Origin of the sequence: Methylobacterium sp. HMF5984 (genome assembly GCF_045033435.1) — a bacterium.
GTDB lineage: Bacteria > Pseudomonadota > Alphaproteobacteria > Rhizobiales > Beijerinckiaceae > Methylobacterium.
Genome location: NZ_JBJFLN010000001.1, coordinates 2,365,097 through 2,421,936 on the forward strand (window position 1 = coordinate 2,365,097; position 56,840 = coordinate 2,421,936).

Genomic DNA, 56,840 nt, shown 5'->3' on the forward strand with positions numbered 1-56,840 from the left:
CCGCCATCTCGGTCGCCAGCGGCACGATCTCGTCGGCGAAGCGCCGGTTGGCCTGGGCCTCGGCGGTGCGGTGCTGCGACTGCAGCGCGTAGCGGTCCTGCGCCTCCCGATCGATGCCGTAGCGGGCGGCGACGATCTCGGCGGTCTCCAGCATCGACATGTAGACGTGCGGGGCCATCGCGGTGAGCGCCGCATCCTCGGCGCGGAAACGGTTCAGGTGCTCGTTCTGGACGAGCGAGATCGATTCGAGGCCGCCGCCGATCGCGGCCTGCATGCCGTCGACGACGATCTGCTTGGCGGCGGTGGCGATCGCCATCAGCCCCGAGGCGCATTGCCGGTCGACGCTCATCCCCGCCACCGAAGCCGGGAGCCCGGCCCGCAGGGCGGATTGCCGCGCGATGTTGGTGCCGGTGGAGCCCTGCTGCAGGGCGGCCCCGAGGATCACGTCGCCGATCAGCGTGCCGGCTTCCTCCGGCGCGATGCCGGCGCGGGAGAGCGCGTGGGCGATCGCGTGGCCGCCGAGCGCCTGCGCCTGGGTGTCGTTGAAGGCGCCGCGATAGGCCTTGCCGATCGGGGTCCGCGCAGTCGAGACGATGACGGCTTCACGCATGGTGTGCTGGTCCTTGGCGGGGCCGATCCCGCCCGTATCGGGAAGACAGGCGGTGTGCCGGATCCGGCCGGCCGGCTCAACCGCGCGCGGCGAGCCCGAAGATCGCGCGCGCCTCGGCCGGGCTCGCCGGTGCGCAGTCGATGAGCGACAGCAGCGTCACCGCCTTCTCGACGAGCGCGGCGTTGCTCGGCGCCAGGCGTCCGCGGGCGAGGTAAAGGTTGTCCTCCAGGCCGACCCGGACGTTGCCGCCCATGCTGGCGGCGAGCGCCACCATCGGGAACTCGGCCCGGCCGATGCCGAAGGCCGACCAGACCGCGTCGGCCGGCAGGCGCGCGCGCATCTGCACCAGGGTCTCGGGGTCGGCCGGCGCCCCCCACGGGATGCCCAGGCAGATCTGGAACAGCGGCGGGGCGGCGAGATGCCCCTCGGCGATGAGGTGGCGGGCGAGCGCGATGTGGCCGAGGTCGAACACCTCGATCTCCGGCCGCACGCCGGCGGCGCGGATCGCCTCGGCCATGGCGCGCAGGTGCGCCGGGGTGTTGAGGAACAGGTTCTCGCCGAAGTTCATCGTCGCGACGTCGAGGGTGCAGAGCTCCGGCCTGAGCGCGCTCACGTGGCGGGTGCGCACCGCCGGGGTCTCGAAGAGGGTGCCAAGCCCCGCCGCGGCCGGATCGGACGCGCCCGGCACGAAGCGTCCGCCGGCGCCCGTGGTCAGGTTGAGGATCACGTCGGCGTTGCGCTCGCGGATGCGCTCCACCACCTCGCGGTAATGCGCGAGCTCCATGCTCGGCGCCGCGGTCTCGGGGTGGCGGACGTGGACGTGCACCACCGCGGCGCCGGCCTCGGCCGCCTCGAGCGCCGAGCGGGCGATGGCCTCCGGGCTGACCGGCACCGCCGGGTTCTTCGACGGCGTGTCGAACGAGCCCGTCAGGGCGCAGGTGATCACGGTCTTCTGCGACATCGCCGTCTCCTCAGATCATCCCGCCGTCGACCACCAGCGTCTCGCCGGTGATGTAGGCCCCGCCGGCGGCGAGGAAGAACATCGCCTCGGCGATGTCCTCGGGCTCGGCCAGGCGCGCCATCAGGGTGTTGGCGACGGTCGCCGCCTTGCGTGCCTCGGGCCAGTTCGCAGTCCAGGGCGTGGCCACGAGGCCCGGCGCGACCGCGTTGACGCGGATCTCGGGGGCGAGCGCCCGGGCGAGCGAGCGCGTCAGGTTCACGAGCCCGGCCTTGCTCGCCGAGTAGGCGATGCTGGAGCCGCGCCGCCCGAGGCCGGCGACCGAGGCGGTGTTGACGATGGCGCCGCGGCGCGCCCGCAGGGCGGGGGCGGCGGCCCGCGCGCAGCGATAGGGGCCGACGAGGTTGGTCGACAGGATCGAATCCCAGAAATCCTCGGTCATCGCGTCGAGGTCCTCGAAGGCGATCGGCGCCTGCGTGCCCGAGGTGCCGGCATTGTTGATCAGCACGTCGAGGCCGCCGAGCGTCGCGATCGCCTCGGCCACCATCGCCTCCGCCTCGCCTGCGCGGGAGACGTCGCCGGCGACCGCCGTGACGAAGAGACCGTCCGCGCGCAGACGCCCGGCGGCCTCCGGGCCGCGTGGGTCGTCCGCGAGGTGGTTCAGGGCGACCGCGGCCCCGTTGCGCGCGAACAGCGTGGCGGCGGCCAGGCCGATGCCGGAGGACGCCCCGGTGACGAGGACGGCTTTGCCGCGAAGGTCGGCGCCGATCATGGTGTGCTCCCGTCTGCGATCGGAGGTCGGCGGCGGACGCTCACGTGCCCTCCATCCGGCCGATGCCGCGCATCGCCGCCTTGAGGGCGAGCAGCTTGCGGTCGCGCTCGCGGAACAGCTCCGCCGGGTCGCGGCCGCCCCAGTCGAAGTAGCCGCGCCCGGCCATCACCCCGGTCCGGCCCTCGGCGCAGAGGGCGTCGAGGCTGCCCGACCGGGTGCGCGGCGGGGGCGGGGCGTAGCTCGCGTTGGCGAGCGCCCGGCGCTGCAGATCGAGACCGGTGAAGTCCGCCTTGGCAAGGTGGCCGAGAATCGGGATGCGCAGCGAGAGCCCGTGCACGATGGCGTCGTCGATCTCGCGCGGGGTGGCGTAGCCTTCGTCGAGGAGGTGGTGCACCTCGGCGGTGATCGCCGACTGGATGCGGTTGGCGACGTAGCCCGGCACGAAGCGCTTGAGGTCGATCGGCACCTGGCCGAGCCCGACGACGAGGTCGCGGATCTCGGCCACCACCTCCGGCCGCGTCTCGGGACCCGGCACCACGTCGACGAGATCGATGATGTAGGGGGGCGTGTACCAGTGCGCGACGAGGGCGCGCGGCTGCCGCCCGGCCGGGATCAGCGGGAAGACGTCGAGGTAGCTCGTGTTGCTGGCGATCACCGCGTCGGCGGCGCAGAGCCCGTCGAGCTCGGAGTACAGCGTGCGCTTCGCCTCCGGGTCCTCGGTGATCGCCTCGACGACGAGGCTCGCCCCGTCGACCGTGGCCGCGAGGTCCGGCGAGAGCCGCACGGCCGCGGCGAGGCGGTCCGCGGTCCACCCGTCGGGCGCGGCGCCGGCTTCCGCCAAGGTCGCGAGCGCGGAGGCCATCAGGGCGGGCACCGCATCAAGGGTCTCGGCGCGGCTGTCCGTGAGGCGGACGGCATGGCCGCCGAGCGCCAGGACCAGGGCGATGCCGTGACCCATCAGCCCGGCCCCGACGACGGCGATCTCGGCCATGATGTCCTCCTCCGGTCAGACGGTGGCGATCGGCGTCGCCGGCGAGCCGACGGCGCCGGGAAGCCGCAGGGGCGGCGCGGTGAGCAGGAAGCGATGGCGCCCGTTCGCCCTGAGCCAGGCCGCCAGCGGGGTCAGGTGCCAGAGCTCGCCCAGCGGCAGCCCGAGCTTGAACAGGCAGTGCTCGTGCAGCGGCAGGATCGCGCAGCACGCCCCGCCCGGCCGCGCCGGATAGGCCTCGACCGCGTAGTTGTCGGCGGCGAGCGCGGAGAGCCCGCTGTCGCTGATCCAGGCGAGAAGCCGCGCGTCGCGGCCGTCCAGGACGGCGCAGATGCGGTGGACCTCCTGCGGGTCCGGATGCCCGGCCCAGGCGAGGAGCCGGTCGGCGAAGCCGGTATGCAGGCAGACCATGTCGCCGGGCTCGACCGCGACCCCGTCGGCTTCCAGGATCCGCATCAGGGCGTCGTAGCCGACGAGTGTGCGGGCGTCGCCGTGATGCGCCCGCAGGTCGACCATCACGCCACGGCCCTGCATGCCGTGCTCGGCCAAGCGCTCGATGCCGAGGCGGTGCGCGCGCGACGGGGCCTCGACCTCGGCCGCCTCGCTCGGACCCGTCACGTCGAGGCCGCCGCGGAAACCGTTGTAGTAGACGGGTTTCGGCGTTCCGTCCCCGTCGGCGTCGAACAGGCCGCCGACATGGGCGAGGCTGTCCCACTGCGTCGAGTATTGCAGATAGAGCATCACCCGGTCGTCGCAGATCACGTCGGTGGCGCCGTCGACCTCCTCGCAGACCCGGAAGTTGGTCACCGGCCGGCCGTTGGCCCGGACCGTCGGGCTGAGGCGCGGCGGGTGGCGGCGCTGGTTCAGGACGTTGCCGCCGGGCAGGTCGAGGGGCAGGCTGAGGCAGAAGGTCCGGCCCACGCGGACCTCCGCGACGCCCTGGAGCACCTTGGCCGCATCGAGCCCGTTGACGCGGCCGAGTTGGTCCTCAGGGCCGTAATCGCCCCAGGTCGAGCCCTCGGGCCGGCGGCGCCAGCGCGGCTCGGTCATCGGCGCGTCCTGCCGGTATCGGTTCTGCCCTCGCAGATCCGGGGCGCGGCGGGTGCCGGAGCCGGGCGCATGCGTCCATCCCTGAAGGCGGATCCTTGGCGGATCCCGTTGGCCGCATCGTCCGTCCGGCCATACCGGTCTGTCAACGACCGGGTCGCGGCCGGAGCGACGAAGCCGGGCGGATTTGTCAGGGCGCGCGAGCGCCCGCATACCGGACCTTCGAAACGGGCGAGGGCCGGAGCAGCCGATGCGCGAGCAGGATACGATCTTCGGGGCCGACATCCCGTTTGCGCGGCTCTGCGGCGTCGAGGCGCTCGGCTATGCCGAGGGACGCACCCGGCTGCGGCTGAGGCTGCGCGACGACCACGGCAACAACCTCGGCATCGCCCATGGCGGTGTGATCTGCACGCTCCTCGATATCGCCATGGGGACGGCGGCGCGGCTCGCCGCCGGGCGGCCGGTGCTCACCCTCGACATGCAGACCCGCTTCCTCGCCCCCGGCCGCGGCTTGCTGCTCGCCGAAGGGTTCGTCGTGCGCGGCGGGCGTTCGGTGCTGTTCTGCGAGGCGGAGATCCGCGGGGAGGGCGGCGATCTGGTCGCCACCGCGAGCGGCCTGTTCAAGCCTGCCCGCAGCGAACCGGGGCCTGCGGCGTGAGGTAGGCGACCATCGACGAAAGCGGCCGCCGCCGACACGAAAAAAGCCCCGGACGCATGCGCCCGGGGCTTCATCGCAGCATTCCAAGGGGCCGGAGGGATCACCCTCCGGCGAAGACCTTAGAGGCCGCCAAACTTGTAGTTGAAGCCAGCGCGGATGATGCTGCCCTCGGTGCGGAAGCGCGAGATGTAGCCGGCGCCCGGGCCGACACCGTTGAACGAGCCGACGATGACGTTGCGGCTGCCGAGGTCGTAGTGGAGGTATTCGGCCTTGATCGTCACGGCGTCGTACTTCAGGCCGAGATACTTCGCGAAGGCGAAGGTGTTGAGGAAGCTGTCGGTCGGGATCGCGTACTCGACGCCGCCGCCGTAGGCGTAACCGGTCTCGAGGTTGTTGGTGCGGCCGGCGAAGGCGAGGGCGCCGCCGGGGGTGTAGAAGTTGGCATCGTACTGGACCTCGCCGAAGGCGAAGCCGCCGGTCCCGTAGACCATGAACCGGTCGAAGGCGTAGCCGACGCGGCCGGTGACGGTGCCGAGATATTCCAGGCTCTGGCGGAAGTAGTTCGGGTTGGGCAGGACGCCGCCGGCGTTCGGAGCGTCGAGGCTGAAGCGGCCCTTGTGGATGTCGGTCCAGTCGACGCTGACGGCGCCGCCGAGGACGAAGCCGGAGCCCGGGGTGAATTGATAGTTGTAGCCCGCGGTGCCGCCGATCTTGCCGATGCCGTCGGTCTCGGTGGTGGCCAGCGGCGGACGACGCAGGGCCTGCACGTTGGCGACGTTCACGGGCGAGATGCCGGTGGTGGTGATCCGCTGGCGGTCGGTGAAGGTGTAGGTCGACTCGAGGCCGGCGTAGAAGCCGGTCCAGGTGAACACCGGGATCGGGGTGAAGACCGGCGGGGGCTCGCGGCGCGGCAGGTCGGCGGCGGAGGCGACGGCGGTCATGCCGGCCAGCACGGTCGAGGCGAGGAGAAGCTTCTTCGTCATGTGAGGGGTACCTGAAGACTGTCCCGAATGGCTCTGGCCCCACTTAAGCGTAAGCGTGCCCGGGCAACTATGCCCGCCGTGCCACAGTGCGGCCCAAATGCAGCGGTGGCGCCACGGACGACCTTGCCCGACCGAATCGCCGCCGGCCTGCCCCGTCGGGCCGGCGGCGGGCACGGCCGGGGCGCCGGCCCTTGATCAAAGGACGGCGAGCCTCTAATCCGACCGCGCCTTTCGCCGGGGCTCCCCCGCGAGCCGGGCGAGAGTCGAGATCGGGTGCGCCCGTGCGCGGGCCCTGCCGCAGGAACGGGAACCATGGCCAAAGAGAAGTTTGCCCGCACGAAGCCGCACTGCAACATCGGCACGATCGGTCACGTTGACCACGGCAAGACGTCGCTGACGGCGGCGATCACGAAGGTCTTGGCGGAGTCCGGCGGGGCGACGTTCACGGCCTACGACCAGATCGACAAGGCTCCGGAGGAGAAGGCGCGCGGGATCACGATCTCGACGGCGCACGTGGAGTACGAGACGACGAACCGGCACTACGCGCACGTCGACTGCCCCGGTCACGCCGACTACGTGAAGAACATGATCACGGGCGCGGCGCAGATGGACGGCGCGATCCTGGTGGTGTCGGCGGCCGACGGCCCGATGCCGCAGACCCGCGAGCACATCCTGCTGGCGCGCCAGGTCGGCGTTCCGGCGCTGGTGGTGTTCCTCAACAAGGTCGACCTCGTCGACGACGCCGAGCTGCTCGAGCTCGTCGAGATGGAAGTGCGCGAGCTTCTGTCGAAGTACGACTTCCCCGGCGACGACATCCCGATCACCAAGGGCTCGGCCAAGGTGGCGCTCGACAACGGCGACAAGGCGGTCGGGCACGACGCGGTGCTGGCGCTGATGAAGACGGTGGACGACTACATCCCGCAGCCGGAGCGCCCGATCGACATGCCGTTCCTGATGCCGATCGAGGACGTGTTCTCGATCTCGGGCCGCGGCACGGTGGTGACGGGCCGGGTCGAGCGCGGCATCGTCAAGGTCGGCGAGACGGTGGAGATCGTCGGCATCCGCGACACCCAGACCACGACGGTCACGGGCGTCGAGATGTTCCGCAAGCTGCTCGACCAGGGCCAGGCGGGCGACAACGTCGGCGTGCTGCTGCGCGGCACCAAGCGCGAGGACGTCGAGCGCGGCCAGGTCGTGTGCAAGCCGGGCTCGGTCAAGCCGCACACCAAGTTCAAGGCCGAGGCCTACATCCTGACCAAGGAGGAGGGCGGGCGCCACACGCCGTTCTTCACCAACTATCGGCCGCAGTTCTACTTCCGCACCACCGACGTGACCGGCGTGTGCGTGCTGCCCGAGGGCACCGAGATGGTGATGCCGGGCGACAACGTGACCATGGACGTCACGCTGATCGTGCCGGTGGCCATGGAGGAGAAGCTGCGCTTCGCCATCCGCGAGGGCGGCCGAACCGTCGGCGCCGGCGTCGTCGCCGCCATCAACGCGTAGTCGCTCGAGCGATTCGGCACGGCCGGCGGTCTTCGCCGGCCGTGTCTCGTCGCGGAGGCCGCGGGATCGGCTCGCGACCCCGTTGTCACCGCCTGACATCGGCATTCCATCCCTCCCTGCCGACCCCGAGCTTGACAGGGAGCCGTCGGTTTATTTTCCTGCCATCCGCGACGAGCCGCGGAGCCCCAGGAATGAACACCGCCATCGGGTTTCCGTGGCCGACGCGCCGCCTGTGGCTCGCCGCCGCCGCGAGCGCGATCCTGATTTGCCCGGCCCGTGCCGACGCCCTGAGCGACGGACGCTTCCGCGACGAGGTGGCGGCCATCCTGCGGGCGATCCGGCCGGGCGCGGAGATCCGCCCCGACCGTGATCCGGGACAGATCCTGGTCGGCCGCAGCACGATCGCCCTCACCAACCTGTATCCGCGGGTCGCCCCGCTCGCCGGCGACGCGCGCCGGCGGATGATCGAGGCGTATCTCGTCACCGCGCTGAAGGGCATGGACGCGGCGCCGTCGCCCGGCGAGCCGAGCCTCGCGGCGATCCGGGCGCAGCTGCACCCGCAGCTCCTGCCGCGCGCGATCCTCGCCCAGGTGCCGGACCTCGCCACGCGGACCTTCTCGGAGACCCTGGTCGTGGCCTACGTCATCGATGGGGCGGACCGGATGCGTTACCTGACCCGGCCGATGCTCGAAGGGTGGGGCGTCGATGCCGCGGCGATCCGAACCGCCATCGAGGTTCCGGCGCTGGCCAACCTCGCCGCGGCCTCGAAGGAGGCCGCGTTCGCCCTCGCGGTCGACGGCGGCACCCCCATCCTCGCCATGACCAATGCCGGCGATGACTACGACGCCGCACGGCTGATGTTGCCCGGCTATCTCGACGAGATCCGCACGGCGCTGAAAGCCGATGGCATCACGGTCGCGATCCCGACCCGCGACCTGCTGATGGCGTGGCCCGCCGACAGCAAGGCCCGCATCGCCCTCGCCGCGGAGGTGCGCGACCGGCTGCGGAAGGGCCCTTACGGCCGCAGCGACGAGCTCTTCCGCTTCGACCGAACGGGACTGCGCCTGCTGACGGCGGCGGAGCGGGCCGATCACAGTCGGTGACGCATTTCCGGCGTTCCCGGCTCTTGCATCCCGGCGCCCGATCGGGCATTGGGCGTCGCGATAGGAGTGTAGCTCAACTGGTCAGAGCGCCGGTCTCCAAAACCGGAGGTTGCGGGTTCGAGTCCCTCCACTCCTGCCAGTCTGCATTTCCTGCCGTTCCAAGCCACGCTCCTGACGCTCGCGACGCGCCGCGGCTGTCGACAACCCCGACGACTTGCGCTAGAGCGGGCGCACTCCGAGATCGATGTCGGCTGTCGGTTCGGGCTCGTTCGGGCGAGCTTCCGAACCCGTCGTCATTCTCGAAACCCGGTTCCTGACGCCATGGCATCGAACGAAGCGACCAAGAAGGCCGATCCGGCGCGCAGCCCGGTCCGCGGCGCGGCTTCCCAGCCGCCGCAGCGCAACGCTCCGCCGGCCCGGCCCGCGCCGAAGCGCGTCGGCCCGCTGGAGTTCCTCGGGCAGGTGCGCGACGAGGGCCGCAAGGTCACGTGGCCGACCCGCAAGGAGACTACGGTCACCACGATCATGGTCTTCGTGATGGTGGTGGTCGCGAGCCTGTTCTTCACGGTGGTCGACCAGGGCCTTCGCTACCTCGTCGGCCTGATCCTAGGCCTGTAGGCAACACACACCGTCCGCGGGCCCCGGCCCGACGCGAACATGCAGGAGTCGATCAGAACCGTGTCGAAGCGCTGGTACATCGTCCACGCCTACTCGAACTTCGAGAACAAGGTCGCCCAGTCCATCAAGGATCAGGCGGCCCAGCGTGGGCTCATGGACCTCTTCGAGGAGGTGATGGTCCCGACCGAGAAGGTCGTCGAGGTCCGTCGCGGCCGCAAGGTCGACGCGGAGCGGAAGTTCTTCCCCGGCTACGTGCTGGTGAAGTGCGACCTCACCGACGAGGTCTACCACCTGATCAAGAACACCCCGAAGGTCACGGGCTTCCTCGGCGCCGACAAGTCGAAGCCGGTGCCGATCCCGGACGCCGAGGCCGAGCGGATCAAGGGCCAGGTCGCCGAGGGCGTCGACCGTCCGAAGCCGTCGATCTCCTTCGAGATCGGCGAGACCGTCCGCGTCGCCGACGGCCCCTTCGCCTCGTTCAACGGCACCGTCGAGGAAGTCGACGAGAGCCGCTCGCGCCTGAAGGTCGCCGTGTCGATCTTCGGCCGCGCCACCCCGGTGGAACTCGAATACGCCCAGGTCGAGAAGGCCTGACGTAGAGCGGATCGGGAGGAGCGAATAGCAGATCGAGGGCACCACGCCCTTTCGGATCGGCCGATGCGATGCACCGGCCCACCCATTCCGTCTTCGCTGCTTCCTGTTCGCGAAAGCCCGCGGAAGGCCCGCCCGGTTCGCCGCCGGGGCCAACGGTCCGCACCGCGACCTGCAACCGCCCGTCCGACCGAGCCTCAGGCAGCCCGGCGGCGCGCAATCATTTGGGAGCAGTCCCATGGCGAAGAAGATCACGGGCTACGTGAAGCTTCAAGTCCCGGCCGGCGCCGCCAACCCGTCGCCGCCGATCGGTCCCGCGCTCGGTCAGCGCGGCCTCAACATCATGGAATTCTGCAAGGCCTTCAACGCGAAGACCGCGCAGATCGAGAAGGGAACCCCGATCCCGGTCGTGATCACGGCCTACCAGGATCGCAGCTTCACCTTCGAGATGAAGCAGCCGCCGGTCACCTTCTTCCTGAAGAAGGCCGCGGGCCTGAAGATCGGCAAGAAGCCGGCCTCCGGCTCCAAGACCCCCGGCAAGGGCCCGACCGTCGGCAAGGTCTCCGAGGCGCAGCTTCGCGAGATCGCCGAGAAGAAGATGCCCGACCTGAACTGCGATTCGGTGGATGCCGCCGTCGCGATGATCCGTGGCTCCGCGCGGGCCATGGGCCTCGAAGTCACCGCGTAAGGGGAGGGCACCATGGCACACGAAGGCAAGCGCATCCGCGCCGCCCGCGAGGGCATCGACCCGACCAAGCTCTACGGGATCGCCGAGGCGATCGCGATGGTGAAGGCCAAGGCCAACGCCAAGTTCGACGAGACCGTCGAGGTCTCGATGAACCTCGGCGTCGACCCGCGCCACGCCGACCAGATGGTCCGCGGCGTCTGCAACCTGCCCAACGGCTCCGGCCGGACGGTGCGGGTGGCGGTGTTCGCCCGCGGCGCCAAGGCGGACGACGCCCGGGCGGCCGGTGCCGACATCGTCGGCGCCGAGGACCTGCTCGAGATCGTCCAGGGCGGCAAGATCGAGTTCGATCGCTGCATCGCCACCCCGGACATGATGCCGCTCGTCGGCCGGCTCGGTAAGGTGCTCGGCCCCCGCGGCCTGATGCCGAACCCGAAGGTCGGCACCGTCACCATGGACGTGAAGTCCGCGGTCGCCGGCGCCAAGGGCGGCTCGGTCGAGTTCCGCGTCGAGAAGGCGGGCATCGTCCACGCCGGCATCGGCAAGGTCTCGTTCGACGAGGCCAAGCTCGTCGAGAACATCAAGGCGTTCGCCGACGCGGTGGCCAAGGCCAAGCCCGCCGGCTCCAAGGGCACCTACATCCAGCGCATCGCCGTCACCTCGACGATGGGCCCGGGCGTGAAGGTCGAGCCGGGCTCCGTCCTCGGCGCCTGACCGTCCCGCTACGACGACACGATCGAAGCGCCCGGCTCCTGCGGCCGGGCGTTTTTCGTTGCGCGTCGTGCCGGGTCCCGGACAGCCGAAGCGCCGGCCGAGGGTGATCCGGGACCCTGCGCAGACAGCCCCGCGGAGCGGCCCCCGCACCCGGCGATTACGATGCAGATTGCCGCGGCGAAGGGGGGCGCCAACGGTCGCAGCTGTGCTAAATAGGGCGCCATGCGATGCAACCTCTCCGTTCAGACCCAGCGACGCATCCTGTGCGTCTTCCCCGCCTACACGCCGTCCTTCGGGACCTTCTCCCACGCCTACCCGCTGATGGGCGGCGTGAAGGCCTTCATGCCGCCCCAGGGCCTGCTGCTGATCTCGGCCTACATGCCCGAGACCTGGGAGTGCCGGTTCGTCGACGAGAACATCAAGCGCGCCACCCCTGAGGAGTTCGCCTGGGCCGACGCGGTGTTCGTGTCGGGCATGCACATCCAGGAGCCGCAGATCCACGAGATCGCCAAGCGCGCGCACGCCGCGGGCAAGGTGACGGTGCTCGGCGGCCCCTCGGTCTCCGGCGCCCCCGAGAAGTATCCCGACTTCGACTACCTCCACATGGGCGAGATCGGCGACGCTACGGACGCGCTCGTCGCGATCCTCGACCGCGACCTGGCGCGGCCCCCGTCCCAGGTCCGGCTCGAGACCAAGGAGCGGCTGCCGCTCTCGGACTTCCCGGCGCCGGCCTACGAGGCGGCCCCGCTGAAGCGCTACCTGATCGGCTCGCTGCAATTCTCCTCGGGCTGCCCCTACCGCTGCGAGTTCTGCGACATCCCGCAGCTCTACGGGCGCCAGCCGCGGCTGAAGAGCCCCGAGCAGATGTGCGCCGAGCTCGACGCGATCATCAGCCAGCCCGGCCACCCGGCGGTGGTCTACTTCGTCGACGACAACTTCATCGCCAACCGCAAGGCGACACGGGACATGCTCCCGCACCTCGTCGCGTGGCAGAAGAAGAACGACTACCCGCTCCAGTTCGCCTGCGAGGCGACCCTCAACATGGCCAAGCAGCCCGAGATCCTCGAGCTGATGCGGCAGGCGAACTTCATGACCGTGTTCGTCGGCATCGAGACGCCGGAGGAGGACGCGCTCAAGGGCATCGACAAGACCCACAACGCCGCCGTGCCGATGTACGGCGCGATCGAGACGCTGAACTCCTACGGCCTCGAGGTGACGTCGGGCATCATCCTCGGCCTCGACTCCGACTCGGACGCCTCCGAGCAGTACCTGATCGACTTCATCGACAAGTCGGGCATCCCCGTCCTGACGATCAACATCCTCCAGGCCCTGCCGAAGACGCCGCTCTGGGACCGGCTGCAGCGGGAGGGGCGCCTCGTCCACGACGCGGCGCTCGAGTCGAACGTCCTGTTCAAGCGCCCGCACGACACCGTGGTGTCGAGCTGGCGCCGGGCGATCGCGCACGCCTACGCGCCGGAGAAGATCTTTGAGCGCTTCAAGCACCAGTGCGCGACGACCTACCCGAATCGCATCGTCACCCCGACAAAGGGCAAGCTGACCTTCACCAACCTGCGCCGCGGGCTGATCCTCGGGTTCAACATCATCACCCGGGTGGGCATCTTCTCGGATTACCGCAAGCCGTTCTGGTCGGCGGCCGTCTACGCCCTGAGGCGTGGGCAGATCGAGGCGGTGTTCAACATGGGCTTCGTCGCCCACCACCTGATCCGCTTCACCCGCGAGGCCCTGCGCGGCGAGCACAACGCCTCGTTCTACGCGGCCAAGGCCGCCGAGACCGAGGCGGCGCGGCAGCGCTCGTGGTGGGAGAACGCGCGCAAGCGCTTCGTGCCGGAGCGCGAGGCAGCCTAACCGAGCGGGCCGACCGTCGAGACGTTACCGGGCTGTGTCCGAGACGGCGACGCGGTCGCGCCATGCCGGCGCTCCGAGCCCCAACACCGACAGCGTGTTCCATCGGGCGAGGAGCCGATGTGCGAGCATCGGGCCCAGGATGCCGAAGGCCGTCCCCGAGATCAGGTAGACCATGGGGTCGGGCGGAACGTGAAGGCGCGTCATGGCCACGCGCAGGCCGGCCGCGGCCAGCGAGTGCATGACGAAGATCGAGAGCGAGAGCAGGCCGACCGTGGCGAGCGCGCCGCCACCGATACGCTTACTCACCCACACGACGCCGAGAATGCCGAGACAACAGGCAGGTAGCGCCGCTAGCGCCATCGGGCTGAAGCCGGAGACCGTCCAGGCACCCACGACCGCCAGGGCGAAGCCCGTCCAGATGAGTGCGATCCCCGACAGGCTCACCGGCGTCCGCCAAGCCGCCAGGGCGTGCCCGGCATAGGCACCTGCGAGATAGAACGGAAGGTTGTGCAGGGTCAGCGCGAGGCTTGGAACCTCCGGGAGCCGAAAGAAGATCACGAATCCCGCCGCCGCGATGGCGGCGAACAGTCTGCGATCGGGAATCATGGCGGCCAGCACGTGGCAGATCAGAAGGGCGTAGAGAAACCAAAGCGGTCCGAGGGGACGGTACGGGAAGGCGAGAAGGTCGGCGGGAGCGACCTGCGTGTTGATGTCCTGCGCCAGCAGGATCATCACGCTGCCCTGGATGAACGTCCAGATCACGTAGGGAAGGCCGATCGTCCAGAGCTTGGCTTGGAGAAACGGCACCCGTCCGCGTCGCAGGCTGCCGGGCAGGTTCAGTCCGGCCAGGAAGAAGAACAGCGGCATGTGGAAGGTGTACAGACCGAAATCCACCCACTGGGTCGCGGATGTGTCTGGCACGATCCCCGCCTTGACGGTTCCCCGGAGGACGTGGCCGAACACGACCAGAATGATCCCGATGCCGCGCGCGACGTCGATCCAGTCCTGCCGTTGTACGCGCTGCATGGGACTCGCCTCGAGGTAGGGCTGCGCGGCACACGGCCATGACGACGCCCGAACCTTCAGCGCAATCGGTCGAAATCCGGCAGCCCGGTGGAGAGCTTATCAAGCGTCGGCGAAGGCCAACCATCCGCACCGAATCGCAAATCCAACGCAGAGTCCGTCCGAGAAGCCGCTCGGAGCCATCGACCGGCTCGGATAGGATCGGTCACCCGAGGACACCGCGCGTTTGCCTAAGTCGGAAAAGTCGCGTCTCGGCCCTTGGCAGGCGGCTTGCTTGGCTCTATACACCGCGCTCCACGCAATTTTCATGTTTGTTCAGGGAGCCCGTCCGCCCGGTCGGGTTCCGTATCGAGACGCCGCCTGGGTGACCGGGCGTCGATGGCCGGCAGGACCTGAGGGGTGAAAACCTCTGAGGGCCGCGTCCGGCCATGTCCTGTCCGAGACTGCAGGTGCCGGTTCGCCGGCTTAATCCACCAGCCTGCACAGACGGGGAAGACCGCATTTTCGAAGCGCCCGACCGATGAGGGACGGCGTGAAGGCATCGGTTTGAACCATCTCAGCCCTTAGGCATCGCACCCCTCGCGGGGGCGGCACCGGGGGACAGGGCCGTGAAGCGTCGTCCAGGACGTTTTCGGCTTCCATGAGGCCGAAGATCCGTCCCGGGCGGCACGTGCAACCGGCGGACCCATTCTCGGGTTCCGCCCAACCGGAGAGAGCCCCAGTGGACAGGACAGCAAAAGCTGATCTCGTCTCGACGCTCAACGGCGTGTTCGCAAAGAGCGCCGTCGTCGTCGTGGCCCACTACAAAGGCCTCACGGTCGCCGAGATGCAGAAGCTGCGTTCGCAGATGAAGCTCGCCGGCGCCACCGTGCAGGTCGCAAAGAACAGCCTCGCCAGCATCGCTCTCGATGGCACGGACGTCGCCTCCATCAAGCCCCTCCTGAAGGGCCCGACCCTGCTCGCCTATTCGAGCGATCCGGTCGCGGCCGCCAAGGTGGCGGTGGATTTCGCCAAGGCCAACGACAAGCTCGTGATCCTCGGCGGCGCCATGGGCGCGACCGCTCTGAACCCGGACGGCGTGAAGGCCCTCGCCTCGCTCCCGTCCCTCGACGAACTGCGCGCCAAGATCGTGGGCCTCGTCCAGGCTCCCGCGACCAAGATCGCACAGGTCGTCAATGCGCCGGCGGCCAAGCTCGCCCGCGTGTTCGGAGCCTATGCCACCAAGGACGAAGCGGCCTGACGGTCGTTTCCCCTTTCAAACCCATCCCTTCACACCGATATCGTTAGAGGATCATCACCATGGCTGATCTTGCCAAGCTCGTCGACGACCTGTCGTCGCTGACCGTTCTCGAGGCCGCCGACCTCGCCAAGATGCTCGAGGAGAAGTGGGGCGTCTCGGCCGCCGCCGCCGTCGCCGTGGCTGCCGGCCCGGCCGCCGGCCCGGCTGCCGCCGCCGAGGAGCAGACCGAGTTCACGGTTATGCTCACCGCCGCCGGCGACAAGAAGATCGAGGTCATCAAGGAGGTCCGCGCGATCACCGGCCTCGGCCTCAAGGAAGCCAAGGACCTCGTCGAGGGCGCCCCGAAGGCCGTCAAGGAGTCGGTCGCCAAGGACGAGGCCGAGAAGCTCAAGGCGCAGCTCGAGAAGGCCGGCGCCAAGGTCGAGCTCAAGTAAGCCGACGATGGGCCGATCTCCGGCCCGTCACCGCGCGGCCGGTTCCCTCGGGAGCCGGGCGTGACCGCAGCCCGCGGGTGTTCGCACCCGCGGGCTGAGGCCGCTTCGGCGGCCGGCGGACCCTGAGACGGGTCCCGGCTCGGAACGAGCCGATTGAGATCATGAATTCGGGTGGCGCGGTCCGGCGGGACGCGAGCCATGGCCCGGCGCGGGAGTCGGCGAGACTTCCCCGGGCGACCAGGACGCGAAGATGGTGGAGCGAGGTCACATGGCCAATACGCTGGTCGGTCGCAAGCGCATTCGGAAGTTCTTCGGTAAGATCAAGGAAGTCGCCGAGATGCCGAACCTCATCGAGGTTCAGAAGGCGTCCTACGACCAGTTCCTGATGATGGACGAGCCCGAGGGCGGCCGCGGCGACGAGGGCCTGCAGAGCGTGTTCCGGGGCGTGTTCCCGATCTCGGACTTCTCCTCGACGGCGCTCCTCGAATTCGTCCGCTACACGTTCGAGCAGCCGAAATACGACGTCGACGAGTGCCGCCAGCGCGGCATCACCTTCGCGGCCCCGCTGAAGGTGACCCTGCGGCTGATCGTGTTCGACGTCGATCCCGACACGGCGGCCAAGTCGGTCAAGGACATTAAGGAGCAGGACGTCTACATGGGTGACATGCCCCTGATGACGGAGAACGGCACCTTCATCGTCAACGGCACCGAGCGCGTTATCGTCTCGCAGATGCACCGCTCCCCGGGCGTGTTCTTCGACCACGACAAGGGCAAGACCCACTCCTCGGGCAAGCTGCTGTTCGCCGCCCGGATCATCCCGTATCGCGGCTCCTGGCTCGACGTCGAGTTCGACGCCAAGGACATCGTGCACGTCCGCATCGATCGGAAGCGCAAGTTGCCGGTGACGTCGCTGCTCTACGCGCTCGGGCTGTCCGGCGAGGAGATCCTGTCGACCTTCTACAACAAGGTCGTCTACGACCGGGACGGCGCCGACTGGCGCGTGCCGTTCGACGCCGAGCGGCTGAAGGGCTTCAAGGCCTCGGTCGACCTGATCGACGCCGATTCCGGCGAGGTCGTGCTCGAGACCGGCAAGAAGCTCAACGCCCGCAACGCCCGCCAGATCGCCGAGAAAGGGACCAAGTTCCTCAAGGCGACCGACGAGGACCTGGTCGGCCAGTACGTCGCCGAGGACCTCGTCGATGTGAACACCGGCGAGATCTGGGCCGAGGCCGGCGAGGAGATCTCCGAGAAGCTGCTCAAGAGCCTCGAAGAGGTCGGCGTCGCCGAGATCCCGGTGCTCGACATCGACCACGTCAACATCGGCCCCTACATCCGCAACACGCTCGCCGTGGACAAGAACTCCGCCCGCGAAGGCGCGCTGTTCGACATCTACCGCGTCATGCGCCCGGGCGAGCCGCCGACCCTGGAGACGGCCGAGGCCATGTTCCACTCGCTGTTCTTCGACAGCGAGCGCTACGACCTGTCCGCCGTCGGCCGCGTGAAGATGAACATGCGCCTCGACCTCGACGCCGAGGACACCGTCCGCACGCTCCGCAAGGAGGACATGCTGGCGGTCGTCATGGCGCTCGTCGAGCTGCGCGACGGCAAGGGCGAGATCGACGACATCGACCACCTCGGCAACCGCCGGGTGCGCTCGGTCGGCGAGCTGATGGAGAACCAGTACCGCCTCGGCCTGCTCCGCATGGAGCGCGCCATCCGCGAGCGCATGTCCCAGGTCGACATCGACACGGTGATGCCGCAGGACCTGATCAACGCCAAGCCCGCGGCGGCCGCGGTGCGCGAGTTCTTCGGCTCGTCGCAGCTGTCGCAGTTCATGGACCAGACCAACCCGCTCTCCGAGGTGACGCACAAGCGCCGCCTCTCGGCGCTCGGCCCGGGCGGCCTGACCCGCGAGCGCGCCGGCTTCGAGGTGCGCGACGTGCACCCGACCCATTACGGCCGCATCTGCCCCATCGAGACGCCGGAAGGCCCGAACATCGGCCTGATCAACTCGCTCGCGACCTTCGCGCGGGTGAACAAGTACGGCTTCATCGAGACCCCGTTCCGCCGGGTCAAGGACGGCGTCGTCACCAACGAGGTCTCGTACCTCTCCGCGATGGAGGAGGCGAAGTACTACGTCGCCCAGGCCAACGCGCAGATGGACGAGAACAAGAAGCTCACCGAGGAGCTGGTGGTCTGCCGCCGCGCCGGCGACGTGATCGTCGTCGGGCCGGAGCGCGTCGACCTGATGGACGTGTCGCCGAAGCAGCTCGTGTCGGTCGCCGCGGCGCTGATCCCGTTCCTCGAGAACGACGACGCCAACCGCGCGCTGATGGGCTCGAACATGCAGCGGCAGGCGGTGCCGCTGGTGCGCGCCGACGCGCCGTTCGTCGGCACCGGCATGGAGGCCGTGGTCGCCCGCGACTCCGGCGCCGCCATCGCCGCCCGCCGCTCCGGCATCGTCGACCAGGTGGACGCCACCCGCATCGTCATCCGCGCGACGGAGGAGGCCGACGCCACCAAGCCCGGCGTCGACATCTACCGCCTGCAGAAGTTCCAGCGCTCCAACCAGTCGACCTGCATCACGCAGAAGCCGCTGGTTCGCGTCGGAGAGCCGGTGAAGAAGGGCGAGATCATCGCCGACGGCCCGTCCACCGAGTTCGGCGAGCTCGCGCTCGGCCGCAACGTCCTCGTCGCGTTCATGCCGTGGAACGGCTACAACTTCGAGGACTCGATCCTGCTCTCCGAGCGGATCGTGAAGGATGACGTGTTCACCTCGATCCACATCGAGGAGTTCGAGGTGATGGCCCGCGACACCAAGCTGGGCCCGGAGGAGATCACCCGCGACATCCCGAACGTCTCGGAGGAGGCTCTGAAGAACCTCGACGAGGCCGGCATCGTCTACATCGGCGCCGAGGTCCATGCCGGCGACATCCTCGTCGGCAAGATCACGCCGAAGGGCGAGAGCCCGATGACGCCGGAGGAGAAGCTCCTCCGCGCGATCTTCGGCGAGAAGGCGTCCGACGTGCGCGACACCTCGCTCCGGGTCCCCCCGGGCGTGACCGGCACGATCGTCGAGGTCCGGGTGTTCAACCGCCACGGCGTCGACAAGGACGAGCGCGCCCAGGCGATCGAGCGCGAGGAGATCGAGCGCCTCGCCAAGGACCGGGACGACGAGCAGGCGATCCTGGACCGCAACACCTACGCCCGCCTCTCGGGCGTGCTGATCGGCCAGGCGCCGATCGCCGGGCCGAAGGGCTTCAGGAAGGAGACCACGCTGACGCGTGAGCTCATCAACGAGTACCCGCGCTCGCAATGGTGGCAGTTCGCCGTCGTCGAGGACCGTCTCATGACCGAGATGGAGGCGATGCAGAAGCAGTACGACGAGTCGAAGAAGCGCCTCGAGCAGCGCTTCCTCGACAAGGTCGAGAAGCTGCAGCGTGGCGACGAGCTGCCCCCCGGCGTGATGAAGATGGTCAAGGTCTTCGTCGCGGTGAAGCGCAAGATCCAGCCGGGCGACAAGATGGCCGGCCGCCACGGCAACAAGGGCGTGGTCTCGCGGATCGTGCCGATCGAGGACATGCCGTTCCTGGAGGACGGGACGCATGCCGACATCGTGCTCAACCCGCTCGGCGTGCCGTCGCGCATGAACGTCGGCCAGATCCTCGAGACGCACCTCGGCTGGGCCGCGGCCGGCCTCGGCCGCAAGGTCGGCAAGGCGGTCGACGCCTACCTGAAGAGCCAGGACATCGGCCCGCTGAAGGAGGAGATGCAGGCGATCTACTCCCCGTCGGAGCTGGAAGGCCTGTCGGACGAGGACATGGCCGAGGCCGCCAACAACGTGCGCCGCGGCGTGCCGATGGCGACCCCGGTGTTCAACGGCGCCAAGGAAGCCGACATCGAGACCATGCTGGAGATGGCCGGGCTCGACCGGTCGGCCCAGTCGACGCTCTACGACGGGCGCACCGGCGAGGCCTTCGACCGCAAGGTGACGATGGGCTACATCTACATGCTGAAGCTCCACCACCTCGTGGACGACAAGATCCACGCCCGCTCGATCGGCCCGTACTCGCTGGTCACCCAGCAGCCGCTCGGCGGAAAGGCGCAGTTCGGCGGGCAGCGCTTCGGCGAGATGGAGGTCTGGGCGCTGGAGGCCTACGGTGCGGCCTACACGCTGCAGGAGATGCTCACGGTGAAGTCGGACGACGTGGCCGGCCGCACCAAGGTCTACGAGGCGATCGTCCGCGGCGACGACACCTTCGAGGCCGGCATCCCGGAGAGCTTCAACGTGCTGGTGAAGGAGATGCGGTCGCTCGGCCTCAACGTCGAGCTGACCTCGTCCAAGAAGGCCGCCAACGACGCCCTGGAGCCGCCGGCCGACGCGGCCGAGTAGCCGAAACAAGACACCTCCCGTGCCGGCGCCAACGCCGGCACGGTTCGAGCGGGGAGGGGCGGAGCCTCCGGACGGGCCGACGGCCAGCGGCGCCTTTGAAGGGCGCGGCGCCGAGTTGATTTCAGGACGTGGACGGCGCCGGCGCAGGGCGCGCGTTCCCGTCAAGCAAGGAGCGGATCATGAACCAAGAGGTCATGAACCTTTTCAACCAGCAGGCTCAGCCCCAGAGCTTCGACCAGATCAAGATCTCGATCTCCAGCCCCGAAAAGATCCTCTCGTGGTCCTACGGCGAGATCAAGAAGCCCGAGACGATCAACTACCGGACCTTCAAGCCGGAGCGTGACGGCCTGTTCTGCGCCCGCATCTTCGGGCCGATCAAGGACTACGAGTGCTTGTGCGGCAAGTACAAGCGCATGAAGTACAAGGGCGTCATCTGCGAGAAGTGCGGCGTCGAGGTCACCCTCGCGCGCGTGCGGCGCGACCGCATGGGCCACATCGAGCTCGCCGCCCCGGTCGCCCACATCTGGTTCCTGAAGTCGCTGCCGAGCCGCATCGGCCTGCTGCTCGACATGCCGCTCAAGGATCTCGAGCGGATCCTCTACTTCGAGTCCTACTGCGTCATCGAGCCGGGCCTCACCCCCCTCAAGGAGCGCCAGCTCCTGTCGGAGGAGGAGTACCTGCGCGCCCAGGAGGAGTACGGCGAGGATTCGTTCACGGCGATGATCGGCGCCGAGGCGATCCGGCGCATCCTGCAGGAGCTCGACCTCGACGGCATCGCCGACTCGCTGCGCGAGGAGATCGCCACCACGACCTCCGAGCTGAAGCCGAAGAAGCTCCTGAAGCGCCTCAAGATCATCGAGGCGTTTCAGATGTCGGGCAACAAGCCCGAGTGGATGATCCTGACCGTCGTCCCCGTGATCCCGCCGGACCTGCGCCCGCTGGTTCCGCTCGACGGCGGCCGCTTCGCCACGTCGGACCTGAACGACCTCTACCGTCGCGTGATCAACCGCAACAACCGCCTCAAGCGTCTGATCGAGCTGCGCGCGCCCGACATCATCATCCGCAACGAGAAGCGGATGCTGCAGGAGGCGGTCGACGCGCTGTTCGACAACGGCCGCCGCGGCCGCGTCATCACCGGCGCCAACAAGCGCCCGCTGAAGTCGCTCGCCGACATGCTCAAGGGCAAGCAGGGCCGCTTCCGCCAGAACCTGCTCGGCAAGCGCGTCGACTATTCGGGCCGCTCGGTCATCGTGGTCGGCCCGGAGCTGAAGCTGCACCAGTGCGGCCTGCCGAAGAAGATGGCGCTCGAGCTGTTCAAGCCGTTCATCTACGCGCGCCTCGACGCCAAGGGCTTCTCGGCCACCGTCAAGCAGGCCAAGAAGCTCGTCGAGAAGGAGAAGCCCGAGGTCTGGGACATCCTCGACGAGGTGATCCGCGAGCACCCGGTGATGCTCAACCGCGCGCCGACGCTCCACCGCCTCGGCATCCAGGCGTTCGAGCCGAAGCTGATCGAGGGCAAGGCGATCCAGCTGCACCCGCTGGTCTGCGCCGCGTTCAACGCCGACTTCGACGGCGACCAGATGGCCGTGCACGTCCCCCTGAGCCTCGAGGCTCAGCTGGAGGCGCGCGTCCTGATGATGTCGACCAACAACATCCTGCACCCGGCCAACGGCCAGCCGATCATCGTGCCCTCGCAGGACATCGTGCTCGGCCTGTACTACCTCTCCATCGTCGGCGAGGGCCTGGTCGGCGCGTTCCAGCCCGACCACAAGACCAACCCGATGCAGGGCGTCTACGGCGACATGGGCGAGCTCGAGCACGCCCTGGCCGCCAAGTCGGTGAAGCTGCACTCGAAGATCAAGTGGCGCTGGAAGGGCATCGGCCCCGACGGCGAGCCGCTGACCAAGACCTACGACACCACGCCCGGCCGGGTGATCCTGTCCGGCGCGCTGCCGCTGCACGCCAAGGTGCCCTTCGACGTCGTCAACAAGCTGATGACCAAGAAGGAGATCTCGTCGATGATCGATACCGTCTACCGCCACTGCGGTCAGAAGGAGTCGGTGATCTTCTGCGACCGCATCATGGCGCTCGGCTTCAACCACGCGTTCAAGGCCGGCATCTCGTTCGGCAAGGACGACATGGTCGTGCCGGAGAACAAGTGGACCATCGTCGACACCACGCGCACGCTGGTGAAGGACTACGAGCAGCAGTACAACGACGGCCTGATCACCCAGGGCGAGAAGTACAACAAGGTCGTCGACGCCTGGGCCAAGTGCTCGGACAAGCTCGCCGCCGAGATGATGCTCCGGATCTCGACCGTCCAGAAGGACGACCAGGGCGCCGACAAGCAGATCAACTCGATCTACATGATGAGCCATTCCGGTGCGCGCGGCTCGCCGGCGCAGATGAAGCAGCTCGCGGCGATGCGCGGCCTGATGGCCAAGCCCTCGGGCGAGATCATCGAGACGCCGATCATCTCGAACTTCAAGGAAGGCCTCGACGTGCTCGAGTACTTCAACTCCACCCACGGCGCCCGCAAGGGCCTCGCGGACACGGCGTTGAAGACCGCCAACTCCGGCTACCTGACCCGCCGCCTCGTTGACGTGGCGCAGGATGCGGTCATCCGCGAGGTCGATTGCGGCACCACCAACGGCATCAAGATGCGCGCCATCATCGATGCCGGCCAGGTCGTCGCGACGCTGGCGATCCGCATCCTCGGCCGCGCCACGGCGGAGGATCTCGTCGCCCAGGACGGCACGGTCATCGTCAAGACCGGCGAGACCATCGAGGAGCGCCACCTGCCGGCCATCCAGGCGGCCGGGATCCAGGAGGTGAAGATCCGCTCGGTGCTGGTGTGCCAGACCCGTCAGGGCGTCTGCGCCACCTGCTACGGGCGCGACCTCGCCCGCGGCACGCCCGTCAACATGGGCGAGGCCGTCGGCGTCATCGCGGCGCAGTCGATCGGCGAGCCGGGCACCCAGCTCACCATGCGCACCTTCCACATCGGTGGCGCGGCGCAGATCGCGGATTCGTCCTTCATCGAGTCGAGCTTCGAGGGCACGATCAAGATCCGCAACCGCGCGATCGCCAAGAACTCGGACGGCGACCTGATCGCCACCGGCCGCAACGTGGCGGTGGTGATCGTCGGCGCCGACGGCACGGAGCGGGCGGTGCACCGCCTCCAGTACGGCGCGCGCCTGCGGGTCGACGACGGCGACAAGGTCAAGCGCGGCCAGCGCATCGCCGAGTGGGACCCCTACACCCGCCCGATCATTACCGAGACGGACGGCGTGGTGATGTACGAGGACATGGTCGACGGCCAGTCGATCACCGAGACCACCGACGAGTCGACCGGCATCGCCAAGCGCGTCGTCATCGACTGGCGCGGCTCGGCGCGCACCTCGGACCTCAAGCCGGCGATGGTGGTCGTCGATGCCGAGGGCAAGCCGGTCAAGCTGCCGCGCGGCTCGGACGCCCGCTACTTCCTGCCGGTCGACGCCATCATCGGCTACGACCCGGGCGGCTCGGTGAAGGCCGGCGACATCCTCGCCCGCGTCTCCACCGACTCGGCCAAGACCCGCGACATCACCGGCGGTCTGCCGCGGGTGGCGGAGCTGTTCGAGGCGCGGCGCCCGAAGGACGCGGCGATCATCGCCGAGAAGTCGGGCACCATCGCCTTCGGGCGCGACTACAAGAACAAGCGCCGCCTGTCGCTGACGCCGCACGACGGCTCGGAGACGGTCGAGTACCTGATCCCGAAGGGCAAGCACATCCACCTTCAGGACGGGGACGTGGTCGAGCTCGGCGACTACATCGTCGACGGCAACCCGGCGCCGCACGACATCCTGGCGATCAAGGGCGTGGAGGAGCTGGCCGCCTACCTCGTCAACGAGATCCAGGAGGTCTACCGGCTCCAGGGCGTGTCGATCAACGACAAGCATATCGAGGTCATCGTCCGGCAGATGCTGCAGAAGGTCGAGATCACCGACGGCGGCGACTCGGACATCCTGGCGGGCGACCAGATCGACCGCACGGAGCTGACCGAGGTCAACGAGAAGCTCCTCGCCGAGGGCAAGAAGCCGGTCCAGGGCGTCCCCGTCCTGCTCGGCATCACCAAGGCGTCGCTGCAGACGAAGTCGTTCATCTCGGCGGCCTCGTTCCAGGAGACCACCCGGGTCCTCACGGAAGCCGCGGTCAACGGCAAGATCGACCACCTGGAAGGCCTCAAGGAGAACGTCATCGTCGGCTCCCTCATCCCCGCGGGCACCGGCTCGATGGTGGCCGACATCCGCGCGGTGGCACGCCGCCGCGACAGCATGATCCTCCAGCAGAAGGCGTCCGACAGCGGCGCCCGGCCGCTGGGCGAGCTGCCCTCGGCCGCGGCCGAGTAGGCCGCGAAGCGATCCACGACCTGCGAAAGGGCGGCCCAGCGGGCCGCCCTTTTCGTTTCGGGGGCTGGGCGATGCCGGCCGAAGGTCGGGGCCGCGGCAAGCGGAACCATGACCTTGGCCGTTCGTTCTGAGATCATGGAACACGTCAAGTCCACAATCCTCACGACCGCCGTGCTCGTTACGGGATTGATCACCGCCGCGCATGTTCTGCATTCGCGCGATCCGGCCTTCGAAACGCGCCGCGGTCACTCCGTCGTCGCGTCCGCCGAAGCCGCGACGGCCTGGAGCGATCCGCCGGCGCGCGCGTCGCAGGCCGAGACGGCGGAAGCGACGCTGGCGCGTCCCGCCTCCTTCACCCTCCTGCCCGTCGCGATGACGGCGAGCCTGTCGGGGCTCGAGGGTCAGCCGCAGGCGCGTCCGGTGCGGAAGGCCGATCACGTCCATGCCCGCAGGGTGGCGCAGCCCAATGCGAGCGGCCGGCCGGCCACGGCCCGGATCGAGCAGCAGGCTCCGAGCCCGGTCGCCTCGGCGACGCAGCCGGGCAAGCCGGTGGAGGGCGATCCGATCGGCGACCTGATGAAGGCCCTCGGCCTCAATCGCGACAGCGAGGGCTGACGCACACCCTCACGGCCGGCCCTCGGGCGGCCATGGGGATCTCCGGCGGCTTCGGTCGATCCCGCCCCCCGGTGGATCCATTCGCAACGGCGTCGGCCGGTTTGTCGTGCGGCCACAGGCAGCGCGGACCTGCGACGGGGTCGTCCGATCCGGCCCGCTCAGCGCTTCTTGCCGAGCTCGGCGGCGATGTCCTTGATCATGCGCCCGGCCTTGCGGTGCGCCGTGGTGAGCTGGTCCTGCGTCACGCCCCAGCGCTTCATCCAGTACTCGACCGCCTTCCGTTCGGAGAGATCGAGCCGGTCCTTGTCGATGAATCCGCGCTTGTCCTTGAGGCCTGGCATGGTCGCTTTCGAGAAGAGGGTCGCCGCCGGGATCTTATCCGCCCGGCATAAGCGACGCAGGCCGGCACGGCGCCGGGGCACGATCCGTGGCGGATGGATCGGGACGACCGGTCGGTCGATGGCGATGTTTCGGCGGTGAGGCGGGACCGGTCAAGGGTTTCAGCCTCGACGGGGCATCCCTGACTTCGCCGAAGCCCCGCCCGGGTGCCGGAGCCCGAGGCCTGCGCCTCGCGATGTGCCGAGCGGTGCAAGCGGGCTGCCCGCGCCACTCGGGCGGCCCTGGCGCCTCTTCGGCTACCAGCCGCCGTAGCCGTGCGGCCGGTCGCAGTGCCAGCGGTCGCCGTATCCGGCGGCACGATAGCCGTAACCTTCCGGATCCGTCGCGTCGGAGCGCACGACCCGCGTCGTCCGGTAAACGACCTCGTCGTCGTACGCCCGGACGACGCGAGCGGGCCGATAGCGCACCACGGGGGGCGCATCTGCGTAGCCGTAGGCGGGCGCCGCGTGCGCCTCCGCGGCAGCGGCACCGAGGAGTGCGCCCGCGGCGAGCCCGCCGATCAGGCCGGCCGCGAGGGCACCGCCGCCCCGAGCCTCGGCTGCGGTGGTTCCGAGCCCGCTCGCCGCGAAGAGCACGGCGGCTGTGACGGCAGCAATCTTCTTCATCGCCCATCTCCTGACACGTCGCGCGGCCGGCATCGTGCCGAAGCCCCGGTCTCGGCTGTCGAGGAGAAGATTGGCAGGGTATCGCTGGAGCGACGCTGAAGCCCGTCGGCAGCAAGCGTTCAGCTTCCTCGACCGCGGTGGGCGAACGCCGCCCGGCGGCGCCGAAATGCCGGCGGAGAAGATTGTAGGACAGACGACGTCAGCAGGACGCCGCGACGCACCGAACGCGCACGAGATCTATCGATCATCGGCCTTTCAGGAGCGCTTATCAGTCAGCCGTGATGTCCGTGCGGAGAATCAGGGCCCGGCGTTCAGGCGCTTTCGAATGCGGCTCGTGTGAGCGGCGAAGGGCGCCGTCGTCGAAGAGCGCGGCCGCCCACAACCCGTTTTCATGCACCGACGCTTCGACGTACGACATCGAAACGTTGGTGCGGCCAAGAGGACTCGAACCTCCACCCCTTGCAGGACTAGCACCTCAAGCTGCCCCCAGATCCTGCAATCGATAAGCTTTTCTGCAAACTGGGGTTCTGGCGAGCCATTGAAATGTCTCGCGAAATTATTGCCCCTGCAAACCGTTTCAGGACCAATTCCGTCTTCCAGGACCGGCCGTGCCGCCGCCCACGCAGCCTGCAGGACGATGCGATTAACAGTCGGGGCGATGTCGTTGGGTCGTGTCCCTGGGCGTGGTGTAGCTCGATGAGGGCCACCGCGATCACCGGCTTGGGCCGGGACGATCAGGCTGCCAGGGTGGGCAGGCTGACGAGGGGATCATCGCCGATTGGGGCGATGCTTTCCAGGGTCATGTAGCGCGACCGCTGGACGGCCCATTCGTCATTCTGTTCGAGCAGGATCGCGCCGACGAGGCGGGTGATGGCAGCCTCGTTGGGGAAGATGCCGACCACCTCGGTCCGGCGCTTGATCTCGCCGTTCAGGCGCTCCAACGGATTGGTCGAGTGCAGCTTGATCCGGTGAGCGGCTGGGAAGCCCATATAGGCCAGCACGTCGGGCTCGGCAGCGTCCATCAGGGCGGCGAGCTTGGGCACCTTGGGGCGGAGCTGGTCGGCCACCCGCCGCCATTGCTGACGGGCCGCCTCGGCATCATCCTGGGCGAAGGCGGTGGCGATGAAGGCCGACACGACGCGCCGCCCGCTGCGGCCGGCATGGGCGAGCACGTTCCTCATGAAGTGCACCGGGCAACGCTGCTAGGTGGCGTTCATCACCTTGGCCACCGAGGCCTTGATGCGCTCGTGAGCGTCCAAGATCACCAGCTTGACCCCTCGCAAGCCGCGCCGGGCGAGCTTGCGCAGGAAGGCGGTCCAGAACGTCTCGGCCTCGGAGGGCCCGACGTCCATGCCCAACACCTCGCGCCGGCCGTCGGTGTTCACGCCCACCGCCACGATGACGGCGACCGAGATGATGCGGCCCTCGCTCCTGACCTTCACGTAGGTGGCGTCGATCCAGAGATACGGCCACTCGCCTTCGATGGGTCGGGCGAGGAACGCGCCGACCCGTTCGTCGATCTCCTGGCACAGGCGCGAGACCTGGCTCCTCGACACGCCCGTGCCGCCCATGGCCTGGACCAGATCATCCACGGAGCGGGTCGAGATGCCCTGGATGTAGGCCTCCTGGATCACCGCCGTCAGCGCTTTCTCGGCCATCCGGCGCGGCTCCAGGAAGCCGGGGAAGTACGAGCCCTTGCGCAGCTTCGGGATGCGCAGTTCGACCGTGCCAGCCCGCGTCTGCCAGTCTCGGTCACGGTAACCGTTGCGCTGGACCAGTCGCTCAGCGCTCTTCTCGCCGTGGGCCGCGCGGGTCAGGCCGCCCACTTCCAGTTCCATCAATCGCTCGGCTGCAAAACCGATCATCTCACGCAGCAGATCGGCGTCGGCTCTCTTCTCCATCAGCCCGCGCAGGGCCATCATCTCGTCGGTCATTGGAGGTCTCTCGGGTGCGGGGTTGGCAGTCGCAACCCGACCCTACCCGGCAACCGCCGATGACCACCCCCCAGCTACACCACCGCCTGGGACACGACCATGTCGTTGATTTTATGAGATAATGTTACTGCGTTCCTGCGTGCATGCTGTTGAGCAAATTGGTCGCCTGTTGCCCATATCGAATGCCCGCCAGGGTTCAAAACAGGACTGCCGCGCCGGCGCCATACGGATGACCGACCCGTCACGCAACCGGACGTTTGCGTGACGGGTCGGCCTGGTCGGCGCGGGCTGTGATTTCCGTGAGTTCGACTTTTAGAATTAGCTTGCACGCAGACAGGAGGTCGATCGGATCCCTTTGCAAGACCGTATTTCTCCCACATGCCGGCAACTGCCAGTCTACGTCGCTCGGGTGCTGCAAGTTTTTCTGACGTTGCCCTGCGGATCCCGCGGCGACGTTCGCCAACACCTACTTTTCCAAGAACAGGTCAGCGACCAGACAACGAAGCCGTGCGCTCTCGCGCTCTAAATCCTTAATCTTTCTGGCCTGATCGACCTTCAAATCGATCTATTCCTTGCGACAACGGTCGCATCTTTACTCGAAGGCACTCGCCTCCTTGCAGACAAAAACGATGCTATTGCCTTGAACCGTCTGCACCTTGGTATGGCGCAGCATCAGCACGACCCGCTCCGCGCTCGACCTCTGTTCTTCCTTCAACCTCAACTCCTCTGGCCTAGGCTAATTCTCTGAATTAGCCTAGGCCAGAACCAGTCGGCGAGGTCACGTCATCGAACTAACGCCGAACGCACGGATTGCATTGGCTACGCTCTGTCCTTTCGAGATCAGCCCATACGCCTGCCGTAGCTTGCCAACAAGCTCCTCAGGCTTCGGGTGCTTTGCCGTGTTATCCGCACTACAGGATCAAAAACCATAATAATCGGCGGTCCACAGCAGTCGATGAATAATCAAGATTAAGAATCAATTTAACAAAATCATCGGCCATTAATATGTCGTTAGTATTAAAATCATCTGTCCATGATCGCGCTTGAATATTTACAAACTATTTTCAGATCTTATAAACTCTATGAATGATATTCTGCTCTAGAAGCAGCTTACAGAGCGCAGACTTCGCAATTAGCGGTAAATGCTGAGTGGCGAGACTTTCAGTGACCCAGACTGGTGTATTTGTAGGTACTGATCCGGCCGATTTTGCTTCGTATTCCAAGTGGGTGGGGAGCACGCCGGGCAACGTGTTGACCTACCTCAACAACGACAGCTGGAAGGCGTTCGACAGCTCGATTGGCTGGGCCACGAGCCTGTGGAAGAACACCGCCGCCTCTAACATCTGGTCGGTGCCGCTGACGGTCTGGGGCACCTCGCTCGAGCAGGTCGCCACGGGCGATTTCAACGACCACTTCCTCAAGGCTGCACAGGCTCTGGCGCAGACCAAGGCCAGCAGCGACGGCAACATCTACGTGCGCGTCGGCTGGGAGTTCAACGGCTCCTGGATGCCCTGGGCCGCCAACGGCCACGAGGCCGCGTTCATTAAGTCCTTCCAGAACCTTGTCGACACCTTCCGCTCGGTCTCGGACAAGTTCAAGTTCGTGTGGGACACCACCAACGATGGTGGCAACATGAACCCGGAGAAGGCGTATCCGGGCGACAAGTACGTCGATGTGATCGGCACCGACGTCTACTACAGCACCCAGTGGGACGGCACCGATGCCGCCAAGGGGTTCAAGGGTGAGGTCACCCGCGCCTACGGCCTGCAGTGGCAGCAGGATTTCGCCGCAGCCCACGGCAAGGCCACCGCCATCTCCGAATGGGGTGTCGCCAGCGACAACGCTGCTCCCTACGTCCAGGCCATGACCAAGTGGATGGCCGACCACAACATGGTCTACGAGAACTACTGGGACTCGAACGCCGACTACAGCGGCAAGCTGAGCACGGGCGCAAACGCCACCGCAGGCGCTGCCTACAAGAGCGCTATCGCAAGCTTGACGGCGATCACTAATACAACGCTACCCCTGCTTAGCAGCCCCGTGACTGCTGTTACCGATACAAGCAAGACCTTCACCTTCAACCTCACAGAGGCCCAATTCAAGCTTAACAACGGTCATGATATGATGACCACACCGAGTGGTAGTATCATCGATATCACAGACTTACATACTCTCAGTTTTGCTGATGGCACCGTGACAGAGCATGCTGGTTCGACGCTCATCGATGATCTCTACTACGACGTCGCTAATCCCGACGTCTGGAAAGCACACGTCGATCCGACGAGTCATTACAACACCAACGGTTGGCATGAGGGTAGAGATCCGAACCCTTTCTTCTCGACCGTCGGCTACCTTGCCGCCAACAGTGACGTCGCCAAAGCCGGTATCAATCCGCTTACGCATTACGACAGCAATGGCTGGAAGGAATACCGTGATCCGTCGGCGAACTTCGACACTGACCTATATTTAGCGCGCAATCCCGATGTGAAGGCAGCCGGGATCGATCCGCTAGCTCATTACCTACAGTACGGTCAGGCTGAAGGCCGCCAAGCTTATACCGCCGTCGGTAAGGCTGCGGATCTGGCCGTCCATCCGGGCTTCGATGCCGAGTACTACCTCCTGTCGAACCCAGACGTGGCCAAATCGGCCATCGCAGCCGGCGGTGACAGCTTCGCGTACGCCTACCAGCACTATGAGACTTACGGCTGGCATGAGGGCCGCAATCCGAATGCGGTGTTCGACACCAAGGGCTATCTGGCCGCTTACAGCGACGTGAAGGCTGCCAACATCGATCCGCTGGCGCACTACGACAGCTTCGGGTGGAAGGAGGGCCGCGATCCCTCGGCCAGCTTCGATACCAAGGTGTACCAGAGCCACTACGCTGACGTAGCCAACGCCCATATTGATCCGATGCTGTACTACCTGCAGTACGGCGCCATTGAGGGCCAAACCGCCTTCAACGATGGGCATTTCGGCTAAAGTTGTTTGCAAGCCAAAGCCTGAAATGAAGAACGGCTGGGGCAGCGATGCCTCGGCCTTATGCCCGTGTCCGTGCACGCAGCAGGTTGCGTCTGTGCCAGAAAATCGACCGTAAACCTGACACTCAAATCTGTCAGGAAAGGGTGTTTAGAATTCAAAATTCAAGATTTTGAACGCATTGCGGTCTAGGCGATGCGGAACCGTCTGCGTATCGCATTTATGAACCTGGGCAGCCTACTCCAGAGTAGATTACTCAAAGCGGAAGGGATAATTGCTAGACGTTGTCTTTCTAGACCCAATATTGTGATGAGACTGGACTGCGCCTCAGTCTGTGGTGGGAGATAAGGATCATGCGAGAGATCGGCACCTTCGCCCTTCAGATCGAGCCGTTAACGACAGCCAGACCCACGCGCGTCGCCATTGTGGTGTCTGGCGCGCCATCGGGCGAACATTCGACCCTACTCTTGACCCGGCCGCGCCTATGCTTGACGAGTTCGAAAGTGAGATCATCGGCCTGCAGGACGAGTTGAATATCCTTCGAGCCGAAGCGCGGCGTGCCTTCGCGGACAATTGCGGACACGCTTGAACCCCGATCCCGTGTTGTCTTTATCGCTGAAAATAGCAGGGGATGGGCTTGCGACTGAAGCACCCGCAATCAGATCAACGTCGCCTTTTACGCATTGCATAGCTGCCACACCTCCCTTCTATCAAGCATAAACCACTATTTTGATTTCCCGCCGGGCTGTACGGCGTTGGGTACATAGGTGCAATTATGCTCTATAACTCACAGGGCAGCGAACCCGCTTCGTTTGTCAGATGGGCGAAGGCTGAGCATGTCTGATTATAACACTCTTGGTTTTAAATATGGCAGTAATACCACCGCTGGTTTTGCAGGCGGATTGCTGACGTGGGCTATCGACAGCACAGTACCAGCATTTTTCACTTCGGTACTAGCGTCTGCTCTCGCAGACTGGACAAGCCACGCTAACATTCACTTCCAGCAAGTCAGCCCTTCCGCAAGTGTTACAATCAAATTTACGCTTTCGGCGATCGACGGTCTGTATGGCACGCTTGGAAATGGCGGGTCGTCCTACTTTAACTCAAGCAGCGGTCTAAATAAAGCGTTCAGCGGGCAAGTCACTTTCGATAGCGGAGAAAACTGGCACGTCGTCGGAAATAGTGTGGTCTCAGATGGGAGCATTGATTTATTTAATGTTGCCCTTCATGAAATAGGCCATGTTATTGGACTGGGGCACTACAATACAAGCCCAGCTATCATGAACTCCGTTCTCAACACTAGCCTGACAGATCTCACTCAATCAGATATTGATGGTATACAATACCTATATGGTCCGTCTGAGGTCACAGGATCTTGGATCACTCTCGTAAATCAGAGCTTCTACAGTTCTCACTATAGTGACGTGGCCGCTACTGGTACAGACTTCGCTACCCATTACAACTCTTTCGGATGGCACGAAGGGAGGGATCCGGACGCTTACTTCACTACGAACGGCTACCTTGCGGCCAACGCCGATGTAGCCAGAGCGGGGATCAACCCGCTTGCGCACTACGATCAGTATGGTTGGAAAGAGGGGCGCGACCCGGCGGCCAACTTCGACAACGAGCTGTACCTCGCCAACAACGCCGATGTGAAAGCCGCCGGCATCGATCCGCTTGCCCACTACCTGCAATACGGGCAGGCCGAGGGTCGTCAGGCTTACGCGGCGGTGGGTAAGGCAGGCGATCTCGGCGTGCATCCGGGCTTCGATGCGGAGTACTACCTCCTGTCGAACACGGACGTGGCCAAAGCAGCGATTGCAGCCGGCGGTGATAGCTTCGCCTATGCCTACAACCACTACGAGACTTATGGCTGGCACGAGGGTCGCAACCCGAACACGGTGTTCGATACCAAGGGCTACCTGGCTGCTTACGGGGATGTGAAGGCGGCCAACATCGATCCGCTGGCCCACTATGACAACTACGGATGGCATGAAGGCCGTGATCCTTCAGCCAGCTTCGACACCAACGCGTACGAGGCCGCCAACGGGGACGTGAAAGCCGCTGGCATCGACCCGATGCTGCATTACCTGCAGTACGGCGCCGTAGAGGGGCACAGCACCTTCGCTGACGGGCATTTCGGCTAAGGCTAACTGCACCGCTTCAGAACGATCCAGGACGGCCGGGGTGGCGATGCTCCCGCCGTTTTCTTTGATCGAAGGTGGCCTGTTTTCTTTTACCTACCGTCAGGGAAACGACCGTTTTCCAGGCAGTCGAATTACCCGGCTGCAATCCGCAGTCGGCTTCGCCTTTTGTGTCGGGATTACGCGCCTGGAAATCTAACGTCCGAAAAACGGTCGTGACCAATGACGACAGTGCGGGTGATAGCCGTTGCAGCAAGTGAGCGAACCGTGCCTGCAGACGCACATTGTGGAGGCCTCGCCCGGTTCGCCACAAGCGTGTCCCAGCAAGTGGTTGTCGCTCCCAACCCTGCCGTAGCCCTTTATGAATTCGTTTGGCTTTTTGACCGGCTCCCAACCCGGCCAATCGGCCCAAGCCTTATGCGTGGGCGACCAGCAGCTCGCTGACCTGCGTCGTGTAGCGCGGCGTTCGCATCTCGAACTTCGTGCTCCACGTCCGCTTCTCCACGAGACCAGCCCGGGCGGGGACGACGCTGCCGCGGCCGAAGCGGGCGTTGCAGGCGTCGACAGCCGCCATCGGCGGGCCGGAGCGCGCGCGGTCGATCTGGCCGACGAGAGCGCACGGGCTGTCTTCGAGCAGCATGCTGTGGACTAAATGGATGCCCGATGGTTCAGCACTTAAGCCCGTAGTTAACTCCACTTGATAAATTGTTCGAAATCTGCATACTTATAGTCAACAATATATAAATAAAATCTCTTAGATTTTATCGATGGGAAACGCTGATGGCTGCCTCTCTTCTCGGTGAAACCGTATCTGTCGATGTGAGATACCAAGTATCGGCGGAGGACTCATCTGGAAATTTTAAGAGTTATGATGATTCGCTATACTCAGGGTCTTTTACGGTCGTCAACGGCTTCGAAGTACAAAACGTGTCGATACGCGACACGATTTATTCGAGCGGATACCCTCAGAACTTAAGCGGAACTATAAGCATTGACGTCTCGTCAAGCGGCTTCATCGTAAATTTCAACGGCACAGCCCAACCCGGCGGCTTGATCTTTACTTTTACAAGCTTGGCAGACCAGTCAGCATCTGCTGTCACGGGAGCATCAGAAACGTCGTCGTCCGGCGTTGTGACTGGTGTGAACCAGACAAATGCACCGACACACACCAGCACCAGTGCAACAGGCGGGTTTTTTCTCTATGGCTATCAGCCCGGGACCAATATCAGCCAGACAGTTGCATTGGACCTGAGTGATACACCGCCAGCAGATACTACACCACCTCGTGTGATCAGCTTAACACCGAGTTCCTCGGGCCCAACCAACGCGACAACCCTGACCGAGACGGTGACCTTCTCGGAGGCCGTCACCGGCGTGACCGCCGACGACTTCACCGTCACCACCAGCGGCACCGCCACAGCAAATATCGCCTCGGTCTCAGGTTCAGGAACAACCTACACAGTCACGCTCAATCAGGCGTCAGGCGACGGTGCAGTGCGGCTCGACTTGAAGTCCGCTGGCACCGGGATCACCGATACCGCCGGCAACGCGATCCAAGGTGGAGCAACTGGCTCGACCACGACCCTCGATCACACGGCGCCGACCGCCACAAGTGCTGCGGCGGCGACAGCTGCCAACGTGGCGAGCACAACCTACGCCGTCCACTTTGCAGAGGCCGTCTCAGGCGTCGGTCTGAACGACTTCGTTCTGGCCCCAACGGGCAATGCAGCCGGCGGCATCACCGCCGTCTCAGGATCGGGCCAGGACTACACCGTCACGGTGTCCGGCATCACCGGCACCGGCTCCCTCGCCTTGGCGCTTGCTGGCACGCCCACCGTTAATGATTCGGCTGGCAACGCGCTCACCGCCACGGGCCTGACCAGTTCCACCACTCACGCCGTCGACCGCGACGCTCCAAGCGCGACCATGATTATCCCATCCGCGGGCGGCCCAACCAACGCGACAACCCTAACCGAGACGGTGACCTTCTCGGAGGCCGTCACTGGTGTGACCGCCGACGACTTCACCGTCACCACCAGCGGCACCGCCACAGCAAATATCGCCTCGGTCTCAGGTTCAGGAACAACCTACACAGTCACGCTCAATCAGATGTCAGGCGACGGTGCAGTGCGGCTCGACTTGAAGTCCGCTGGCACCGGGATCACCGATATCGCCGGCAACGCGATCCAAGGTGGAGCAACTGGCTCAGCCACGACCCTCGATCACACGGCTCCAAACCTCACCCTCGCATTATCGGCGGGTACCGGCTCCGACCCGACGCACGGCAATCGCCCGCTGATCACCGATGCGACCGCGAACGCGCAGGTGCTGAACGCGGCCGAGTTCGCTGACGCCTTCCGGCTCAATGGGACGGGGGTGGATGCGAACTTCACCGGGCAAAGTGGTGCGGTGGTCACCTTCACTGCAGCCGACGGTCATACCGTACCGACGCACAGCGTTCCTCTGACAAGCGATGGCAACGGCGGCTACCGTTATGCCTTCCGTGTCGATGCGCCAGGGTCGACGAATGGCTCCAACGCCGATCTGGCAGCGGCGCTTACGGATGGCACTTACACCGTTCAGGCGGCAACGCAGGACGCGGCCGGCAACGTCACCCTGACAGCCTCGCAGACGCTCATTGTCGACACCACAGCCGATGCCGGCGCGGTTGCCAGCTTGTCCGTCAACGATACGACCGATTACATCGTCAACGCCGGCGAGGCGCACAGCGTCTCTTTCACGGTGGCAGGCCTCGATAGCGACGCCACCGCCCTCGCGACCTTTATCAACGGCGCACAGAGTCGAACCGTGCAGGTTGCTGGCGACGGCAGCTACACCGTCGACCTCTCGGGTTTTCAAGGCACGGTGACGTCCGCACTCGCGATCACCGACGTGCATCGAAACATCGCCAGATCCGCTGGCAACTCCTTTGACGCCGACACGGCAGTTCCGCTTGTCCCGAGCGCACCAACAAATGCGGCGATCGTGAACGGCTACGTCAACGCTGCCAATGATACCGCGACTCAGGCGCTCGCTGGCACTGCCGAGCCCGGCAGCACGGTGACCGTCTTCGACGGCACTGTGCAGGTCGGTACAACGACCGCGGACGCTGGTACGGGAGCGTGGCACTACACCATCGGTGTCCTCGCTGACGGTAGTACCCACAGCTACACCACGACGGCGACAGACGCGGCTGGCAATACTAGCTCAGCTGGGCCCGCACTTGCGTTCACCGTAGACACAACAGCGCCGACTGCACCAGGCCTGGTGCTCGCGCACGACACCGGGCTCTTCACGACCGATCACCTCACCAACGATGCAAGCCTTGCGATCACCCCGGCCGAAGCTGGGGGCAGCTTCAGCTACAGCGTGGATGGCGGGGCCGCGACCGCGATCTACGATCCGAGCCAGCTCGCGCAAGGGGCGCACACCGTTGCGGTGACCCAAACCGATGCCGCCGGCAACGTATCGACGGCTGGAAGCCTGGTCTTCACCCTCGACAGCGTGGCGCCGACCGCGCAAGCAGATGCAGCCTCCGGTACCGGTGTAGCGGCGACCCTGACCGGCAACGTGCTCGCCAATGACACCGACGCGTCGGCTCTGCACGTTGTTTCCGTCCAATTCGCCAACGCCCTGTCCCATACGTTGCCGACCTCCGGTACGTCGCAGATCGACAGCACCAACGGCACCCTGACGATCGCGGCGGACGGCAGCTACAGCTACCACCCGACGAGCACCGGTCACACCGTCTTCACCGAGACGGTAGCGGATGCGGCCGGCAACACCAGCCAGACCACGCTGACCTTCGACGTGGCCAAGGCTGCAATCCCGGCGGCGCTGAGCTTCGGCTTCGCGCTGACCGACGCGCACTTCGACTTCAGCCACGGGCACGACCTGATGACGGCGCCGGACGGCACCGTCATCGACCTGACGGGGGTCGCGACGATCGCCTTCACCGATGGCACGGTCCAGGAACGAGACGGGTCGCCGCTGGTCGACGATCTCTACTACGCGGCGACCAACCTCGACGTCTGGCGGGCGCACGTCGATCTGGACACGCACTACGACCAGTTCGGCTGGCACGAGGGCCGTAACCCGAATGCCGAGTTCTCGACCTCGGGGTATCTCGCTGCCAACCCGGATGTCGCGGCCGCAGGGATCGACCCGCTGACCCACTACGATCAGTTCGGCTGGAAGGAAGGCCGCAGCGCCGGCCCAGATTTCTCGGGCACAGCCTATCTCGCCTTGAACCCGGACGTAAATGCCTCCGGCATCGACCCTCTTGTTCACTATCTTGAGTTTGGGCAAGCCGAGGGCCGCGCAGTTCTCCCCGGCATGAGCACCGCGCAAGGCAGCGGCGACCACCTCTTTGGGGCATTCGACGCGACCTACTACCTAGTCCACAACACCGACGTGGCCACCGCCGCAACGGTCGGCGGCATCAACCCAGATGCTTTCGCTTTCCGACATTACTTGACTTTCGGGGCACAGGAAGGCCGCGATCCAAACGCGTACTTCTCCACCTCCGGCTATCTCACAGACAACTCCGATGTTGCGGCGAGCGGTCAAAACCCGCTTGTCCATTATGAGGAAACCGGCTGGCACGAGGGCCGCGATCCCAGCGCCACCTTCCATACCAATGCGTATCTCTCCGAAAATCCGGATGTTGCCGCAGACCATATCGATCCGCTGCAGCACTACCTCCAGTACGGCATGGCCGAGGGACGCCATATCGGTTGAGGTCAAATTAGCCAACACAGCTGCGCCGGGCGTAGGGTCCGGCGTAGCCGATCGTAGCGGTACCCTACCCACTGCCGCTGATGTGCAGCCTCGCGGCGAGCGCTTGCCAGTGTCCAATCTGCATTCTGGCTGACCCACGAAGCCAGGGCTGTTGCCCACTTCTAATGCCGGCCTGACAGGCGGGCAGGAAACGCCACGCCACCAAAGGTTCGTCAGACTTTTCGAGGGAAAGAACCCGCCTGGGCCGAGCGCCGAGTTTGACGGCGCAGCGGGCTTTTCAGGACATCCGACTGCGAGAGACATGCCAGCGGATCGAGAAGCGCAGCACGCCCCAGAGATCGACTGTCCGTCGTCAGATGATTTGGGACATTCAGCGGTGTTCAGGAGCGGAGGCTCTGGTTCATCTGGGGTAAGAGGTTAGGCAGCCTGCGCGTGGTGGCGCAAGCGGCGATCCATCAGGGTCTGGCGCTTGATGCGTTCCCGCTCGGCCAGGATCCCTTCGCCGCGTCCGAAGTAGACGTCGGCGGGCGTGAGGTTGCTCAGGCTCTCATGGGCTCGGGCATGGTTGTAGTGTTCGACGAAGTCGGCAACCTGCGTCTCCAACTCGCCGGGCAAGTACGCGTGTTCGAGCAGGATGCGGTTCTTGAGTGTCTGATGCCAACGCTCGATCTTGCCCTGCGTTTGCGGATGGCATGGCGCACCGCGGATGTGGGTCATGCCCCGAATGCCGAGCCAGTCAGCCAGGTCGCTGGCGACGTAGCTTGGACCGTTGTCGGAGAGCAGGCGTGGCCGCGGCATCACCCGCGCCTGATCGAGCCCAGCCGCACCCAGCGCCAGGTCGAGCGTGGCGGTGACGTCGCTGGCCTGCATCGTCGTGCACAGCTTCCAGGCGACGATGTAGCGTGAGAAGTCGTCCAGGACCGTCGACAGGTAGTACCAGCCCCAGCCAACGACCTTCAAGTAGGTGAAGTCCGTCTGCCAAAGCTGGTTGGGCGCGGTGGTTTTATCGCGGAACTCGTCGGCGGCCTTGATGACGATATAGGCCGGGCTGGTGATCAGGTTCTGAGACTTGAGCAACCGGTAGACGGTCGCTTCCGAGACGAAGTAGCGCCGCTCGTCGGTGAAGCGCACCGCCAGCTCACGCGGACTGAGTTCAGGCTGCTCCAGAGCCAAGGCAACGATCTGCTCGCGGATCTCTGCAGGTAGACGGTTCCAGACCCGGCTCGGCTGCGAAGGATGGTCATTCAACGCCTCGGGGCCGCCGCGCTGGTAGGCGTCGTACCAGCGGTAGAACGTCGAGCGCGTGATGCCGAGCTTGTCCAGGGTGGCACGCACCGGCAGGTGGGATTGCTCGACCAGCCGGATGATCTCCAGCTTCTCGGGGGCCGGGTACCTCATGCCTCGTCGCCCCCAGCCCCGCTCATGCTTTTTTTAAGCAAACGGTTCTCCAGGACGAGATCAGCTACGACCTCCTTCAGCGCCCCCGCTTCGCGACGGAGATCCCGCACCTCATCCGTGGTGGCCGCACGAGACGTGTCACCGGACAGGCGCTTCTTGCCAGCCTCCAGGAACTCCTTGGACCAGCCGTAGTACATCGAGGCGGCAATCCCCTCACGTCGGCACAACTCCGCGATGCTGTCCTCGCCACGCAAGCCTTCCAGCACCACACGGATCTTCTCCTCGGACGAGAACTGCCGACGTGTGGCCCGACGGATGTCCTTGATCACCGCTTCTGCCGGCTTCTTGGCCGGTCCGGATGTCTGCTTCATCTTCGCTCCTCAGGGGCTACGATGAACCAGCCATCCTCCGTTCGTGAAGACCCTCATTCTGTCCCACAGGTGCTGACGTCGGACATTGCCGGCCGAGGACCTCCCCGCCTACGACCCCCAGCCCGCGGGGTATGTGTCGTGAAGAAGCTCTCTCACCAAGCTGTCTTCATGGCGGCCCTTCAGTCGATCCGAAATACCTTGTCACCGTCCGTTGGCAGGCTGCGCGGTAGAACGGATGCAAGCCCACTAAGCGTTGCGATCGCGACACCCCGCGCCACTTCAAAATCCCCGCTCCGGTTCAAAGCGAAAGCGAAGGCTGCAGAGGAGACCTCTGCTGAGGCGAGGCTCGCAGCCAAATGTGGCTCGGTCTGCAAGCGATCGCGGACTGTGAAGGCACCCTGGGCGGTCGCCGTCGCCACAGCGAGGCCGTGCCCGCACTGCGCACGCTCGACGATCTCGATCCAAGCTCGAACAGCGGCATCCGTTTCGGATCCAAGGCTGGTGGCAGAGGAATTCGGCGAGACGGGCAAATCAATAGCGGCGAAAATCATCATTTGTATATTTACCCGATGCCGCTCAATTAGAACCAACCAGATCTTCCAAACTTGTTTTAACAACAGATTAATCCGCTGTAACAGCGGCAATTCGACCGTCTTATACATATTGTCGCAGCGATTTTGGGCTGCGGTGTTTGTGCCCGCTCTTATCGATGGGCAGATCGCCGGCAACCCCGTGGGCCAGACCGTCGACCTGTTCTTCCACCCGCGCCCCTTCTCCGCGCTGGGGGAGGGCGCCTGACATGGGCAACGAGGCGCATCTGCTCGATCCCAGAGTCGCCGCGGCCGCCGCGGCGATCGCCAACGCCCGCGGCGGACGTCGCGGCGCGCCCGAGATCGCGAACATACTCGACATCCTGCCGAGGAAGCTCTTCGACGAGGTGGTCGAGGACGCCGAGGCCGCCATCCAGGCCGCCACCGCGGCCGATGGCGCGCCGCCAGCGCCCCGCGCGCGTGGCCCACTGAACGCCGCCGACGCCTCTCTGGTCGGGCTCTCCCTCGACGCCGGCACCCTCGTGATCCTGGCCCGTGACCGCGCAAGCCGACCCACCGCTGCGGTCTGGGCGGCCGGCGTCGGCGCCTCGGTCGTGGATGAGCACGAGGCCGGACAGCTTTGGTCCGCCTTCGTGGCCGTCTCCCGCAAACTCGCGGAGACGTCGGCATGACCCGCATCCCCGCTTTCCTGGCCAGCTTCGTCGCGATCGCGCCCCGCCAGCCGCGCGAGCTCGTGCTCTGGGCTGCGATGCCCCGCAGCTGGGGCCCGCGCGTGTTCGACAGCCTCGGCTTCCCACCCGGCGCCGACGCCGCCGACCGCCCCTCGCCGCCGGTGGTGCTGATCGCCGCCGGCCGCTGGCCCGAGCCGAACGAGCCCGACGAGCCGGTCATCGCGGAGGCCGCGATCGCGGTGCTCGAGCAGCTCTTCGCCCATCGCGTGGTACCGCTGACGCCCGCGCTCGCCGGCCGCGTCCGCGGCCTGCTGCAGACCCTCAGCGAGATCCCGGAATTCGCCGGAGAGGATACGCAAGCATGAACGCCCAGACCCCGCTCGACACCGCCGCGGCGACGCCGCTTCCCGCTCCGGCGCAGCTGCGCCAGGACCTGCCGGAGCTGACCGCCAGCATCGTCGCCGCCTACGTGCGCGGCAACCGCATTCCCGTGACCGAGCTGCCGGACCTAATCCGCTCGATCGACGGCGCGCTCCGTCAGCTGGCCGAGCCCAAGCCAGAGGTCCTGATCGTCCGCCCAACAGAGGCGGAGATCCGCGCGTCCATCCGGCCGGATCGCATCACGAGCTTCGAGGACGGTAAGCCCTACAAGGCGCTACGCCGCCATCTGACGATCCGAGGCCTGACCCCGGAAGGTTACCGCCGGAAGTGGGGCCTGCCCGTCGACTATCCGCTGGTGGCGGCATCGTACTCCGCCCGCCGCTCGGAGATCTCGGCGGAGATCGGCCGGAAGCTGAACGACGCCGCGTACGCCAGCCGGGACACAGCAGCGCCCACCCTCGCCGAAGCGGAGGCCTGAGATGCCCCCGGCCCTGCGCATCGTCGAAACTGTCCGCAGCAGCACCGCGACCTGGTTCGCGGCGAACGCGGACGGCTGCATCGGGCTTGCGATCGACAGCAAGACCCGCTGCGAGGTCACCCCGGTGGCGATCGATGCCGCCGGAGTCGCCCTGACCTGGCAGGCCGCCAGCTTGCACGCCTGGCGCACAACGATCGGCGAGCCCGGGCCGCTCGTCGAGACCTGCGCGGCGGCGGCCGCTTGGTTCAAGGGGGCGCCGCCGACCGCCGAGTTTCTGGCGCCGTACGCCAAACCTCTGTTCCCGGCCGCGGCGCCGCAAGCCGTCCCCGAGGACCTGCTCGCCCGGTTCGCCGACGTCCTCGCCACGATCCTCGACGAGCCACTGCACACGCTGCCCGGCGCCGGCCCCTATGGCGCTGAGCCGCTTGCGCTTCGCCTGGCGCATTTCCGGCCTGACATCGCAGACCGCGCAGCGATCCTCCTCGAGGAGGCTGGCCGATGAGCTGGAGCTATCGCGGGTTCGACCATCCCGAGGCTGCGCAGCGCGCGCTGCGCGCCTTCGACGCCGGGCTCGACACCGTCCGCATTGCCGAGATCCTCGGCGCCGACGAGCACGAGGTCGCGCAGGTCCTGGCCGAGGAGCGCGATGCCCGCCGCCGCCGGGCCCGCGCGCGCCTGAAGCGCTTCGAGGCTCTGCTCGCGGCCTGGACCGCCAACGACGTCGACCGCACCGCCGTCGCCCACCGCTTCGGCTACCGCGACTCCGGCTCCGCCAGCCGCTGCCTCTACGGCTACCGCCGGCGCACCGGCCGCACCACCCAGACCCGTCGGGAGGCCACCCGGTGAACGCACTCGTCCAAATCCGTACCGCCGAAGCGGTGCCGACCCGTCCGGTCGAGGCCGACCCTGACGCGCCCCGCCCGACGATGCGCATCACCCTTCCGCAGATCGGAGGTCGCACCTGCATCTACGACGGCGACAGCCTGGTGATCGACGGCGTGAAGCAGCCGCGTGTGAAGCGTCGCGCATGACCCCAAGAGGGCTCCTCAGCATGGACAGCTTCACCGACAGCATCGGAGCAATCTCAATTTGCTGGACCGTTCTCCGCCGGTGCAGCGAGAAGTTCCATACTGTTGATTGCATTCCTCAGGGCTGCGAACGCGGCTGCATTCCCTCTCAGGTGCGCGACCGCGATCTTGCGCGTGGTTACCTCATGGTCCCGTCCAACCTCGTTGATGTAAGCGACGAGTTGCACACGCCCGATCCCGCCGACGACAGCGCAGGCGGGGACTTCTTCGAAGAAAATTACGGGGGCGGTAATAGCTCCCTCGACCGGGGCAGTCAGTATCTGGACATCAGTCTGGCCACGCTTGATCAAATGATCACTCAACATAGCCTCCTACTCAGCCGATATTTTTCCTGTACAGCAAATATCAGGGCAGATGAAGCCGGTCGTTGGATCGCTGAGATGACGGCGAGGGCCGCCTAATGGTCGCCTACAGCTTCAAGGCCCGCTTCGCCGCCCCGATCCTCGCCGGCACCAAGGCGCAGACGATCCCCGCAGAGCGCACCGGCCGGTCGCGTCACGCCCGCCCGGGCGAGCAGCTGCAACTCTTCAGTGGCATGCGGACGAAGCACTGCCTTCGCCTCGGCGACCCGTCTCGCGCGCCTCGCGATCGAGGATCGCCTGTGGCTTCCGCACTGCGATGGCCTGTTCGGCCCCGACACTTCCCAGAGCTGGGGCTTTCTCACCGACCTGAAACCGCAGGAGTCCTGACCGTGCCGTCACCCTCGCTTATCGCCGCCGCCCGACATGCCCCCGACGCCCGAGCCCGGATCGCCCGGATGGCGCACGTGATGCGCCACCAGATGGAAGGCGTCGAGGAATGCTGAACCTTCCTCCACCTGGTGCAGGCCGGGTTCACCGAGGCCGAGATCCACGCCTACCGCGACGATGCGCGGGCGCACATCCTCGGGAAGCCCTCGGCCAACCGCTGGACCCCGCCCGATCGGCTAAAGGGGACCCTGCTCGCGATCCGAGCGCGCGAGATCCGGCGGCGCGTGAACGGCAGCCGGTGGGCGCCCCCCGTCGTCGAGGTGATCGAGGCCGCCCATGGCTGAGATTGCCAGCGCCGGGACACCAAACCTACTGCAGGACCTGCGCTCGGTCGCCTCTGAGATGGCCGACAAGTGGGACGCCGGCATGAAGGCCGGGAAACTGCTCGCCCACCTCGAGGGGCGGATCAGCAACTACGATCCCCGCGTCAGCCGGATCATCGCAGCCCTCGAAGCGACCGATGCCGCGCACGTCGGCGACGACACCCCCGCCAAGGAAACCGGTCGATGAGCGTCCACAACATGCCGACGACCGGCGACGTGTCATCCTCCGAAGGGGTAGCCGCCGACGAGCTGCGCGCCTTCATCGAGCGCATCGAGCGTCTCGTGGAGGAGAAAGAGGGTATCGCCGGCGACATCAAGGAGGTCATGGCCGAGCTGAAGGGCCGCGGCTTTGACGTGAAGGCCGTCCGCGAGATCCTGCGCATGCGTAAGAAGGATCACAGCGAGCGCCAGGAAGAGGAGGCAATCCTCGAACTCTACATGCAAGCGCTGGGGATGGTGTGAGCATGGACGCAATCGCGACTACCGGCCCGACCTGGAGCATCGAGGCGATCCCGACGTCGAGCGGCGTCGAGCTCGTTGTGAAGGTCCCGTCGCGCGGCATCGAGCTGGCGCTGCCGACCAGCCGCGCCGGAGCCCGTGATTTCGCCCGCGGGGTGCTCGCCGCCGCCGGCGACGCGACCGAGCGCACGTTCCCGCAACCGCTGATCCCGGAGGTCGCCCATGGCTGATCTGACTTATCCAGCCACGCTGACCGACGACCTCCGCGAGGTCCTCGGGATGATGAACTTCCAGACCGGGCCCATGGCGCACGCCTTCCGCGATGCCGGCCTCGCCGAGATCCGGAAGAAGTGCGAGGAAGAGCAGGCCTTCATCCTCGACTGGCTGATCCGCCTGGTGCTCGAGCACGGGGCTGGCTGGCGACGCATCGCCGGCGAGACGCTCCAAGAGGTCGCTGCCGAGGCGAAGGCGGCGCGTGCAGCAGCGGCAACCGCGGCAGCACAGCGGGGGCGTGACGATGGGTGAGGCTGTTCGCCGGATCGTCGACCTGCCAGCAAACATCCCGAAGCGCGGGCTCTCCAAGCACGAGGCCGCCGCCTACTGCGGATGCGAGACGATGGATGCCTTCAACACGTGGGTGAAGCGTAAGATCGTGCCCGGCCCGATCCCCGGCACCTCACGGTGGGACCGGCTGGCGATCGACGCCGCGCTTGATCGGCTGTCGGGACTCGCGAAGGATAAGGGCGACGACTTCGACCAGTGGGCCCGGAAAAATGCGGATTAAGCTGAAGGGCATCAACAAGGTCCGCAAAACGCTCGCCGACGGCACGGTCGCGCAGCACTACTATCACCGGCGCACGCGCAGGAAGCTGCAGGGCGAGCCGGGTTCGCCGCAATTCCTAGCCTGCTACAACGAGGCCGAGTGCAAGCCGACCCGTCCACCCGAGGGGGACACCCTTTCGGGCCTGATCCGGCAATACTGCGAGTCGCAGCAGTGGACGAAGCTCGCGGACTCCACGAAGGAAATCGGCCGGCTGAACCTCAAGGCCGTCGAGGACAAGTGGGGCGCGACGCCCCTTCAGCATGTCCAGAACCGGAAGATCCGCCCGCTCCTGCTGCGCTGGCACGACAAGCTTGCAGCCGAGTACCCGCGCGCGGCCGACAACAAGCTGGCGGCCCTGCAGCGGGTCCTTTCATGGGCACGCAACCGCGGGCTGATCGAGCTCAATCCGCTCGACACCTTCGAGAGGGCTTATCGATCCGACCGGGCCGAAATTATCTGGCTCCCCGAGCATGTGGCTGCGTTCAACGCGGTCGCGGCTCCGGAGCTGCGGCTTGCCCTATCGCTCGCGATCCACACCGGGCAGCGCCAGGGCGACCTGTTGCGCCTGCCGTGGTCGGCCTGGGACGGCGAGGCGATCGCCTTGCGTCAGGGCAAGGGACGCCGGCGGATGTGGATCCCGGGAACGGATGCGCTGATCGCCGACCTAACAGCCGCGCCGCGCCGCGCGACGACGATCCTCACCAAGCCCGACGGGACGTCGTGGACGAAAGATGCGTTCTACAACGCCTGGGTGGCTGCCTTCGCCCTGTCGGGCATCAACGCCGACCTCCACTTCCACGACCTACGCGGGACGGCTGTGACGATGCTCTCGGAAGCCGGATGCACGCCACAGGAGATCGCGACCATCACAGGTCACACGATCGCCAACGTGCACAAGATCCTGGAGACCTATCTCGCCCGCACTCGCGACCTGGCACGCGGCGCGATCGTGAAGCTCAACGCCCACCGAAGGAACGCTCGTCCAGGGAACGTCGGATGAACAGGTTTTGCAAACCGGTTTGCAAACCACAGCCGATGCGAAGGTCTCGCTCATCGGCTGGAAGTCAAAAGCACCAACAAAATCAAGTTGGTGCGGCCAAGAGGACTCGAACCTCCACCCCTTGCAGGACTAGCACCTCAAGCTAGCGCGTCTACCAATTCCGCCATGGCCGCATCGGCACCCGTCGGGTCCCGTTCGCTTCTCCGAGATCCGGGTCCGCTGCGGCGGCCGGCGTCTCGGGTGAGCGGCGCAGCGGATACCAGATCGATCCCGATCCGACAAGCGCCGCAGCGCGGCAATTCGGTACCGCGGCCGAAGTTATGATGCCGGCTCCAGGCGGCTTTCCAGGAACGGCACGGCGCCGTCGCCGATGGTGACGCCCGGCGTGCGCACCGAATCCGCCTTGCGGATCAGCTCCGTCACCTCGATCGAGATGCGGTTGCCGGTCACCACGATCTGGCCGCGGGCCACGGGATGGTCGTTGGCGAGGATCTCGACCAGGTCGGTCTCGGTCGCCTCCAGCTCGATCACCGCGCCGCGTCCCATGCGCAGCAGCATGTGCAGCGGCATGCGGGAGCGCCCGAGCACCACCGTGAGATCGACCTTGAGGTCTTCCAGAACCGCCACGCGTCCACCGCCCCCATGCGCCTTGCCACCGGCACGGACCGGTGGAAGGAGAGCATTCCCGACGAAGGGTGAAGCCTTGGTAAACGCCGCGCACCGTCTCGCGATCGCGCCCGACACCTTCCTGCCGCGGGCGGGCTCTCCGCCGGTGGGCTGGCGGATCAGCGACGCGCCGGTCGCGTACGAGGAAGCCGTCGCGTGGATGGAGGCTCGCGCCGAGGCGATCGCGCGCGGGCTGGCGCCGGAATGCGTCTGGCTGCTGGAGCACCCGGCGCTGTACACCGCCGGCACCTCGGCCCGCGAGGCCGACCTCGTCGCGCCGGCGCGGCTGCCGGTGTACCGGACCGGGCGGGGCGGGCAGTACACCTATCACGGCCCCGGCCAGCGGGTCGCCTACGTGATGCTCGACCTCAACCGCCGCCGCACGGACCTGCGCGCCTACGTCGCCTGCCTGGAAGCCTGGATCATCGCGACGCTCGAGGCCTTCAACGTCCGGGCCGAACGCCGCGAGGACCGCGTCGGCGTGTGGGTGCGGCGGCCGGAGAAGGGCCAGGAGAACGGAGACGCCGTCGAGGACAAGATCGCGGCGATCGGCATCCGCGTGCGGCGCTGGGTCAGCTTCCACGGGATCAGCCTCAACGTCGAGCCCGACCTCGCGGATTTTTCCGGCATCGTCCCCTGCGGCATCCGCGGCCACGGCGTGACCAGCCTGGCCGACCTCGGCCGCATCGTCGCGATGCCGGAGGTCGACATGCAGCTGCGGGCCGGGTTCGAGGCGGTGTTCGGGGCGACCGTGGACGAGGCGGAATAGCGATCAGAAATCCGCGTGCAGCCGGGTGGCGAAGAAGTCCGCCGGGCCCCGGTCGCGGTTGTAGGCGGGGTTGATCACCCGCTGGTAGTCGAAGGTCAGGGTCACGGTCTTGGTCAGGCCGATGGCGTAGTAGGCCTCGAGCGCCCGCTCGGGAGCGTAGTTCAGGCGCCCGTCGCCGATCAGCAGGCCGAGGCCGCCGGTGGCGAAGTAGGCCTGGTGCGCCTCGGTGAGGCCGTTCACCGTGGCGCCGAGGCCGACCGTGTCGCCTGCCCGGCCCCAGGCGGTCCCCTTGAGCGAGACGCCGCCCGACGCGCTCCGGTCGACGTCGGTGAAGGACAGGCTCTCGTTGCGCCCATCCGACAGGCTGACGCGGGCGAAGACGCCGAGATCGGCCGTGACCGCCTGCTCGAGGTTGACGTAGCCGCCGGTCTTGCGCCGCGGGCGGCGGGTGGCGGCAACCGCGTCGTTGACGTCGTCGAAGACGCCCGACTGCGTCAGCGCGACGACCTGCCGATAGCGCGCGGTGTTGCCCTGGTTCGAGAAGAAGCCGATCCGCACCCGGCCCGGCTGCTCCAGCGCGGGCAGGACGTAGCGCCCCTCGAACTCGATGTTGGCGCCCTGGCGGTCGAACACCCGCGGGTCGAGCACGTCGCTCGACGGTTCCTTGGGCACCTGCGTGTAGGCGGCGCGCACCGCGAACTCGGCGCGGTTGTACTCGACGTAGACGCCTTGCGTGAAGCCGGGGAGGTTGGCCGGGAAGTCCCAGGCCGAGGCCGCCCAGAGCGACCAGTTCATGAAGTCGACGCGCGGATCGTGGGCGTAGACGTTGCCGTCGAAGAAGTCGCCGAGCGCGAACTTGCCGGCGACCACCGTGATCCGCTCGACGTCGCGGCGCGTGGCGACCTGGTTCGGGCCGTCGGGCACGTCCTCGGTCTCGCCGCCGAGGCCGAAGGTCTGGCGCACGAAGTAGCGGTTCGAGCGCAGCTTCGGGAACGGGGCGCCGGCCTTCTGCGCCTCGCCGTTGACGAAGCCGGCGACGCCCAGGGTCCGCGACAGGCCGAAGCCCTGGCTGAATTCCGGGTTGTAGTAGAGCTCGGTGCCCTCCCACAGCTTGAAGCCGACGAAGGCGGTCGCCGTCGTGGTCGCCTGGGCCTGGTGCGGCACCAGGCTGTTCGGGCCGAGATAGGGCGAGCGGAACCCGGTCACGCCCTGGTTGATGAAGGTGGTCTGGCCGTGGAGCGAGAACCGGCCGGTGTCGCCGTTGTCGGGGTCGTGCGGGGCCGCCTCGTCGGGCTCGGGCGGCAGCCGCAGCCCCGCCGGATACCAGGACAGCCGCGCCAGCATCTGGTTGGAGGTGACGTGCGCCTGCGTCGACACCGGGCCGAGGCCGGGCACCGCGCCGAGGTCGAACCGCCCGGTGCTGCCGAGATCGATGTAGCGGTAGTCGAGGCCGAGGGCGAGGTGCTCGGTGATCGCGTACTGGACGCCGGCCCCGAGGGTGAACCCGAGGGTTCCCCGGTCGGTCCTGGCCGTCGCGGCGGGACCGCCGGCGCGGTCCGGATAGGTGGCGAGGAACCGCGTCTCGGCGCCGGCGAGGCCGAAGGTCGCGTAGATCAGCGCGCGCTCGAAGGCGAAGCCGAGGCGGGCGCGCAGGGCGCCGTAGAGGTCGGTCTTGGCGCGGATGACGTCGAAGACCGGGTCGAACCCCTCGTAGCCGAAGCCGGCGGCGGTCGAGGCGACCGGGCGCTTGAGGTTGGCGCCGGCGATGTCCGCCTCCAGGCCGTAGAGCCACGGGCCGGCCTGCCAGTTCCAGCCGCCGAACACGCCGCCGACGGCGGTGGTCGCCTCGCGGCTGCGGTCGGCGCGGCCGGTGGCATCCCCGGTCTTGAACGGCGGCACGGGGCGTCCGCCGATCGTGGTCGGTTCGAAGCCGAGGGCGCCGAAGGAGCCGCCGGCACTGCCCTCGATCCCGAGATAGCCCCCCGACCAGTCGACGAAGGCGGGCGCCGGCGCGCGCGCGACCGCGAGATCGGCGCCGAAGGCCTGCGCCGGGAGGAGGCAGGCACCGATCAGCCAGGCCGCGCGGCGACCGGCGACGCCCATCGATCCGGCGCTGTCCGCCTCGCCCCGATGCCGCATCGCCCTGATCCCCCGCACGTTCCGATGCGAGGTATAGCATTGGCTATAACTGCGGCAATCCCGGCCCTGCCGGCCTGCGCATTCCCGATCGCGACGTTGCAAAAATGCCCCGCGCTCGATGACGCGCGGATGACGCCGGTGTCGGTCAGGCCGGGCCCGTCGCGACGGGACGGCTCGGATCGCCCCCCCACTCGGACCACGACCCGTCGTAGAGCGCGCGGGCCGGGCGGCCGAGGCGGTCCAGCGCCAGGGCGACGATCGCCGCGGTGACGCCTGAGCCGCAGGTGGTGACGATCGGCCGGTCGGGGTCGACGCCGTTCTCGGCGAAGACCGCGCGGAGCGCGTCCGGCGCCTTGAGGTGCCCGTCGGTCACCAGCGCGCCGTAGTGCAGGTTCCGGGCGCCGGGCATGTGGCCGGGGCGGACGCCGGGGCGGGGCTCCGGCTCCTCGCCGCGGAAGCGGGGCGCGGAGCGGGCATCGACCACCTGGGCGGTGCCGCCGGCCAGCGCGCGGGCGACGTCGGCCGCGTCGGCGACGGCGCCGTGGTCGAGCCGGGCGGTGAAATGGCGCCGGTCGCGGACCCGCGGCTCGCCGTCCTCGGTCGGGTAGCCGGCCGCGACCCAGGCCGGCAGGCCGCCGTCGAGCACGCAGACGTCGCGGACGCCGAAGGTGCGCAGCATCCACCACACGCGCGGCGCCGAGAACAGGCCGTGCCCGTCGTAGACGACGATGTGCAGCCCGTCGCCGATGCCGAGCGCCCGCATCCGCGAGGCGAACACCTCCGGGCGCGGCATCATGTGCGGCAGGCCGGATTCGGTGTCGCTCATCGCGTCGATGTCGAAGCGGACCGCGCCCGGGATGTGGGCGGCGCGATACTCCGCCTCCGGGTCGCGCCCGGCGGCGGGCAGGTACCAGGAGGCGTCGAGCACCACGATGTCGGGCGCATCCAGGCGCTGGTGCAGCCATTCGGTCGAGACGAGCGCGGTGTCGGCCATGATGCGTCCGGGAAGTCGTTGCGGGCGATGTCGGCGCCACTCAATCACAGGGTGGAGACGGATGCACGCCCCGCCGAACGGTGCGCGGGCGCGAGGGCGGGCTTCGTCGGGAAGCCCGCCCGGGCGTCGCCGATCCGCCGCAACCGTCGCGGATCCCGTGCCGATGCTCCATGCTGCAGGGCAAGACATCGTGTCGCGCCGGTGCCGCCGGCTTACGTCAGCGCCAGACCCTGAAGGCTGTGCGCGGTTGCAAGATGCGCGGGGCGGTCTTGTTTCCGCGGAGAACAAGACCAGTTATAACAACACCATGACACTGTCGCGCCGGCATTTTCGCCGGACCCGTATGGACCGAACGTCTCGACGGCACGGAGCATCGTGCGTTGCGGGATCGCTCGATACGGTGCGGCGTTCTCTCACCATCCCCCTGCCGGGCGGCCGTCGGCGCCAGCATGAGATTCCGCGAGCTTTAGTGCGATGAACCAACTCGTCCGCATGTCCCAGATCGGCGAAGCAGAGACCATCACCGAGCCGTCCGCCGAGTTGCGCGTGCCGTTCGCGCAGTCGGGCGCCTTCGTGTGCAAGTTCATCATCGGCGAGCCGAACGATCGCGCGATGTGCTGCGGCGCTCCGGTCGCCGAGGGGAAGAGCTGGTGCGCCTTCCACCGCCGCATCGTGTTCGAGCCGACCCGCCCCGGCCGCATCCGCTGAGCCCAGCGGCCGGCTTCGAGGACTGCGCGAGCACGGCGCGGTCGTACGCGGATCGTCGGCGCCCTCGTGGTCGAACGAGGGCGCCCGCACGCTAGTCCAGCCCGTCATCGTCGTCGTAGGGCCGGTAGCTGCGCACCATCCGCCCATCCGGATACTGCACCGAGCGGGAACGCACGACGAGGTAGCCGGCGGCCTGCGCCGCCGCAATGCGGCGCATCCGGTCGTCGCCCTCGGCGAAGATCGGGTTGCGCTCGCCATCGCCCGGGCCCACCACCCGCCCGACCGGCAGCGGAGCGTACGGGTAGGGCGGCGCTGAAAACGTCCGGGGGGTGTAGGCCCGCGCGGCGACCCGGCGCATCACCGGCCGCGCCGCCTCGCGACGCTCGACGACGCGCGGGGTCGCGATCCGAGCACGTGGTGTCGCGGCGATAACCTGCGGATGCGTGCGCCGGACCTCGCGCACCCGCTTGCGCACCGGCACTGCCGCCTGGCGGGCCGGCGAGGACGCCGGTGCCGTGGCCTTGCCCGCCGTCTCCGACCGGCTCGACGCGGCTCGTTCGTCCGCCGATCGGCTCGCGCTCGCTGTCGGCTCCGTCACCGGAGCGGCGGGGATTGCCGCGGCCGGCGGCGCGGCGGGCGTGATGCTGCGCGCCGGCGGATCGGTCCAGGCGCCGTTGGGGGCGGTCTGCGCGCAGGCGGCCGTCGTGCCGAGCGCCAGGCTCAGCATCAGGGTCGCCCTGAGGATTCCACCGGCTCCGATCGACATCGCGCACTCCCTGGCGGATGGCGGCGGCAGCGCGGACGACGCTGCCTGCCTCGGCACAATTCTTACCGAGATCTTACGACAGCGTCCACGAGGATTGTCCTCGCCCGGTGCCGCGCGGCACGCGATCAACAACGTACCCGCGGCGACCAGTGCACGGCGATCGGGCCTGCGCCCGAACGCCGTCCGGCGCTACTCCGCCGGCACGCCGTGCCCGCCCGGCGCCCGCACCGCCGGGGTCGCGGCATCGGCCTTCTCGCCGGCGAGCACGTCCTTGCGGCGGAAGAGCCGCATCACGACCACGAAGAACACCGGCACGAAGAACACCGCCAGGATGGTCGCCGAGATCATGCCGCCCATCACGCCGGTGCCGATCGCCTGCTGGCTCTTCGAGGCGGCGCCGGTGGCGATGGCGAGCGGCACCACGCCGAAGATGAAGGCGAGCGAGGTCATCACGATCGGGCGGAACCGCAGCGTCGCCGCCTCGATCGTCGCGTCGACGATCGAGGTGCCCGGCTTCCACAAGTCCTTGGCGAACTCCACGATCAGGATCGCGTTCTTGGCCGACAGGCCGATGATCGTGATCAGCCCGATCTTGAAGTAGACGTCGTTGGGCAGGCCGCGCAGGTAGACCGCCGCCACCGAGCCGATGACGCCGAGCGGGATGACCAGCAGCACCGAGACCGGGATCGCCCAGCTCTCGTAGAGCGCGGCCAGGCACAGGAACACGATCAGCACCGAGAGCGCGAGCAGCAGCGAGGCCTGGGAGCCGGCCTGCTTCTCCTGCAACGACTGGCCGGTCCAGGTGTAGCCGAAGCCCTTGGGCAGCTGGCCCATCAGCCGCTCCATCTCGGCGATCGCGTCGCCCGACGTGTAGCCGGCGTTGGGCTCGCCGGTGATGCGGACCGACTGGTAGCCGTTGAAGCCGACGATCTGCTGCGGCCCGACGCTCCATTTCAGGTCGGCGAAGGAGGACATCGGCACCATCGTGCCGGAGGCGTTCTTCACCCCGTAGTTCAGGATGTCGGTCGCCTGCATCCGCTGGAGATCCTCCGACTGGACGATCACGCGCTGCATCTTGCCCCGGTTCGGGAAGTCGTTGGTGTAGACCGAGCCGAGGTTGACCTGGATCGTCGCGTTGATGTCCTCGAACTTCACCCCGAGCGCAGCGGCCTTCTCGCGGTCGATGACGAGCTCGGCCTCGGGCGCCGGCGGCAGGCCCTCGATCTTCATCTTCTGCAGCACCGGGCTCTGCATCGCGAGCTTCAGGAGCTGTTCCTGCGCGGCGAGCAGCGCCGAGTAGCCCTTCTGCGCCCGGTCCTGGAGGCGGAACGAGAAGCCGGCGGCGTTGCCGAGGTTGTCCACCGGCGGCGGCTCCTGCGCGTCGACGATCGCGTCGCGATAGCCGGAGAGCGCCTTGTTGGTTCCGGCCACGAGCGCCGAGGCCGCGTTCGCCGCGTCGCGCTCGCCCCAGGGCTTCAGCGTCACGAAGGCCTGGCTGGTGTTCGAGCCCTGGCCGGAGAACGAGAAGCCGTTCAGCATCGTCACCGTGGCGACGCCGGGCTGGGCCAGCAGATGCTCCTCGACCTTGCGCACGGCGGCCTGCGTCCGGTTGAACGAGGCGCCGGGCGGGGTCTGGATGTCGACGGTGAAGAAGCCCTGGTCCTCCAGCGGCAGGAAGCCCTCGGGCAGCCGCGCGAAGGCGAAGGCGACGCCGGCGACGAGCGCGAGGTAGACGATCATCACCCGGCCGGACTTCTTGATGAACCACGCGGCGCCGCGGCCGTAGCGCTTGGTCTCGCGGTCGACGATGCGGTTGAACCAGCCGAACACGCCGCCCTTGGAATGGCCATGGCCCTTCGCGACCGGCTTCAGCAGTGTCGCGCACAGGGCGGGGGTGAGCGAGAGCGCGAGCACCGCCGAGAAGGCGATCGAGGTCACCATCGCGATCGAGAACTGGCGGTAGATGATGCCGACCGAGCCGGGAAAGAACGCCATCGGGATGAACACCGCGATCAGCACCAGGGTGATGCCGATGATCGCCCCGGTGATCTGGTCCATCGCCTTCTTGGTCGCGTCCTTCGGCGACAGGCCCTCCTCGGTCATGATGCGCTCGACGTTCTCGACCACGACGATGGCGTCGTCGACGAGGATGCCGATGGCCAGCACCATGCCGAACATCGTCAGCACGTTGATGGAGAAGCCCGCGAGCAGCATCGTGCAGCAGGTGCCCATCAGGGCGATCGGCACGACGATGGTCGGGATCAGGGTGTAGCGGATGTTCTGCAGGAACAGGAACATCACCACGAAGACGAGCACCACCGCCTCGACGAGGGTGTGCAGCACCTTCTCGATCGAGGCCTTCACCGCGGGGGTAATGTCGTAGGGGATGTCCCACTTCAGGCCCGGCGGAAAGAACTGCGACAGCTCCTCCATCTTCTTGCGGATGGCGCCCGCCGTCTCCAGGGCGTTGCCGTCGGGCGCCAGCGTCACCGAGATGCCCGCGGCCTGGCCGCCGTTGAGGCGGGTCGAGAACTGGTAGGCGTCGCCGCCGAGCTCGATCCGCGCGACGTCGCGCAGGCGCACGTTCGAGCCGTCCGAGTTGGCGCGCAGCACGATCGCGCCGAAGTCGTCGACCGAGGCGAGCTGGCCCTTGACGATGATCGGCGCGGTGATCGCCTGGCTGTACGGGCTCGGCTGCGCGCCGACGGCGCCGGACGCCACCTGGATGTTCTGGTTGCGGATCGCGTCCGTCACGTTCTCGGCGGTGAGCGAGAGCCCGCGCAGCTTGTCCGGGTCGACCCAGATGCGAAGGCTGCGCTCGGTCGAGTACAGCGTCGCGCGCCCGACCCCGGGAATGCGGCGGATCTCGTTGATGACGTTGCGGATGAGGAAGTCGCCGAGCCCGATCTCGTCCATCTTCCCGTCGGTCGAGACCAGGGTGATGATGTTGAGGGTGGCGGCCGACGCCTCCTCGACCAGGATGCCCTGCTGGCGGACTTCGGCCGGGAGGCGCGCCTCGACGCGCTTGAGGCGGTTCTGCACCTCGACCGAGGCCAGCGCCGGGTCGGTGCCGGGCTGGAAGGTGGCGGTGATGTTGACGGCGCCGAACGAGTCGCTCGTCGACTCGAAGCTCATGATGTTGGCCGCGCCGTTCAGCTCGTCCTCGATCAGCCGGGTCGTGCCGGTGTAGAGGCTCTCCACCGAGGCGCCGGGATAGGCGGTCGACAGGGCGATCGCCGGCGGCGCGATCACCGGATACTGCGCCACCGGCAGCAGCGGCAGCGCGAGCGCGCCGCCGAGGATGATGAACAGCGCGACGACCCAGGCGAAGACCGGCCGGTCGATGAAGAAGCGTGCCATGGATGTTCCGGATCAGCCTGTCGGGTGGTCGGTCGTCGGCGCGTCGTGATCAGCGCAACTTGCTCAGCGCGTCTTGGCGGCGGCCTCGGCCTTGCCGTCCGAAGCCTTGCCGTCCGAAGTCTTGCCGTCCGAAGCCTTGCCGTCCGAAGCCTTGATCGCGCCGGCCTTCGCCGCGCTCGCCTTGGCTTCGGCGGCCCGGGCCTCGGCGGCCTTGGCCTCGGCCATCTTGGCTTCTGCGACCTTGGCCTCCGCTTCGGCGACCTCGTCGACGTCGTGCGGCATGGCCTCGGCGGTCTCGTGCGGCGGCGTCTTGTCCACCGGCTTCACCTGCTGGCCGGCGACGATCTTCTGGAAGCCCTCGATCACCACCCGCTCGCCGGCCTTGAGGCCGTCGCGGATCAGCCAGTTGGTGCCGACCACCGGGCCGACCTCGACCGGCTGGAGCATGACCTTGTCGTCCGCCTTGACGACCCAGACCTCGGCCTTGCCGTCGTTGGTGCGCTGGATCGCCTGCTGCGGCACCGCGATCGCATCGGAATCGATGCCCTGCTTGATCCGGGCGCGCACGTACATGCCGGGGAACAGCTCGTCGTGCGGGTTGGGGATCTGCACGCGCAGCGTCACCTGGCCGGTGCTCGGGTCGGCGGTGACGTCCGAGAACAGGAGCCGGCCCGCCATCGGGTAGAGGGCGCCGTCGTCCATGATCAGGTGGACGTTGGCGGAATCGCGCTCCAGCCGCGAGAGCTCGCCGCTGGCCAGATCGCGCCGGAGCTTGTTCAGCTCGCCGACCGACTGGGTGATGTCGACGTAGATCGGGTCGAGCTGCTGGATCGTGGCGAGCACGCCGGTGGTGCCGGATTCGATCAGGGTGCCCTCGGTGAGCAGCGCCCGGCCGATGCGGCCCGAGATCGGCGCGCGCACATCCGTCCAGTCGAGGTTGAGCTTGGCCCGGTCGCGGGTCGCCCGGGCGCCGGCGACCTCGGCCTCCGCCTGCTTCTTGCCGGCGAAGGCGGTGTCGTACTGGGCCTGGCTCGCCGACTGGCGGGTGAGCAGCGTCTCGAGGCGCTCGGCCTGCTGGTTGGCGAGGACCAGGGCCGCCTCCTGACGCGCCAGCGCGGCCTCGGCGCTCATCAGATCGACCTGATACGGTGCCGGG

At 67.1% G+C, this 56,840-nt stretch carries 50 protein-coding genes, 2 tRNA genes and 4 pseudogenes (2 of these 56 running past the window's edge); 35 read left to right on the plus strand and 21 right to left on the minus strand.

What is annotated here, in order from left to right:
• From ACFZ8E_RS11405 to ACFZ8E_RS11425, 5 genes are all read right to left on the minus strand, one after another.
• Positions 1–610, minus strand: partial view of an acetyl-CoA C-acyltransferase gene (locus ACFZ8E_RS11405; RefSeq protein ID WP_147842934.1) — the 5' portion only. Its footprint begins 605 nt before the window's first position; 610 of the gene's 1,215 nt are visible here — the first part of the coding sequence; the start codon lies at positions 608–610; its stop codon lies off the left edge, out of view.
• Positions 611–686: 76 nt separating this feature from the next.
• Entirely contained in the window at positions 687–1,571 is an 885-nt protein-coding gene (locus ACFZ8E_RS11410) for a 3-keto-5-aminohexanoate cleavage protein (RefSeq protein WP_243934170.1), read from the minus strand.
• A gap of 10 nt (positions 1,572–1,581) precedes the next feature.
• Positions 1,582–2,340, minus strand: a complete 759-nt coding sequence (locus ACFZ8E_RS11415; protein WP_243934172.1) for an SDR family NAD(P)-dependent oxidoreductase — start codon at positions 2,338–2,340, stop codon at positions 1,582–1,584.
• Positions 2,341–2,380: 40 nt separating this feature from the next.
• Positions 2,381–3,331, minus strand: coding sequence for a 3-hydroxyacyl-CoA dehydrogenase family protein (locus ACFZ8E_RS11420; RefSeq protein WP_243948549.1), 951 nt, complete (start codon positions 3,329–3,331; stop codon positions 2,381–2,383).
• Positions 3,332–3,346: 15 nt separating this feature from the next.
• A complete protein-coding gene (locus tag ACFZ8E_RS11425) occupies positions 3,347–4,378 on the minus strand; it encodes a cyclase family protein (RefSeq protein WP_243948547.1) in 1,032 nt (343 codons plus the stop codon).
• Positions 4,379–4,625: 247 nt separating this feature from the next.
• Between ACFZ8E_RS11425 and ACFZ8E_RS11430 the strand changes: the two genes are divergently transcribed.
• Complete coding sequence (locus ACFZ8E_RS11430) at positions 4,626–5,033, plus strand: PaaI family thioesterase (protein WP_147842939.1); 408 nt, start codon at positions 4,626–4,628, stop codon at positions 5,031–5,033.
• A 119-nt stretch (positions 5,034–5,152) separates the two neighbouring features.
• Here ACFZ8E_RS11430 and ACFZ8E_RS11435 read toward each other — a convergent pair whose 3' ends face one another.
• The gene (locus tag ACFZ8E_RS11435) at positions 5,153–6,016 is read right to left on the minus strand and encodes an outer membrane protein (protein ID WP_147842940.1); all 864 of its coding nucleotides are present in this window, start codon (positions 6,014–6,016) and stop codon (positions 5,153–5,155) included.
• Between the two features lie 312 nt (positions 6,017–6,328).
• Here ACFZ8E_RS11435 and tuf point away from each other — a divergent pair, with 312 nt between their 5' ends.
• The 8 genes from tuf (at position 6,329) to ACFZ8E_RS11475 (ending at position 13,096) form a co-directional block, all read left to right on the plus strand.
• Entirely contained in the window at positions 6,329–7,519 is a 1,191-nt protein-coding gene (gene tuf / locus ACFZ8E_RS11440) for an elongation factor Tu (protein ID WP_147729937.1), read from the plus strand.
• Between the two features lie 191 nt (positions 7,520–7,710).
• Positions 7,711–8,622, plus strand: a complete 912-nt coding sequence (locus ACFZ8E_RS11445) for a hypothetical protein (RefSeq protein ID WP_405042802.1) — start codon at positions 7,711–7,713, stop codon at positions 8,620–8,622.
• A gap of 62 nt (positions 8,623–8,684) precedes the next feature.
• A tRNA-Trp gene (locus tag ACFZ8E_RS11450) sits at positions 8,685–8,761 on the plus strand.
• A gap of 182 nt (positions 8,762–8,943) precedes the next feature.
• On the plus strand, positions 8,944–9,240 hold the full coding sequence (gene secE, locus ACFZ8E_RS11455; RefSeq protein ID WP_147727674.1) for a preprotein translocase subunit SecE: 297 nt from the start codon (positions 8,944–8,946) through the stop codon (positions 9,238–9,240).
• A gap of 60 nt (positions 9,241–9,300) precedes the next feature.
• Positions 9,301–9,834: a transcription termination/antitermination protein NusG gene (nusG, locus tag ACFZ8E_RS11460; protein ID WP_147727676.1), complete on the plus strand. Its 534-nt coding sequence runs from the start codon at positions 9,301–9,303 to the stop codon at positions 9,832–9,834.
• 235 nt (positions 9,835–10,069) lie between these two features.
• Positions 10,070–10,519, plus strand: a complete 450-nt coding sequence (rplK, locus tag ACFZ8E_RS11465) for a 50S ribosomal protein L11 (protein ID WP_147727673.1) — start codon at positions 10,070–10,072, stop codon at positions 10,517–10,519.
• A 12-nt stretch (positions 10,520–10,531) separates the two neighbouring features.
• Entirely contained in the window at positions 10,532–11,230 is a 699-nt protein-coding gene (gene rplA / locus ACFZ8E_RS11470) for a 50S ribosomal protein L1 (protein ID WP_147727672.1), read from the plus strand.
• A 222-nt stretch (positions 11,231–11,452) separates the two neighbouring features.
• On the plus strand, positions 11,453–13,096 hold the full coding sequence (locus tag ACFZ8E_RS11475) for a B12-binding domain-containing radical SAM protein (protein WP_147842160.1): 1,644 nt from the start codon (positions 11,453–11,455) through the stop codon (positions 13,094–13,096).
• Positions 13,097–13,120: 24 nt separating this feature from the next.
• On the opposite strand, the gene ACFZ8E_RS11480 is transcribed toward ACFZ8E_RS11475, so the two are convergent.
• Entirely contained in the window at positions 13,121–14,122 is a 1,002-nt protein-coding gene (locus ACFZ8E_RS11480) for an acyltransferase (protein WP_243936177.1), read from the minus strand.
• Positions 14,123–14,840: 718 nt separating this feature from the next.
• Between ACFZ8E_RS11480 and rplJ the strand changes: the two genes are divergently transcribed.
• The 5 genes from rplJ to ACFZ8E_RS11505 all read left to right on the plus strand — a co-directional run bounded on the left by rplJ (position 14,841) and on the right by ACFZ8E_RS11505 (position 25,192).
• Positions 14,841–15,359: a 50S ribosomal protein L10 gene (gene rplJ / locus ACFZ8E_RS11485; RefSeq protein ID WP_147727669.1), complete on the plus strand. Its 519-nt coding sequence runs from the start codon at positions 14,841–14,843 to the stop codon at positions 15,357–15,359.
• Positions 15,360–15,418: 59 nt separating this feature from the next.
• Positions 15,419–15,793: a 50S ribosomal protein L7/L12 gene (rplL, locus tag ACFZ8E_RS11490; protein WP_147842158.1), complete on the plus strand. Its 375-nt coding sequence runs from the start codon at positions 15,419–15,421 to the stop codon at positions 15,791–15,793.
• A 268-nt stretch (positions 15,794–16,061) separates the two neighbouring features.
• Positions 16,062–20,186, plus strand: a complete 4,125-nt coding sequence (rpoB, locus tag ACFZ8E_RS11495; protein WP_243948747.1) for a DNA-directed RNA polymerase subunit beta — start codon at positions 16,062–16,064, stop codon at positions 20,184–20,186.
• Positions 20,187–20,365: 179 nt separating this feature from the next.
• Complete coding sequence (gene rpoC / locus ACFZ8E_RS11500) at positions 20,366–24,577, plus strand: DNA-directed RNA polymerase subunit beta' (RefSeq protein ID WP_147727147.1); 4,212 nt, start codon at positions 20,366–20,368, stop codon at positions 24,575–24,577.
• Positions 24,578–24,691: 114 nt separating this feature from the next.
• The gene (locus tag ACFZ8E_RS11505) at positions 24,692–25,192 is read left to right on the plus strand and encodes a hypothetical protein (RefSeq protein WP_405042803.1); all 501 of its coding nucleotides are present in this window, start codon (positions 24,692–24,694) and stop codon (positions 25,190–25,192) included.
• A gap of 158 nt (positions 25,193–25,350) precedes the next feature.
• On the opposite strand, the gene ACFZ8E_RS11510 is transcribed toward ACFZ8E_RS11505, so the two are convergent.
• From ACFZ8E_RS11510 to ACFZ8E_RS11520, 3 genes and pseudogenes are all read right to left on the minus strand, one after another.
• On the minus strand, positions 25,351–25,533 hold the full coding sequence (locus ACFZ8E_RS11510; RefSeq protein WP_243936175.1) for a DUF3606 domain-containing protein: 183 nt from the start codon (positions 25,531–25,533) through the stop codon (positions 25,351–25,353).
• Positions 25,534–25,827: 294 nt separating this feature from the next.
• Positions 25,828–26,196 (minus strand): hypothetical protein, encoded by a 369-nt coding sequence (locus tag ACFZ8E_RS11515; protein WP_243948751.1) that lies wholly within the window; start codon positions 26,194–26,196, stop codon positions 25,828–25,830.
• Between the two features lie 734 nt (positions 26,197–26,930).
• Positions 26,931–28,130: pseudogene (locus tag ACFZ8E_RS11520) on the minus strand (IS256 family transposase).
• Positions 28,131–29,294: 1,164 nt separating this feature from the next.
• Here ACFZ8E_RS11520 and ACFZ8E_RS11525 point away from each other — a divergent pair.
• Positions 29,295–31,109 carry a glycosyl hydrolase gene (locus tag ACFZ8E_RS11525; RefSeq protein ID WP_405042804.1) on the plus strand — a complete coding sequence of 605 codons (1,815 nt, stop codon included), beginning with the start codon at positions 29,295–29,297 and terminating at the stop codon, positions 31,107–31,109.
• A 376-nt stretch (positions 31,110–31,485) separates the two neighbouring features.
• Here the strand turns inward: ACFZ8E_RS11525 and ACFZ8E_RS11530 are convergent, their stop codons facing one another.
• Positions 31,486–31,689 carry a hypothetical protein gene (locus ACFZ8E_RS11530; RefSeq protein ID WP_405042805.1) on the minus strand — a complete coding sequence of 68 codons (204 nt, stop codon included), beginning with the start codon at positions 31,687–31,689 and terminating at the stop codon, positions 31,486–31,488.
• A 253-nt stretch (positions 31,690–31,942) separates the two neighbouring features.
• On the opposite strand from ACFZ8E_RS11530, the pseudogene ACFZ8E_RS11535 reads away from it, so the two are divergent.
• Both ACFZ8E_RS11535 and ACFZ8E_RS11540 read left to right on the plus strand, forming a co-directional pair.
• Positions 31,943–32,449: pseudogene (locus ACFZ8E_RS11535) on the plus strand (matrixin family metalloprotease); the annotation flags it as partial.
• Positions 32,450–32,491: 42 nt separating this feature from the next.
• A pseudogene (locus tag ACFZ8E_RS11540) lies at positions 32,492–33,253 on the plus strand (hypothetical protein); the annotation flags it as partial.
• A 412-nt stretch (positions 33,254–33,665) separates the two neighbouring features.
• Here ACFZ8E_RS11540 and ACFZ8E_RS11545 read toward each other — a convergent pair.
• Positions 33,666–33,884, minus strand: a pseudogene (locus ACFZ8E_RS11545) (DUF4113 domain-containing protein); the annotation flags it as partial.
• Positions 33,885–34,030: 146 nt separating this feature from the next.
• Here ACFZ8E_RS11545 and ACFZ8E_RS11550 point away from each other — a divergent pair.
• Entirely contained in the window at positions 34,031–37,990 is a 3,960-nt protein-coding gene (locus ACFZ8E_RS11550) for an Ig-like domain-containing protein (RefSeq protein ID WP_405042806.1), read from the plus strand.
• Between the two features lie 417 nt (positions 37,991–38,407).
• Here the strand turns inward: ACFZ8E_RS11550 and ACFZ8E_RS11555 are convergent.
• Both ACFZ8E_RS11555 and ACFZ8E_RS11560 read right to left on the minus strand, forming a co-directional pair.
• Positions 38,408–39,759 (minus strand): IS3-like element ISMex16 family transposase gene (locus ACFZ8E_RS11555; RefSeq protein WP_405041759.1). Its coding sequence is split into 2 segments (ribosomal slippage): positions 38,408–39,423 and positions 39,423–39,759, totalling 1,353 coding nucleotides; the frame shifts between segments, so codons are not numbered across the junction.
• Positions 39,760–39,938: 179 nt separating this feature from the next.
• Positions 39,939–40,421, minus strand: coding sequence for a hypothetical protein (locus tag ACFZ8E_RS11560; RefSeq protein WP_405042807.1), 483 nt, complete (start codon positions 40,419–40,421; stop codon positions 39,939–39,941).
• Between the two features lie 137 nt (positions 40,422–40,558).
• Between ACFZ8E_RS11560 and ACFZ8E_RS11565 the strand changes: the two genes are divergently transcribed.
• From ACFZ8E_RS11565 to ACFZ8E_RS11635, 15 genes are read left to right on the plus strand one after another with little or no spacing between them, the layout of a single operon-like run.
• Complete coding sequence (locus tag ACFZ8E_RS11565; RefSeq protein WP_405042808.1) at positions 40,559–40,981, plus strand: hypothetical protein; 423 nt, start codon at positions 40,559–40,561, stop codon at positions 40,979–40,981.
• Positions 40,978–41,346 (plus strand): hypothetical protein, encoded by a 369-nt coding sequence (locus ACFZ8E_RS11570; RefSeq protein ID WP_405042809.1) that lies wholly within the window; start codon positions 40,978–40,980, stop codon positions 41,344–41,346. Before ACFZ8E_RS11565 ends, ACFZ8E_RS11570 begins: the two co-directional genes overlap by 4 nt.
• Positions 41,343–41,840 (plus strand): MucR family transcriptional regulator, encoded by a 498-nt coding sequence (locus tag ACFZ8E_RS11575; RefSeq protein WP_405042810.1) that lies wholly within the window; start codon positions 41,343–41,345, stop codon positions 41,838–41,840. The genes ACFZ8E_RS11570 and ACFZ8E_RS11575 overlap by 4 nt, the downstream gene beginning before the upstream one ends.
• Before the next feature lies 1 nt (position 41,841).
• Positions 41,842–42,342 carry a hypothetical protein gene (locus ACFZ8E_RS11580; RefSeq protein ID WP_405042811.1) on the plus strand — a complete coding sequence of 167 codons (501 nt, stop codon included), beginning with the start codon at positions 41,842–41,844 and terminating at the stop codon, positions 42,340–42,342.
• Positions 42,339–42,686: a hypothetical protein gene (locus tag ACFZ8E_RS11585; protein ID WP_405042812.1), complete on the plus strand. Its 348-nt coding sequence runs from the start codon at positions 42,339–42,341 to the stop codon at positions 42,684–42,686. Before ACFZ8E_RS11580 ends, ACFZ8E_RS11585 begins: the two co-directional genes overlap by 4 nt.
• The gene (locus ACFZ8E_RS11590) at positions 42,683–42,871 is read left to right on the plus strand and encodes a hypothetical protein (RefSeq protein WP_405042813.1); all 189 of its coding nucleotides are present in this window, start codon (positions 42,683–42,685) and stop codon (positions 42,869–42,871) included. Before ACFZ8E_RS11585 ends, ACFZ8E_RS11590 begins: the two co-directional genes overlap by 4 nt.
• 20 nt (positions 42,872–42,891) lie before the next feature.
• Positions 42,892–43,329 carry a hypothetical protein gene (locus ACFZ8E_RS11595; RefSeq protein ID WP_405042814.1) on the plus strand — a complete coding sequence of 146 codons (438 nt, stop codon included), beginning with the start codon at positions 42,892–42,894 and terminating at the stop codon, positions 43,327–43,329.
• Positions 43,329–43,733 (plus strand): hypothetical protein, encoded by a 405-nt coding sequence (locus tag ACFZ8E_RS11600; RefSeq protein WP_405042815.1) that lies wholly within the window; start codon positions 43,329–43,331, stop codon positions 43,731–43,733. The genes ACFZ8E_RS11595 and ACFZ8E_RS11600 overlap by 1 nt, the downstream gene beginning before the upstream one ends.
• Positions 43,734–43,748: 15 nt before the next feature.
• Complete coding sequence (locus ACFZ8E_RS11605) at positions 43,749–43,961, plus strand: hypothetical protein (RefSeq protein ID WP_405042816.1); 213 nt, start codon at positions 43,749–43,751, stop codon at positions 43,959–43,961.
• Positions 43,954–44,187: a hypothetical protein gene (locus tag ACFZ8E_RS11610; RefSeq protein ID WP_405042817.1), complete on the plus strand. Its 234-nt coding sequence runs from the start codon at positions 43,954–43,956 to the stop codon at positions 44,185–44,187. Before ACFZ8E_RS11605 ends, ACFZ8E_RS11610 begins: the two co-directional genes overlap by 8 nt.
• Positions 44,184–44,462, plus strand: a complete 279-nt coding sequence (locus ACFZ8E_RS11615; protein ID WP_405042818.1) for a DUF2312 domain-containing protein — start codon at positions 44,184–44,186, stop codon at positions 44,460–44,462. The genes ACFZ8E_RS11610 and ACFZ8E_RS11615 overlap by 4 nt, the downstream gene beginning before the upstream one ends.
• 2 nt (positions 44,463–44,464) lie before the next feature.
• Positions 44,465–44,689 (plus strand): hypothetical protein, encoded by a 225-nt coding sequence (locus ACFZ8E_RS11620; protein ID WP_405042819.1) that lies wholly within the window; start codon positions 44,465–44,467, stop codon positions 44,687–44,689.
• A complete protein-coding gene (locus tag ACFZ8E_RS11625; RefSeq protein WP_405042820.1) occupies positions 44,682–44,984 on the plus strand; it encodes a hypothetical protein in 303 nt (100 codons plus the stop codon). Before ACFZ8E_RS11620 ends, ACFZ8E_RS11625 begins: the two co-directional genes overlap by 8 nt.
• Positions 44,935–45,243: a hypothetical protein gene (locus ACFZ8E_RS11630; RefSeq protein ID WP_405042821.1), complete on the plus strand. Its 309-nt coding sequence runs from the start codon at positions 44,935–44,937 to the stop codon at positions 45,241–45,243. Before ACFZ8E_RS11625 ends, ACFZ8E_RS11630 begins: the two co-directional genes overlap by 50 nt.
• Positions 45,170–46,282 carry a tyrosine-type recombinase/integrase gene (locus ACFZ8E_RS11635; protein WP_405042822.1) on the plus strand — a complete coding sequence of 371 codons (1,113 nt, stop codon included), beginning with the start codon at positions 45,170–45,172 and terminating at the stop codon, positions 46,280–46,282. Before ACFZ8E_RS11630 ends, ACFZ8E_RS11635 begins: the two co-directional genes overlap by 74 nt.
• Positions 46,283–46,370: 88 nt before the next feature.
• On the opposite strand, the gene ACFZ8E_RS11640 is transcribed toward ACFZ8E_RS11635, so the two are convergent.
• Together ACFZ8E_RS11640 and ACFZ8E_RS11645 are read right to left on the minus strand one after the other, a co-directional pair.
• Positions 46,371–46,455: transfer RNA gene (locus tag ACFZ8E_RS11640), tRNA-Leu, on the minus strand.
• A gap of 145 nt (positions 46,456–46,600) precedes the next feature.
• Positions 46,601–46,909: a FliM/FliN family flagellar motor switch protein gene (locus ACFZ8E_RS11645; protein ID WP_147728794.1), complete on the minus strand. Its 309-nt coding sequence runs from the start codon at positions 46,907–46,909 to the stop codon at positions 46,601–46,603.
• 76 nt (positions 46,910–46,985) lie between these two features.
• Here ACFZ8E_RS11645 and lipB point away from each other — a divergent pair, with 76 nt between their 5' ends.
• Entirely contained in the window at positions 46,986–47,717 is a 732-nt protein-coding gene (gene lipB, locus ACFZ8E_RS11650; protein WP_147842152.1) for a lipoyl(octanoyl) transferase LipB, read from the plus strand.
• Between the two features lie 3 nt (positions 47,718–47,720).
• Here the strand turns inward: lipB and ACFZ8E_RS11655 are convergent, their stop codons facing one another.
• Positions 47,721–49,820 (minus strand): carbohydrate porin, encoded by a 2,100-nt coding sequence (locus tag ACFZ8E_RS11655; RefSeq protein WP_147842163.1) that lies wholly within the window; start codon positions 49,818–49,820, stop codon positions 47,721–47,723.
• Between the two features lie 181 nt (positions 49,821–50,001).
• On the minus strand, positions 50,002–50,850 hold the full coding sequence (gene sseA, locus ACFZ8E_RS11660; protein WP_405042823.1) for a 3-mercaptopyruvate sulfurtransferase: 849 nt from the start codon (positions 50,848–50,850) through the stop codon (positions 50,002–50,004).
• Positions 50,851–51,324: 474 nt separating this feature from the next.
• Here sseA and ACFZ8E_RS11665 point away from each other — a divergent pair, with 474 nt between their 5' ends.
• On the plus strand, positions 51,325–51,558 hold the full coding sequence (locus tag ACFZ8E_RS11665) for a hypothetical protein (RefSeq protein WP_147729797.1): 234 nt from the start codon (positions 51,325–51,327) through the stop codon (positions 51,556–51,558).
• 91 nt (positions 51,559–51,649) lie between these two features.
• Here ACFZ8E_RS11665 and ACFZ8E_RS11670 read toward each other — a convergent pair whose 3' ends face one another.
• From ACFZ8E_RS11670 to ACFZ8E_RS11680, 3 genes are all read right to left on the minus strand, one after another.
• Entirely contained in the window at positions 51,650–52,285 is a 636-nt protein-coding gene (locus ACFZ8E_RS11670; RefSeq protein ID WP_405042824.1) for a hypothetical protein, read from the minus strand.
• A gap of 228 nt (positions 52,286–52,513) precedes the next feature.
• On the minus strand, positions 52,514–55,684 hold the full coding sequence (locus ACFZ8E_RS11675) for a multidrug efflux RND transporter permease subunit (RefSeq protein WP_405042825.1): 3,171 nt from the start codon (positions 55,682–55,684) through the stop codon (positions 52,514–52,516).
• Positions 55,685–55,747: 63 nt separating this feature from the next.
• On the minus strand, positions 55,748–56,840 hold the 3' portion of the coding sequence (locus tag ACFZ8E_RS11680; RefSeq protein WP_405044374.1) for an efflux RND transporter periplasmic adaptor subunit. 272 nt of this gene lie beyond the right edge of the window; 1,093 of the gene's 1,365 nt are visible here — the last part of the coding sequence; its start codon lies beyond the right edge, outside the window — the gene reads right to left on this strand; it ends in the stop codon at positions 55,748–55,750.

Coding starts and splice junctions, on each gene's coding strand:
- ACFZ8E_RS11410 (WP_243934170.1), bottom strand. CDS start 1,571: ATGTCGCAGAAGACCGTGATCACCTGCGCCCTGACGGGCTCGTTCGAC.
- ACFZ8E_RS11415 (WP_243934172.1), bottom strand. CDS start 2,340: ATGATCGGCGCCGACCTTCGCGGCAAAGCCGTCCTCGTCACCGGGGCG.
- ACFZ8E_RS11420 (WP_243948549.1), bottom strand. CDS start 3,331: ATGGCCGAGATCGCCGTCGTCGGGGCCGGGCTGATGGGTCACGGCATC.
- ACFZ8E_RS11425 (WP_243948547.1), bottom strand. CDS start 4,378: ATGACCGAGCCGCGCTGGCGCCGCCGGCCCGAGGGCTCGACCTGGGGC.
- ACFZ8E_RS11430 (WP_147842939.1), top strand. CDS start 4,626: ATGCGCGAGCAGGATACGATCTTCGGGGCCGACATCCCGTTTGCGCGG.
- ACFZ8E_RS11435 (WP_147842940.1), bottom strand. CDS start 6,016: ATGACGAAGAAGCTTCTCCTCGCCTCGACCGTGCTGGCCGGCATGACC.
- tuf (WP_147729937.1), top strand. CDS start 6,329: ATGGCCAAAGAGAAGTTTGCCCGCACGAAGCCGCACTGCAACATCGGC.
- ACFZ8E_RS11445 (WP_405042802.1), top strand. CDS start 7,711: ATGAACACCGCCATCGGGTTTCCGTGGCCGACGCGCCGCCTGTGGCTC.
- secE (WP_147727674.1), top strand. CDS start 8,944: ATGGCATCGAACGAAGCGACCAAGAAGGCCGATCCGGCGCGCAGCCCG.
- rplK (WP_147727673.1), top strand. CDS start 10,070: ATGGCGAAGAAGATCACGGGCTACGTGAAGCTTCAAGTCCCGGCCGGC.
- rplA (WP_147727672.1), top strand. CDS start 10,532: ATGGCACACGAAGGCAAGCGCATCCGCGCCGCCCGCGAGGGCATCGAC.
- ACFZ8E_RS11475 (WP_147842160.1), top strand. CDS start 11,453: ATGCGATGCAACCTCTCCGTTCAGACCCAGCGACGCATCCTGTGCGTC.
- ACFZ8E_RS11480 (WP_243936177.1), bottom strand. CDS start 14,122: ATGCAGCGCGTACAACGGCAGGACTGGATCGACGTCGCGCGCGGCATC.
- rplL (WP_147842158.1), top strand. CDS start 15,419: ATGGCTGATCTTGCCAAGCTCGTCGACGACCTGTCGTCGCTGACCGTT.
- rpoB (WP_243948747.1), top strand. CDS start 16,062: ATGGCCAATACGCTGGTCGGTCGCAAGCGCATTCGGAAGTTCTTCGGT.
- rpoC (WP_147727147.1), top strand. CDS start 20,366: ATGAACCAAGAGGTCATGAACCTTTTCAACCAGCAGGCTCAGCCCCAG.
- ACFZ8E_RS11510 (WP_243936175.1), bottom strand. CDS start 25,533: ATGCCAGGCCTCAAGGACAAGCGCGGATTCATCGACAAGGACCGGCTC.
- ACFZ8E_RS11515 (WP_243948751.1), bottom strand. CDS start 26,196: ATGAAGAAGATTGCTGCCGTCACAGCCGCCGTGCTCTTCGCGGCGAGC.
- ACFZ8E_RS11550 (WP_405042806.1), top strand. CDS start 34,031: ATGGCTGCCTCTCTTCTCGGTGAAACCGTATCTGTCGATGTGAGATAC.
- ACFZ8E_RS11560 (WP_405042807.1), bottom strand. CDS start 40,421: ATGTATAAGACGGTCGAATTGCCGCTGTTACAGCGGATTAATCTGTTG.
- ACFZ8E_RS11565 (WP_405042808.1), top strand. CDS start 40,559: ATGGGCAACGAGGCGCATCTGCTCGATCCCAGAGTCGCCGCGGCCGCC.
- ACFZ8E_RS11570 (WP_405042809.1), top strand. CDS start 40,978: ATGACCCGCATCCCCGCTTTCCTGGCCAGCTTCGTCGCGATCGCGCCC.
- ACFZ8E_RS11575 (WP_405042810.1), top strand. CDS start 41,343: ATGAACGCCCAGACCCCGCTCGACACCGCCGCGGCGACGCCGCTTCCC.
- ACFZ8E_RS11580 (WP_405042811.1), top strand. CDS start 41,842: ATGCCCCCGGCCCTGCGCATCGTCGAAACTGTCCGCAGCAGCACCGCG.
- ACFZ8E_RS11585 (WP_405042812.1), top strand. CDS start 42,339: ATGAGCTGGAGCTATCGCGGGTTCGACCATCCCGAGGCTGCGCAGCGC.
- ACFZ8E_RS11595 (WP_405042814.1), top strand. CDS start 42,892: ATGGACAGCTTCACCGACAGCATCGGAGCAATCTCAATTTGCTGGACC.
- ACFZ8E_RS11600 (WP_405042815.1), top strand. CDS start 43,329: ATGGTCGCCTACAGCTTCAAGGCCCGCTTCGCCGCCCCGATCCTCGCC.
- ACFZ8E_RS11610 (WP_405042817.1), top strand. CDS start 43,954: ATGGCTGAGATTGCCAGCGCCGGGACACCAAACCTACTGCAGGACCTG.
- ACFZ8E_RS11615 (WP_405042818.1), top strand. CDS start 44,184: ATGAGCGTCCACAACATGCCGACGACCGGCGACGTGTCATCCTCCGAA.
- ACFZ8E_RS11620 (WP_405042819.1), top strand. CDS start 44,465: ATGGACGCAATCGCGACTACCGGCCCGACCTGGAGCATCGAGGCGATC.
- ACFZ8E_RS11625 (WP_405042820.1), top strand. CDS start 44,682: ATGGCTGATCTGACTTATCCAGCCACGCTGACCGACGACCTCCGCGAG.
- ACFZ8E_RS11655 (WP_147842163.1), bottom strand. CDS start 49,820: ATGGGCGTCGCCGGTCGCCGCGCGGCCTGGCTGATCGGTGCCTGCCTC.
- sseA (WP_405042823.1), bottom strand. CDS start 50,850: ATGGCCGACACCGCGCTCGTCTCGACCGAATGGCTGCACCAGCGCCTG.
- ACFZ8E_RS11665 (WP_147729797.1), top strand. CDS start 51,325: ATGAACCAACTCGTCCGCATGTCCCAGATCGGCGAAGCAGAGACCATC.
- ACFZ8E_RS11670 (WP_405042824.1), bottom strand. CDS start 52,285: ATGCTGAGCCTGGCGCTCGGCACGACGGCCGCCTGCGCGCAGACCGCC.
- ACFZ8E_RS11675 (WP_405042825.1), bottom strand. CDS start 55,684: ATGGCACGCTTCTTCATCGACCGGCCGGTCTTCGCCTGGGTCGTCGCG.